General features: G+C 50.6%; 51 protein-coding genes and 7 pseudogenes (1 of these 58 running past the window's edge). 46 read left to right on the forward strand and 12 right to left on the reverse strand.

Features of this window, described 5'->3' with window-relative positions; translation table 11 throughout:
- Positions 1-256: 256 nt before the first annotated feature.
- The 4 genes and pseudogenes from I2G69_RS12080 to I2G69_RS12095 form a co-directional block, all read left to right on the forward strand.
- Positions 257-475, forward strand: coding sequence for a hypothetical protein (locus I2G69_RS12080; RefSeq protein ID WP_002604486.1), 219 nt, complete (start codon positions 257-259; stop codon positions 473-475).
- 128 nt (positions 476-603) lie between these two features.
- On the forward strand, positions 604-1548 hold the full coding sequence (locus I2G69_RS12085; protein ID WP_002604485.1) for a DUF6017 domain-containing protein: 945 nt from the start codon (positions 604-606) through the stop codon (positions 1546-1548).
- 36 nt (positions 1549-1584) lie between these two features.
- Positions 1585-2058 (forward strand): PcfB family protein, encoded by a 474-nt coding sequence (locus tag I2G69_RS12090; protein ID WP_002604484.1) that lies wholly within the window; start codon positions 1585-1587, stop codon positions 2056-2058.
- Positions 2055-2795 (forward strand): annotated as a pseudogene (locus tag I2G69_RS12095) (type IV secretory system conjugative DNA transfer family protein); the annotation flags it as partial. The gene I2G69_RS12090 and the pseudogene I2G69_RS12095, both read left to right, overlap by 4 nt.
- Before the next feature lie 385 nt (positions 2796-3180).
- On the opposite strand, the gene I2G69_RS12100 reads toward I2G69_RS12095, so the two are convergent.
- From I2G69_RS12100 to I2G69_RS12140, 9 genes are all read right to left on the reverse strand, one after another.
- Complete coding sequence (locus tag I2G69_RS12100; RefSeq protein WP_087414993.1) at positions 3181-4818, reverse strand: recombinase family protein; 1638 nt, start codon at positions 4816-4818, stop codon at positions 3181-3183.
- Positions 4819-4895: 77 nt separating this feature from the next.
- Positions 4896-5246, reverse strand: a complete 351-nt coding sequence (locus I2G69_RS12105) for a hypothetical protein (RefSeq protein ID WP_071431030.1) — start codon at positions 5244-5246, stop codon at positions 4896-4898.
- A 59-nt stretch (positions 5247-5305) separates the two neighbouring features.
- A complete protein-coding gene (locus I2G69_RS12110) occupies positions 5306-6121 on the reverse strand; it encodes an SMI1/KNR4 family protein (RefSeq protein WP_083389894.1) in 816 nt (271 codons plus the stop codon).
- A gap of 32 nt (positions 6122-6153) precedes the next feature.
- The gene (mobQ, locus tag I2G69_RS12115) at positions 6154-7626 is read right to left on the reverse strand and encodes a MobQ family relaxase (protein WP_087414992.1); all 1473 of its coding nucleotides are present in this window, start codon (positions 7624-7626) and stop codon (positions 6154-6156) included.
- On the reverse strand, positions 7627-7917 hold the full coding sequence (locus I2G69_RS12120) for a DUF3847 domain-containing protein (RefSeq protein ID WP_087232247.1): 291 nt from the start codon (positions 7915-7917) through the stop codon (positions 7627-7629).
- Positions 7918-8250: 333 nt separating this feature from the next.
- A complete protein-coding gene (locus tag I2G69_RS12125) occupies positions 8251-8730 on the reverse strand; it encodes an SMI1/KNR4 family protein (protein WP_207740588.1) in 480 nt (159 codons plus the stop codon).
- A gap of 44 nt (positions 8731-8774) precedes the next feature.
- Positions 8775-9050 (reverse strand): hypothetical protein, encoded by a 276-nt coding sequence (locus tag I2G69_RS12130; protein WP_087415624.1) that lies wholly within the window; start codon positions 9048-9050, stop codon positions 8775-8777.
- Positions 9051-9215: 165 nt separating this feature from the next.
- On the reverse strand, positions 9216-9431 hold the full coding sequence (locus tag I2G69_RS12135) for a helix-turn-helix domain-containing protein (protein WP_087415625.1): 216 nt from the start codon (positions 9429-9431) through the stop codon (positions 9216-9218).
- A 67-nt stretch (positions 9432-9498) separates the two neighbouring features.
- A complete protein-coding gene (locus tag I2G69_RS12140; RefSeq protein WP_087415626.1) occupies positions 9499-10440 on the reverse strand; it encodes a hypothetical protein in 942 nt (313 codons plus the stop codon).
- Positions 10441-11089: 649 nt separating this feature from the next.
- Between I2G69_RS12140 and ltrA the strand changes: the two genes are divergently transcribed.
- From ltrA to I2G69_RS12155, 3 genes and pseudogenes are all read left to right on the forward strand, one after another.
- Positions 11090-12997: a group II intron reverse transcriptase/maturase gene (gene ltrA / locus I2G69_RS12145; RefSeq protein ID WP_087257629.1), complete on the forward strand. Its 1908-nt coding sequence runs from the start codon at positions 11090-11092 to the stop codon at positions 12995-12997.
- 135 nt (positions 12998-13132) lie between these two features.
- A pseudogene (locus tag I2G69_RS12150) lies at positions 13133-13930 on the forward strand (VirD4-like conjugal transfer protein, CD1115 family); the annotation flags it as partial.
- A gap of 98 nt (positions 13931-14028) precedes the next feature.
- Complete coding sequence (locus I2G69_RS12155) at positions 14029-14406, forward strand: TnpV protein (protein ID WP_195560831.1); 378 nt, start codon at positions 14029-14031, stop codon at positions 14404-14406.
- A gap of 66 nt (positions 14407-14472) precedes the next feature.
- Here I2G69_RS12155 and I2G69_RS12160 read toward each other — a convergent pair whose 3' ends face one another.
- Positions 14473-15318, reverse strand: coding sequence for a helix-turn-helix domain-containing protein (locus I2G69_RS12160; RefSeq protein WP_195560832.1), 846 nt, complete (start codon positions 15316-15318; stop codon positions 14473-14475).
- A gap of 353 nt (positions 15319-15671) precedes the next feature.
- Between I2G69_RS12160 and I2G69_RS12165 the strand changes: the two genes are divergently transcribed.
- From I2G69_RS12165 to I2G69_RS12365, 39 genes and pseudogenes are all read left to right on the forward strand, one after another.
- On the forward strand, positions 15672-15965 hold the full coding sequence (locus I2G69_RS12165) for a hypothetical protein (RefSeq protein WP_195560833.1): 294 nt from the start codon (positions 15672-15674) through the stop codon (positions 15963-15965).
- Positions 15949-16254, forward strand: coding sequence for a molecular chaperone (locus tag I2G69_RS12170; RefSeq protein ID WP_195560834.1), 306 nt, complete (start codon positions 15949-15951; stop codon positions 16252-16254). Before I2G69_RS12165 ends, I2G69_RS12170 begins: the two co-directional genes overlap by 17 nt.
- Positions 16255-16363: 109 nt before the next feature.
- Positions 16364-18775, forward strand: coding sequence for a restriction endonuclease (locus tag I2G69_RS12175; RefSeq protein WP_207740589.1), 2412 nt, complete (start codon positions 16364-16366; stop codon positions 18773-18775).
- Positions 18776-19260: 485 nt separating this feature from the next.
- Complete coding sequence (locus tag I2G69_RS12180; protein ID WP_195560835.1) at positions 19261-20487, forward strand: serine/arginine repetitive matrix protein 2; 1227 nt, start codon at positions 19261-19263, stop codon at positions 20485-20487.
- Between the two features lie 112 nt (positions 20488-20599).
- Complete coding sequence (locus tag I2G69_RS12185) at positions 20600-21928, forward strand: virulence-associated E family protein (RefSeq protein WP_195560845.1); 1329 nt, start codon at positions 20600-20602, stop codon at positions 21926-21928.
- Between the two features lie 267 nt (positions 21929-22195).
- The gene (locus I2G69_RS12190) at positions 22196-22360 is read left to right on the forward strand and encodes a hypothetical protein (RefSeq protein WP_195560836.1); all 165 of its coding nucleotides are present in this window, start codon (positions 22196-22198) and stop codon (positions 22358-22360) included.
- A gap of 75 nt (positions 22361-22435) precedes the next feature.
- On the forward strand, positions 22436-24085 hold the full coding sequence (locus I2G69_RS12195) for a recombinase family protein (protein ID WP_195560837.1): 1650 nt from the start codon (positions 22436-22438) through the stop codon (positions 24083-24085).
- A gap of 46 nt (positions 24086-24131) precedes the next feature.
- Entirely contained in the window at positions 24132-25631 is a 1500-nt protein-coding gene (locus I2G69_RS12200) for an ATP-dependent nuclease (RefSeq protein WP_195560838.1), read from the forward strand.
- Between the two features lie 148 nt (positions 25632-25779).
- Positions 25780-27099: an IS21 family transposase gene (gene istA / locus I2G69_RS12205; RefSeq protein WP_195560839.1), complete on the forward strand. Its 1320-nt coding sequence runs from the start codon at positions 25780-25782 to the stop codon at positions 27097-27099.
- Between the two features lie 94 nt (positions 27100-27193).
- A pseudogene (locus I2G69_RS14325) lies at positions 27194-27901 on the forward strand (ATP-binding protein).
- A gap of 184 nt (positions 27902-28085) precedes the next feature.
- A pseudogene (locus I2G69_RS12220) lies at positions 28086-28349 on the forward strand (VirD4-like conjugal transfer protein, CD1115 family); the annotation flags it as partial.
- 67 nt (positions 28350-28416) lie between these two features.
- Positions 28417-28545: pseudogene (locus I2G69_RS12225) on the forward strand (Maff2 family mobile element protein); the annotation flags it as partial.
- A gap of 387 nt (positions 28546-28932) precedes the next feature.
- Positions 28933-30851 (forward strand): annotated as a pseudogene (gene tet, locus I2G69_RS14330) (TetM/TetW/TetO/TetS family tetracycline resistance ribosomal protection protein).
- A 190-nt stretch (positions 30852-31041) separates the two neighbouring features.
- Entirely contained in the window at positions 31042-31908 is an 867-nt protein-coding gene (locus I2G69_RS12240; protein WP_070087584.1) for an AraC family transcriptional regulator, read from the forward strand.
- A 211-nt stretch (positions 31909-32119) separates the two neighbouring features.
- The gene (locus tag I2G69_RS12245) at positions 32120-32494 is read left to right on the forward strand and encodes a sigma-70 family RNA polymerase sigma factor (RefSeq protein ID WP_204245260.1); all 375 of its coding nucleotides are present in this window, start codon (positions 32120-32122) and stop codon (positions 32492-32494) included.
- Entirely contained in the window at positions 32491-33309 is an 819-nt protein-coding gene (locus tag I2G69_RS12250; RefSeq protein WP_070087583.1) for a TrmH family RNA methyltransferase, read from the forward strand. Before I2G69_RS12245 ends, I2G69_RS12250 begins: the two co-directional genes overlap by 4 nt.
- A 252-nt stretch (positions 33310-33561) precedes the next feature.
- Entirely contained in the window at positions 33562-33984 is a 423-nt protein-coding gene (locus I2G69_RS12255; RefSeq protein ID WP_070087582.1) for a sigma-70 family RNA polymerase sigma factor, read from the forward strand.
- Positions 33977-34174, forward strand: a complete 198-nt coding sequence (locus I2G69_RS12260; protein WP_070087581.1) for a helix-turn-helix domain-containing protein — start codon at positions 33977-33979, stop codon at positions 34172-34174. Before I2G69_RS12255 ends, I2G69_RS12260 begins: the two co-directional genes overlap by 8 nt.
- A 713-nt stretch (positions 34175-34887) precedes the next feature.
- Positions 34888-35286: a plasmid mobilization protein gene (locus I2G69_RS12265; RefSeq protein WP_070087580.1), complete on the forward strand. Its 399-nt coding sequence runs from the start codon at positions 34888-34890 to the stop codon at positions 35284-35286.
- Positions 35258-36868, forward strand: coding sequence for a relaxase/mobilization nuclease domain-containing protein (locus I2G69_RS12270; protein ID WP_070087579.1), 1611 nt, complete (start codon positions 35258-35260; stop codon positions 36866-36868). Before I2G69_RS12265 ends, I2G69_RS12270 begins: the two co-directional genes overlap by 29 nt.
- Positions 36858-37244, forward strand: coding sequence for a cysteine-rich VLP domain-containing protein (locus I2G69_RS12275; RefSeq protein WP_070087578.1), 387 nt, complete (start codon positions 36858-36860; stop codon positions 37242-37244). The genes I2G69_RS12270 and I2G69_RS12275 overlap by 11 nt, the downstream gene beginning before the upstream one ends.
- 15 nt (positions 37245-37259) lie before the next feature.
- Positions 37260-38111, forward strand: coding sequence for a replication initiator protein A (locus tag I2G69_RS12280; RefSeq protein WP_083262784.1), 852 nt, complete (start codon positions 37260-37262; stop codon positions 38109-38111).
- Positions 38108-38950 carry an ATP-binding protein gene (locus I2G69_RS12285; protein ID WP_070087577.1) on the forward strand — a complete coding sequence of 281 codons (843 nt, stop codon included), beginning with the start codon at positions 38108-38110 and terminating at the stop codon, positions 38948-38950. Before I2G69_RS12280 ends, I2G69_RS12285 begins: the two co-directional genes overlap by 4 nt.
- A 14-nt stretch (positions 38951-38964) precedes the next feature.
- Positions 38965-39153, forward strand: a complete 189-nt coding sequence (locus I2G69_RS12290) for a transposon-encoded TnpW family protein (RefSeq protein ID WP_070087576.1) — start codon at positions 38965-38967, stop codon at positions 39151-39153.
- Between the two features lie 111 nt (positions 39154-39264).
- A complete protein-coding gene (locus tag I2G69_RS12295) occupies positions 39265-40884 on the forward strand; it encodes a recombinase family protein (RefSeq protein WP_070087575.1) in 1620 nt (539 codons plus the stop codon).
- Positions 40885-40973: 89 nt separating this feature from the next.
- A pseudogene (locus I2G69_RS14585) lies at positions 40974-41066 on the forward strand (Maff2 family mobile element protein); the annotation flags it as partial.
- A 73-nt stretch (positions 41067-41139) separates the two neighbouring features.
- Complete coding sequence (locus I2G69_RS12305) at positions 41140-42003, forward strand: VirB6/TrbL-like conjugal transfer protein, CD1112 family (RefSeq protein WP_002604481.1); 864 nt, start codon at positions 41140-41142, stop codon at positions 42001-42003.
- Between the two features lie 10 nt (positions 42004-42013).
- The gene (locus tag I2G69_RS12310) at positions 42014-42562 is read left to right on the forward strand and encodes an MT-A70 family methyltransferase (RefSeq protein ID WP_002604480.1); all 549 of its coding nucleotides are present in this window, start codon (positions 42014-42016) and stop codon (positions 42560-42562) included.
- Position 42563: 1 nt separating this feature from the next.
- Entirely contained in the window at positions 42564-42956 is a 393-nt protein-coding gene (locus I2G69_RS12315; RefSeq protein WP_002604479.1) for a PrgI family protein, read from the forward strand.
- Entirely contained in the window at positions 42916-45312 is a 2397-nt protein-coding gene (locus I2G69_RS12320; RefSeq protein WP_055271301.1) for a VirB4-like conjugal transfer ATPase, CD1110 family, read from the forward strand. Before I2G69_RS12315 ends, I2G69_RS12320 begins: the two co-directional genes overlap by 41 nt.
- Positions 45309-46265 (forward strand): DNA-methyltransferase, encoded by a 957-nt coding sequence (locus I2G69_RS12325; RefSeq protein WP_055271303.1) that lies wholly within the window; start codon positions 45309-45311, stop codon positions 46263-46265. Before I2G69_RS12320 ends, I2G69_RS12325 begins: the two co-directional genes overlap by 4 nt.
- Positions 46266-46303: 38 nt before the next feature.
- Complete coding sequence (locus I2G69_RS12330) at positions 46304-48232, forward strand: C40 family peptidase (RefSeq protein ID WP_430750807.1); 1929 nt, start codon at positions 46304-46306, stop codon at positions 48230-48232.
- A 13-nt stretch (positions 48233-48245) separates the two neighbouring features.
- Complete coding sequence (locus I2G69_RS12335) at positions 48246-48968, forward strand: phosphoadenosine phosphosulfate reductase domain-containing protein (RefSeq protein WP_002604475.1); 723 nt, start codon at positions 48246-48248, stop codon at positions 48966-48968.
- A 6-nt stretch (positions 48969-48974) separates the two neighbouring features.
- A complete protein-coding gene (locus tag I2G69_RS12340) occupies positions 48975-49241 on the forward strand; it encodes a DUF4315 family protein (protein WP_002584965.1) in 267 nt (88 codons plus the stop codon).
- Complete coding sequence (locus I2G69_RS12345; RefSeq protein WP_002584964.1) at positions 49231-49980, forward strand: DUF4366 domain-containing protein; 750 nt, start codon at positions 49231-49233, stop codon at positions 49978-49980. Before I2G69_RS12340 ends, I2G69_RS12345 begins: the two co-directional genes overlap by 11 nt.
- Positions 49977-52052, forward strand: a complete 2076-nt coding sequence (locus I2G69_RS12350; RefSeq protein ID WP_002584963.1) for a type IA DNA topoisomerase — start codon at positions 49977-49979, stop codon at positions 52050-52052. The genes I2G69_RS12345 and I2G69_RS12350 overlap by 4 nt, the downstream gene beginning before the upstream one ends.
- Complete coding sequence (locus I2G69_RS12355; protein ID WP_002584962.1) at positions 52049-52417, forward strand: cysteine-rich VLP domain-containing protein; 369 nt, start codon at positions 52049-52051, stop codon at positions 52415-52417. The genes I2G69_RS12350 and I2G69_RS12355 overlap by 4 nt, the downstream gene beginning before the upstream one ends.
- 125 nt (positions 52418-52542) lie before the next feature.
- Positions 52543-55890: a YodL domain-containing protein gene (locus I2G69_RS12360; protein WP_002584961.1), complete on the forward strand. Its 3348-nt coding sequence runs from the start codon at positions 52543-52545 to the stop codon at positions 55888-55890.
- Between the two features lie 4 nt (positions 55891-55894).
- Positions 55895-56104: a transposon-transfer assisting family protein gene (locus I2G69_RS12365; protein WP_002584960.1), complete on the forward strand. Its 210-nt coding sequence runs from the start codon at positions 55895-55897 to the stop codon at positions 56102-56104.
- 201 nt (positions 56105-56305) lie between these two features.
- Here I2G69_RS12365 and I2G69_RS12370 read toward each other — a convergent pair whose 3' ends face one another.
- Together I2G69_RS12370 and I2G69_RS12375 are read right to left on the reverse strand one after the other, a co-directional pair.
- Positions 56306-57640, reverse strand: coding sequence for a relaxase/mobilization nuclease domain-containing protein (locus I2G69_RS12370; RefSeq protein ID WP_155202595.1), 1335 nt, complete (start codon positions 57638-57640; stop codon positions 56306-56308).
- Positions 57601-57671, reverse strand: the 3' portion of a protein-coding gene (locus I2G69_RS12375; RefSeq protein WP_002584958.1) for a plasmid mobilization protein. It continues 259 nt past the right edge of the window; 71 of the gene's 330 nt are visible here — the last part of the coding sequence; the start codon falls outside the window, past its right edge — the gene reads right to left on this strand; it ends in the stop codon at positions 57601-57603. Before I2G69_RS12375 ends, I2G69_RS12370 begins: the two co-directional genes overlap by 40 nt.

Here is a 57671-nt window from a genome sequence, read left to right on the forward strand (position 1 = left end):
AAACGCTGGGCGTGGGCATAGCCCAGGACGCGATCAGCAACATCGAAGCCGGCCGACGGCTGGTCATGGACTACGAATAATGAGGTGTGATAGCGATAGCGGCAAAAAGCTAATAAAATCAATGGTTTTGCGGACAGCGGATAGACAGGGAATGTGTTAAAAACTGAATACGCACACAAACGGCGTTACCTTAACCCCTTTGGGGGAGAAAGTAACGCCGTTTTTTTATGCCCGCAGGAAAGGAGGTGCAGCCGGAATGTATTTCACAAAGGGCAAGCAGCGGGCGTTTGAATTGCTCATGCAGCAGAAGCCGGGATTTGACCGCTATCAATCCGGTTGTGCCGGAGATGATGAAGATTGCGGCACTTGCCGTTTCTACCGCCCCGGGTGGAAATATGAGTTTTGCGTTTTCAAAGAGTGTCCCTATTGCCCCGGCAAAAGGACGCGGAAAACGCACGCCAGCATGGACAAATAGACGGGCAAAAGCCCTTGTGCCATGCGGCTTTGCAGACGCGAAAACGGCAAAGGGCATATTGCAATACCAAAACAGCCGAAAACGGCTTTCTAATTGTCCACGCATACCAAGAGAGGAAGTGAGGAAATATGGCAGTTTTCAGAGTGGAGCGAAATACGGGATATACCGTTATGAGCAACCACCACTTGCGAAACAAGGAATTGTCCTTAAAGGCAAAGGGCTTGTTGTCGCAAATGCTTTCGCTGCCCGAAGATTGGGATTATACCCTTGCGGGCTTATCCCATATCAACCGGGAGAAGATCGACGCAATCCGCGAAGCGGTAAAGGAACTCGAAAAAGCCGGATATATCGTGCGCAGCCGGGAGCGCGACGAAAAGGGACGCTTGCGGGGCGCAGATTACGTCATATACGAGCAGCCGCAGCCGCGAGAGCCGGAAGCAGCTACCAGCGGCGGACAGCCGCCTATATTGGATTTACCTACATTGGAAAATCCAACATTGGATAATCCAACGTTGGAAAAACCTACGCAGGAAAAACCTACGTTGGAAAATCCAACGCAATTAAATAAAGATATATTAAGTAAAGAACAATCAATTACTGATTTATCAAGTACCGATTCCATTCCTTTCCATTCCCTAAACCCCTTGCCCTTTGCGCATGGCGAAGCGGCTACGCCGCCGGAAAGGAAAAGAACGGAAGCGAAAAGCAATAGCGCAGTAGAGATTTACAGGGAGATTATCAAGGACAATATCGAATACGACCATCTCATTCAAAACTGCAAAATTGACAAAGACCGTTTGGACGAGATTGTTGACCTTATGCTGGAAACCGTCTGCACAGCCCGAAAGACAATCCGTATTGCCGGGGACGACTACCCCGCCGAATTGGTGAAATCCAAGTTTTTGAAGCTGAACAGCAGCCATATTGAGTTTGTTTTGGATTGCATGAGGGAGAACACAACCAAAGTGCGCAACATCAAGCAGTATCTAAAAGCGGTGCTGTTCAACGCGCCGAGTACCATTGACAGCTACTATACCGCCCTTGTCAATCACGACTTATACGGCGGCGAATGAGCATAGCCGCACTTTACCGGGAAAGGAGTTGATACCTTGCAGGAGGAAGTAACCCAAAAAACGATTGCCCTATACGTCAAAGTGGGAAAAGGCGCGGCGCGGCTTACCGAACAGGCGTTACAGAAAGCAATCCAAAAGTTTTTGGAGCAGAAAAGCAAACCCGCGCATGGGAAACAGACCATGCGGCAGCTTATGAAGCAGAACGCGGGTGTTTCCAACATCGAGATCACCGACAGCAATATTAAAGCCTTTGAGAGTACGGCGAAGAAATACAACATAGATTTTTCGCTAAAAAAGGTTAAGGGCGAGCAGACCCGTTACCTTGTGTTTTTCAAAGGCCGGGACGCGGACGTTATGACCGCAGCGTTTCAAGAGTTTTCCGCAAAGAAGCTGAACCGGGAGAAAAAGCCCTCTATCCGCAAAGCCCTTGCCGCTGCAAAGGACAAGGCGAAGCAGCTTAACGCCGCCCGCGACAAGGTAAAGAAAATGGACAGGGGGCGCGAGATATGAAGCAGATCAACTACAAAAAGCTGATACTTCCGAATATCCCCTATGTGTTCTTTGTCTATCTCTTTGATAAAGTCGGACAGGCGGTGCGGCTTGCCCCCGGCGCGGATATTTCTGCAAAGATACTGAATATCACACAAGGATTTTCCGCAGCCTTTGAAAACGCCTTGCCGAGCGTTTACCCGTTGGATTTGCTTGTCGGCATTGTCGGTGCGGTGATTATCCGCTTGATAGTCTATGTCAAAGGGAAAAACGCGAAGAAATACCGCAAGGGCGCGGAGTACGGCTCTGCCCGATGGGGAAACGCCGAAGATATAAAGCCCTACATAGACCCGGATTTCCAAAACAACATCATTTTGACGCAGACGGAACGGCTTACCATGAACAGCCGCCCGAAGCAGCCGAAGTACGCGAGAAATAAGAACGTCGTCGTGATCGGCGGCAGCGGCAGCGGAAAAACAAGATTTTTTGTCAAACCTAATCTAATGCAGCTTCATTCCTCTTACGTCTTAACCGACCCGAAAGGTACGGTTTTGATTGAGTGCGGGAAGCTGCTGCAACGGGCGGGCTACCGCATTAAGGTACTGAATACGATTAACTTCAAAAAATCTATGCACTACAACCCCTTTGTGTATATCCGCAGCGAGAAAGATATTTTGAAGCTGGTAAATACGTTGATAGCGAATACCAAAGGTGAGGGAGAAAAAAGCGCGGAGGATTTTTGGGTAAGTGCGACTCGTTCGCAGGCGGTAAAAAGTCTGCGCACGGGCAACGGTTTTCCGTTGTTCGGAGAACTGATAGTTTGATAGGTGGAATGACGGGGTAACGCCCTGAAACGCCTACCCTTGATGGGCGTGCATTAGCTGTAATGGCTTTTGTACGAAGCCCCATGACAAAGGCTGAGAGTAACCGTAACCACTGCCAAAAGTGGTCGAAAGCGGTCTGGCGGCAGACTGTGTTACCTATAGGCCGAGGGTCTATAAGATACCTATGGTTAGAATGTTCGCTTTGGCGGGCGGACTGACGAACCTGCGAATGTACAGGTCTAAAAGAAGACCACGCAGAAAGCCGGGGTGCCATAAGAAAGTAATTGTGTTTTAGAGGGAATGGCATGGCCTTTCGGGGTCATGCCGTTTCCTCTTTCATCAGTTCATTCAGCGGGATAAAGCCCACAAGGTCATAAACGATGCGGATATTCTGCCGCCGCTTGCCACTGCTCTTGTCCGGGGCCTCAATGTAGATGGCCTTCACCAGCTCCCGCAGCGCGTAGGGGGTCAGCTCCCGCTCACCGGCGTACTTGTGTACCCGCTGAATAAACTGCTCTAAATTTTCAAGCTGTCGTTCCTGTACTTCGATTTCCTTCTCTAAGGTCTGCGCCTCCGCTTGCAGAGCCGCCTGCTCGTCCTCATAGGCCGCGCTCATGGTGGCATACCGCTGGTCGCTCACCTTACCGCTCACATTGTCCTCGTAAAGCCGCATGAACAGCCGGTCAAGCTCCGCCAGCCGCTTCTCGTCCTGCGCCAGCTTCTTCCGCCGTACCCGGATGGCCTCGCCGGTGGACAGCTTCAGGCGTTCCTCCATCACCGCCCGGAAGTGGGCCTCGTAGCGGCTCACATAGGAGATCACCGCCTCCATGTGCCGCCATACCAATTCCTCCAGCACCACCGCCCGGATGAAGTGGGCCGAACAGCTCCCGGTGTTGCTCCGGTAGTTGGCGCATACAAAGTGGTCTTGCCGCCTCTCAAAATAATTCGTGGTGCAGTAACGCATTTTCGCCCCGCAGTCGGCGCAGTAGACAAGGCCGGAGAATATACTGCTCTTGCCGGTTTTCGTCCGCCGGTGCCGCTGCTGGCGTATCTCCTGCACCTTGTCAAAGACTTCTGCCTCGATGATGGCCGGGTGGGTGTTGTAGAAGATGGCCTGCCTGTCCTCCGGGCTGTGCCGCTGCTTCTTGTCCCAGATAGAGTTGGTGTAGGTCTTGAAATTGACGGTGCAGCCCGTGTACTCCCGCCGCTCCAAAATGTGGACAACGGTGTTTGTATTCCAGTGGTACGGGTCGGCCCCCTCCTTGTTGGGGGTCTTGCGGCCCTGCCGCTGCTTGTAGGCCGTGGGGGTGAGTACCCTCGCTTCCGTCAGCGCCCTGGCGATCTGCATCGGCCCCCGCCCCTCCATGCAGAGGGTGAAGATACGCTTGACCACCTGTGCCGCTTCCTCGTCCACAAGCCAGCCCTTCGGGGTGTCGGGGTCTTTCTTGTAGCCGTAGGGGATATTCGTTGTCAGCGGCTCCCCGCGCTCCCCCTTGGCCTTGTTCACCGCCCGGATCTTCCGGCTGGTGTCCCGCGCGTAAAACTCGTTGAACCAGTTTTTGATTCCGGCAAAGTCGTTGTCCACGCTGTTAGGGTCGATGGTGTCGTAGTTGTCGTTGATGGCGATAAACCGCACGCCATACTTGGCAAAGGTGATGTTGGTGTACATCCCCGTCAGGGCGGAATTGCGGCCAAACCGGGACAGGTCTTTGACGATACACACGGCCACATGGCCGGCCTCGATCTCGTCCAGCATTTTCTGAAAGCCGGGCCGCTGGAAGCTCGTCCCGCTGTAACCGTCATCCACGAAAAACACGGGGTTGGGGAAGCGGTGATCCCTCGCGTACTGCTCCAAAATGCGCTTTTGATTCGATATGGAATTACTCTCGCCCTCGTTGGCGTCCTCCTGTGACAAGCGGCAGTAAAGTGCTGTGATTTTATCAGTTGCCCGTAACATTTCTGTTTCCTCCTTTATGGGGGCAACTGTCCGTACAGGATCGGGTGCCTTTATTATATCAGCTTTTGGGGCGTTTGTCATGCCTGTCCCTCCATTTCTCCGGCGTTTTGCTCCATAATGCGCTTTAATTTTCTGTCCAGCGTTTCCGTCCCCTCATAGCTGCCTGTGACGGAGTAAACGGTGCCGCCGATCTCCCGCTGCAAGGTAAGCTCCGGCAGCCAGAAGGCGGAAAGGTTTTTGACGCGGATATGGCCCTCCGCGTCAAACCAGAAGCGGCGGGGCTGGCCCTCCGGGGCAGGCTCCGGCTTGGCGTAGGGGTCGGGGTTGGAGAAGCGGTATTCGTCCGGGGCGGCGGCCTCCTGTTCGGCATAGGCCCGGATTTCCTCTAATTCCTCCGGGGTAAATTCCTTGTGTTCCTTGTTGTTCATGGTCTGCGCTCCTTTCATTTTTTGCATGAGAAAGGCGCGGCCTGCTGGCCGTGCCTAATTTACCCTTGCATTCCAAGTACAATCCATTCATCGACAATATCCCAAAAGTTTATATCATATTCGGGCTGTCGATTGCTAAACCACAATGTTGCCTTACAACTATCACAATCAGACAAATCCACTGCAACATATCCGCCCATTCCAGAACCAAATATTCCAAAAGTAGTTGGCAGGTAAATTTTCAATGGCTGTTTCAAATCATCAAGAATACCCCATTCTTCATCATCAAATACAACGATATCATTGGATTCTAACAATCCCATTCCTCCGCTTGCATAGTAAAAGAAGCCGTTATGAAGTTCTTGATAAAACTTGACAATGCTGCTTGGAAGGTTGTCCAATTTAGATTGTAGTTTACTGGGGAAGTGTGTGGTATTGCAATTTCCACCCTCATAATATAACACTTTTTTATTAGACGAGAGTATACTATATAAAATAGAGTATTTTCCTTGATATTTAATTAGATTTACATCAAGTAAATTTTCTTCTAAATACAGAATAGTATTTCTTAACTCATTTGCAAACAAGGCTTTCCAGCACTTGATTGTTACAGCAATCCTTTCCTCTTTTTTGTTTATACAGAAAATTTTCTTCCATGACTCCGGGATTTCTATGATATTTTCAACTTTAGATGAGATTAACTCTACATCTCTATGGTATTTTTTTAGATAAGACAATTTGTCCTCAAATGTCTTATCATTCTTGCTATCTTTTAGTTTATCAAAAATTCCCATGTAAACGCCCCTCTCCATTTCCTGCCCCACCTTTGGGACACTTTGTCCCAGCAGGGGCGGCCCGTCAAAAATCAATTCCATTGTACCATCCCCGGCGGGAAATGGGAAGTCCCTTACCGCTCCATATCCCTGTCCCGGCGCAGGGTGTGGGCCTGCTCCTGCCGCCGCCGGGCGGCGTCCACGGTGGATTTCACTTGGTACAGCTTCATCAAATCCTCCCGGATGGGCCTGTACTTGGCGTAGTCCTCTTGATACGCCTGTTGCAGCTTCCCCCGCTCTGCCCGCCACTTGGACAGGGGCAGCTTGCCCTCCGGGGTGAAGTGGGGTTCCAGCTTGCGGCGGGCCATATAAAACTGCCGCAGCTCCCCCTCATGGGCGGCCTTGAATTTCTCCCGCTGGCCTTTGCGGTGGATGGCGTTGAGCTGGGTGTGGATGGGTTTCAGTTCCCGGAAGCGTTCCGCCTGTTCCAGCAGGCCGTCCAGTTCCCTCATGCGGGTCTGCCTGCTGTCCATGCTTGCCTTTAGTTCCTCAATCCGCTCGTTGTGGGAAATGACGCGGGCCTCCAAATCCTCCACGGTGTAGAGCTTCTGCCCGGTCAGGTAGTTCACGGTGTCGGCAAACTTTTGGAGATTGCCCACCTTGCCCTTATTGCTCCACGCGCCCGCGTTCCGCGTGCCGTAGTAGGCGGATAACAGGTCGGCAAGGGTGGGGGCCTGGGGCTGGGAAAGTTCCTCCCGCACCTCCTTGAGCCAGCCGAACAGGGCCTTGATTTTCTGCTTCAAGTCTTTCAAGAGTGCGTTGGTGGCCTTGATCCAGCGGTTGAGTTCCCCCTTGTCGGTGGCGATCCCCCGCGCCTCCATCTGGCGCACCGCTGGCCCCTCATGGACGGTGGGCAATAGGTCTAAACCTTGCCGCAGATAGGAGCGGTGGTCGATCCGGCAGGGCAGGCCCTTCTCGGCAAACTTGGCGTTGCACATCTTGGCCCATGCCTCCCGCCACGCTTCCAGCGTTTCCGGGCGGCCCCAGTCGGTGGTGGGCACCGCGTCAAAGAGGGGCTTGCCTTTCTCGTCCAAAATGCGGTTCCCGTCCCCGTCCAGCCGGTAGACGCGCCGCTGCTTATAGCCCCATTTGCCGCTTTCCAGAATGGGCCGGATGGGGCAGAGGACATGGAAGTGGGGGTTGGGGATGCCCCCGTCCTCCTTGTCGGGCTGGTGTACGGCGAAGTCCACCACCATGCCCCGGCTGACAAACTGCTCCAACAAAAACTGCCTTGCAAGGGCGATGTTTTCTTCCAGCGAAAACTCGTTCTGCAAGGCAATATCGAAGCTGTACGCAAGCTGAGCGTCCTTGCCGCACTCGGCGGCTTCCAGCGCGTTCCACAGGGTCTGCCGGTCTTGGTAGGCGGGCGGGGCCTGCGGGGGCAGGAGAATGTGGGAGCAGATCACGCCGCCCTTGTGGGTGTAGTCGCTGTACTCGCCGTAGCGTTCACTGTAAAGCCGCTCCCCGGCGCGGTAGGCGGCGGACGCGATGGCAGACTGTCCGGCGCTGCGCTGCACCTGCGTGACCGTCAAATGAAACAGGGCCATTTACTCGCCCTCCCGCTGGGCGGCGGCCTGGACAGCGGCCCGCACCTCCGGCATGGAGAAAATCTGCTCGGCAAGGGAATAGAAGCCCTGCTCGGACATGGGCTTGACCTCCGGGGCCACGCTCTCCACGGCGGCCCCTCTGGTAATCAGGCGGTGGGCGCGTTTCTGCCGCTCCCCCTTCTCATAGTATTTCTTCCGCTGCTCCAACCGCTGTACCCGGTGCTGGTACTGTTGCAGCTTGGCCTCGTTCTCGGCGTACTCCTGCCGGAGCTGTTCCAACTCTTTGCTCATGGTCGTTGACCTCCTTCAACTGAAAAATGGGTGAAAAAATGACCGTCCTCCGGGGTGTTCCCGGTGAGCGGCCAGGGTGTCGGTGTTCGGTTATCAGGCCCTCGGAAGGGGGACAGACGCCGGGGCGGGTGTCCCCCTTCCGGGGGCGGGCGGGGTAAGCGGCGTAAGCCGCGCAAGGGGCGCAGCCCCTTGGACGGAGCGTAGCGACGCAAAAACGGCAGATTGCTCCATCTGGCAATCCGCCGTTCCGCCTCGCAGAGCGCACAAATACATGGCCGTCAGGCCATGTATAGAAGTGCGCCCTTAGTTCCTAAAGGGTTTTCAGTTACATCCTCATAGTGCTGTTATAACATCAATTCCGATTCCATTGACGAGAAAATCTGTGAGTGTGTCTGCTATTTTATACGCATATTCAAAACCTAAGCTGCCTGCTTCCACAAAATATACGCCAAATCCATCGTTGCCAAATCCATAAAAATAAACCATATCGCCTAAATCATCACCAATAAACCAAACCTTACTGATAAAGTCTTCTTTCATAGGATGTGCAAACTCATTTTGCATACCTAAGGCCCTGTTTGCTGACCAAAGACAAATAGGTATGCTTCCAATATCTTCATCATCGCTTTCAATTTCAAATTCTATACTGCCAATATTTCCAGTACCAGAAATACAACTTAAAAATTCATAATAATCAGCAGGTAGTTGTATCGGTGCCTTTTCAACAATTTGTTTAATTATTTCTTTTCCACCCGGATATACTTCATCTTTATCAAACTTTAATTGTTTATTGATGTTGTCAATAATGCTCACTCACTTACCTTCTTTCAAGTGCAAGACTATTTCTTAGGCTGCTTTCAAAAATGTTCCCTCGCAAACTTCCTCGCCGCCTCCCGGCGTTCCGCGCTGTATGGCGCGGTCAGTCGGAAACAGAAGCGGCCCTTGTCGATCTCAAAGGTCTTGCAGCCCCAGCCGTCGTCGTCCACCTCCTGACAATGCTCCGGCCAGCGGCGGGCGTAGGCTCCCAGCCGGTTCTTCAAGTCCGTGTTGTGGGTGCTGACGGTGATCCGGGGGCCTTGCTCGTCAAACTCAATTATAGTCGTTTTCTGGCTTTTCTTCAATCCTGTTTTCATGTCCTCCGCTCCTTTCCCTTAATTTTTGCCCCGTCACGCGAGAGGGGCCTTTTTCGCCTCTTTTTCCCGGCTCTTGACTTGGGAAAAACGGCGTTTTCGCGTTCAAAATGGCCCAGACGGGTCACAGTCCGTTCCGGGCCGCTGTTATCGCCTGATTTTCGTTTTTTACGGCTCTTGACCGGGATTGCCGCCCCTGTTGGTGTGGCGGTGCAGATAGGCGATCAAGTCCTGCTTCATCACCAGCTTGCGCCCGCCGATTTTCAGCGTGGGAAAGTCCGGCGCGTTCATCAGGTTGTAGGCCCCGGCTCTGGACAGGTGGAGCGCGGCGGCCAGCTCCCGCACATTCATCACATCGGGAAACGCTGCAAAAAGTTCCGGCATTTGTCCTCCTTTCCGGCCCGTGAAAAAGCGGCGGCCCCCGTCCCCGGCGGCTGCCGCTCCATGCGCCTTATTTGCTGTCGTGCCTGTCTAAATACTGCTGATATTCGGACAGTACAAAGTCCTCGTATGCCCCCGCGATCTTGGCGATCCGCTTGTGTACCGCGCTGGCGGTCTTGTAGCCCACCCTGTCCGCGATCTCCTGCTCGGTATAGCCCTCCATGCGGAGCTTCAATATCTCCTTGTCGGTGTCGCTGATATGCTCCGCCGCGAAGGTGTCAATCTGCATTTGGGACAGGACGGAGTTCTCAAAGTCCGCCCGCGGGTCTGCCACCTGGGAAAGCTCGCCGCCGCTCTCCATCAGTTCCTCTAACGAGATGGCCTTGCCGGAGCGGTCGTGGTGCCATTTCCGCAAAAAGTCCTTCTTGACGGTGCTGCCCCGGCTGTCGTAGTCCTCCACCGCCCGGTTCTCCCACATCGCGTCAATGACTGGCTGCCAGTTCTGCTCCGCGATCACCATGTCGGTCAGGTTCCCCACAAGGTTGCTGAATTGCTGGTAGGTCAGCCACGGCACCTCCATCCCCGGCGGCATATTGTACAGGCTCTGGAAGGAAAGGCCGTTTTGCTCAAACTTCATACGGAGATAGGGGATGATGGCGTAGGACAGCCGCCACAGGGGGGAGTGGCCCGCGTATTGCTCCCGGTCGCCGGGAATGTCCCGGTAGTTCCCTCTGCGGTCTTTTACCTGAAAGAATTGCCACGCCGTCCAGGAATAGCAGTCCCACACCAGCAGCTTAAACATATCGTGCCGGATGATGGGGTCGTATTTGTCCGTCCGAAGCACCTCATAGGGGCTGCGGGGCAGGGTAAGGGCGGGCTTCCATTTCCCCGCCAGCTCCACCGGCAGGCTGTAAAACAGGGTCAGCCACGATTTATCATCGTCCTGCGGTATCTCGATGATCTCTCCGGGCAGCACCACAAGGAAACCTTTGGGGCCGTTTTGCTGTGCCATGCGCGTCACCTCCGTTTCTGGCCCTCTATTCTATATGGCTTGGGAAGGGCCGGATTGTTCCAATGTTTCCAAACTTTTTTCAGATTTTTTGAAAAATTCCCGGATGGGAAAGGAATGGATGGGTTTACTACGATTATAGCGGAAAAGTGGAAATAAGTCCATTGTGTTTGAAACAGGCAAAAAGAGAAGCGGCACATGGATTTTTGTCCATGTGCCGCTTGCCCCCGCTCCTGCCGGACAGCCGCCATAATTTAGTTGTTCACTGTCTTATGGACTACCGGCTAAATGCGTGGGTGCGTTAAAGCGCAGTCGGTGTGGTTCAGTAGAAATTTGCCCTACGAACGACCATGCTGTGTTACAGGCACAGGCAAGCCGACAGGTCTATAGCAGGAACCTAAGGGTATGTATGTACAGATAGAACTATCGGAACGAGGAAAGGCAGCAGATTCCGCAAGGAATAGTTTGACGAAGAACAATAAGCAGACGAACTGCTGCTGAAAAGCAGTGGTCGAACCTATGATGTGCTTGCGTTATGTGAGCTACGGAGGAATGGCCACAAGTCGGTTGAGATAAACAGGCATTATTCAATCCAACATAAGGATTCGAGTAAGACCAAAAGGGTCACTTTCGTAAAAGGAGGTGATGCCTTATGCCAAAGAAAAGCAAAAATCTATGTGTAGATGATTTACGTCACGCCGAGTATTACGGTATGCAGCCAGTTTTTGACGAACTCTACCGTCGAAGTCTGGATGGAGACAACTTTACCGACCTCATGGATATAATCCTAAGCCGGGATAACATTCTTTTGGCATATCGGAACATCAAAGCAAACGGAGGAAGCTACACAGCAGGAACAGACAACAAAAACATTAGTGACATCGGGTGTTTACCGCCCGAAACAGTTGTGGAGAAAGTGAGGTTTATTGTCACAGGAAGTCATCACGGATACCGACCAAAACCGGTCAGGCGTAAAGACATTCCGAAGCCAAACGGCAAGACCCGCCCGTTGGGTATTCCTTGTATCTGGGACAGGCTGGTACAGCAATGTATCAAGCAGGTCATGGAGCCTATCTGCGAAGCGAAATTCAGCGACAATAGCTACGGCTTTCGCCCGAACCGCTCCGTAGAACACGCCATGCAGAGAACCTATACCATGCTCCAGCGAATGAATCTGCATTATGTGATTGAGTTTGATATAAAGGGCTTTTTCGATAATGTAAATCACAGTAAGCTGGTGCGGCAGATATGGGCTTTGGGAATACACGACAAACAGTTGATTTTTATTATCAAGCGGATTCTGAAAGCACCGATTAGAATGCCAGACGGCACTACCCTCATTCCAGACAAAGGCACACCGCAAGGTGGTATCATTTCACCGCTACTTGCGAATATCGTGCTGAATGAACTGGATAACTGGGTAGAGAGCCAATGGCAGAACCACCCTCTTGTAAAGGAATACGGGTATGAGAGGAAAATCAGAAACTCGATTACTTTTGACCGGAGCAAGGCATTTCTCAAAATGAGGAAAACGGGACTGAAAGAAATGTACATCGTGAGATATGCAGATGATTTCAGAATCTTCTGTCGGAATAAAGAGGACGCCTTGAGAACAAAAGAAGCTGTAACAGCGTGGATAACTGAGAGGCTAAGGCTTGAAGTATCGCCGGAGAAAACAAGGATAGTCAATGTCAGAAAACGCTATTCAGAGTTTCTCGGATTCAAGATACGGGTCAGACCAAAAAGCGGTAGGTACGCTGTGCAATCTCATATCTGTGACAAAAAGTTGGAACTGGAAAAGCAAAAGCTGGTGGAACAAGCGAAGCGGATTGCCAGACCGTCCAAAGGAAAAAGACCTTTAGACGAGATAAGGCTGTTCAATTCAATGGTTCTGGGAATACAGAATTATTTTCAGCTTGCTACCTGTATCAGTATTGATTGCAGAAAAATCCACAGGCAGGTCATGACAGTTTTAACAAATCGGCTCAATACAGAAACCGGGTGCAAACTTGTTCGAGAAGGCGGTGCAATGACCGAGAGCGAAAAGGAGCGGTTCGGTAAGTCGGCAATGGTGCGGTATGTATCAGGAATCGACCAACCTATCTACCCTATCGCATATATCAAGAACAAGATACCGATGGCAAAGAAAACAGCGGTATGCAGTTACACGGCCGACGGACGGACATTGATACACACAAACCTAAGCCTGAACTCATTTGTTCTGGCGGGTTTGAGAAATCAACCGTCTATGGGTCGAAGCACAGAACTCACAGACAGCAGGATTTCATTATTCTCTGCTCAACGTGGAAAATGTGCGCTAAGTGGAGAACTCTTTGAAAATGCGGCTGACATCGTATGCTGGCTGAAAACTCCGGCAGAATTTGGCGGCAGGGAACGCTATCAAAACATGATTTTGTTCCACAGGAGATTCCTTCCGCTTCTGCAAAGACGCCCGATGAATGAGCTGAAAGCGATAGCTGATGCTCTCAAAACAACAAAGGAACTGATGTTAAAAGTGAACAGTCTGCGTGAGCGGGCTGGTTTGTCCGCAATAGAATAATAGTATTTCATTTGGAGATTGATTAAATGCTTGTGAAAACAATCGATGGAACGCCGGATGCGGTGAAAGTCGCACGTCCGGTGTGAAGTGGGGGAAAATCCGGCGATAACTTCAAAGGATTACCTATCACTATAGGCAGAACGGCTTTTGTATTGCGCGTTGGTGGGCTACATCTGGTACGAAGCCCCCGCCGAGGAAATGAACTTTATTACCCTGTTGGAACTTATCAACGCCAGCGAAGCCCGCGAGGACGACGAGGAATATCAAAGCCCCGTCGATTTGCTGTTTGCCGACTTGGAAGAACGCGACCCCGACCATTTCGCGGTGAAGCAGTACCGAAAATATAAATTGGCGGCGGGCAAAACCGCAAAATCAATCCTCATTTCTTGCGGTGCGAGGCTCGCTCCTTTTGATATAAAGGAATTGCGCGATCTTATGTCCTACGACGAATTAGAACTTGACACGTTAGGCGACAGAAAAACAGCTTTGTTTTTGATTATGAGCGATACGGACAGCACGTTTAATTTTGTTATCGCTATGCTGCAATCGCAGTTATTTAATCTCTTGTGCGACAAGGCCGACGACGAATACGGCGGCAAGCTGCCGGTTCATGTTCGCTGCCTGTTAGACGAGTTTGCAAACATTGGACAAATCCCGCAGTTTGAAAAATTGATTGCCACAATCCGCAGCCGGGAAATCTCGGCTTCTATCATTCTGCAATCGCAGAGCCAGCTAAAAGCCATTTACAAGGACGCGGCAGAAATCATACTTGACAATGCCGACAGCACCTTGTTTTTGGGAGGGCGCGGGAAAAATGCAAAGGATATTTCGGAGAACTTGGGACGTGAAACAATCGACAGTTTCAACACTTCCGAAAATCGCGGCACGCAGGTTTCTCATGGCCTCAATTATCAGAAATTGGGAAAGGATATGCCATACTTGTTGATGAAGAGTTCAGCTGCCTTGAATTTGACATGAACAGGGACACGATCAGCTGGATTCGGAGAAAAATCGAATACAGGAGGTCGCTTATGGAACACTTGCCGAAGAAAACTTGTCAAAACGGCATCAGCTATACGCTGGTCGGTGACTATTACATTCCAGACTTGCAGTTACCGGAAGAAAACCGCCCCATTGGGGTTTGGGGGCGGATGCACAAAGCCTATCTGGAGTTGTACCACCCAGCCCGGTATAATGACCTGATTTTGTCTGGCAAACTATGGACATATCTGGTAGATCTGAATGAGCAGGCACAGAACCGGCTGGATTATATCATTATCCAGATGAAAGAAGCCGAAGGAGTCACGGAGGAACTGAAAGCTCGTGATCAGATGGCATGGGTTAGAGCAATGAATAGTATTCACAATCGGGCAGAAGAAATTGTCCGAGCAGAAATTATCTATTGTTGAGAAGAATAACATATTTCATGGTACCCCCAACAAAGGGCATCCTGCTCTGGATGCCCTTTAAGAAAATTATTTACGCCTTTTCTTTTTGCCATAATATGGCTGTGATTTTGACTTTCCCCTCATATTATTGGGGTTCTTCATCAGCTTGGATAGGCTCAGTATCCGCATAAATGCTGAGAAATCCTCGGATGCAATCTTGTCAAAGGGAATCTGCATCTGGTCACAAAACTCATGAATCACCCGTTCCTCATTACTGCCCAGCTGCATGGCACGGTCAAATTTTTCTTTAACCTCTGTAAAAGTTGGCTGGGGATCAGCGGTGGTGCGGTCGGTAATATGGGCTTGACGAATATCTTTAACGATACTGTCCAGATCATCATGAATTGTGTGGCTGAAAAAGTCGCTCTCCTGCACCTGCCCCAGCTCCAGAGTGCGGACATAGAGGTCGTTTTCCCCCGGTGCATGGCTGCGGATCACTTCCTGCCGGGTAGCTTCCAGCACCAGATTCATCTGGGCAATCCGCATATCAGCGATCCGGTCAACGAAAATCTCAATATCCGTCATCAGCCGCCGAAAATTCTCATGTGTGGCAATCTCACACAGCAGGCGGTTGTTGATTTTTCCACTGCTCAATAATGTAACCATATCATCACTCAAATGCAGGGCCTGAAGCTCTGTGTTTGGGTGATTTTTGTTTTCCGACAACCCCATCAGGTAATCGGTGGACACTCCGTAAAATTCCGCCAGCGTAGCGATGGCAAATGGGCTGATGTCCTTATAATCGTCGCTTTCATATTTGCTGAGCGCAGATTTGGAAAGCCCCGTCTGCTCAGCCAGTTGCTCCAGCGTCAGGTGCTTATCTACTACTCGTAAGTCTTTTAACCGCTCCGGGATAGACAGCTTTGTGTGCATCTACAATCCCCCTCTCGTCAGGAAAATCCTGCCGTTTTTAACCATTATACCATGATTCCATAAGCGTGGAAATATGCTGATTTCAAGCCGTTTTCCATCGTTTTGGACATACGGGAGGGGGCCTATTTTTTCGGTAAAATGAGTTTTGTCAGGAGACAAAGAACCTTGAAAATTGAATGACCGGTCTGCGTGGGATATGCTCCCTGGGGATGTAGCGCCAAGACTTCCGGCATCTGACCGGAACGAGCGTACCAACGGGAGCGATACGCTGCTGTGAGATCCAGCAGAGGAACGACACCAGAATAGCCCGGCAACTCACACAATAGAACATCATTTTTTAGGAGGTCGATTTTATGAAGTTAAGTATGAAGGAAAAGAAAGTGCTGTATGCCTTTGCCTGTCCCAACCACCACAACACGGTGACACGGCTGAAATGGCTGACTGCCCTAACCGTTGACCCGCAGGCCAAACACCGGATGCTGGAGCTGGCCCGGAAGATGGAAACGGAGATGGAAGAACGCTGGTACACTGGCTTTTATCATCAGCTCCGTGCGGAGATGGACGAGTATTGCAGCGCCAGGCGCCGCCTGCGTTTGGTAAAGGAAAACACCGACTATGAGGAGGATCTGTATGACGAAGCTGTCTAAGTATGAGAAAGAAACCATCATCAACTGGAACGAAGCAGAAAACACCGCCAGCATTTACACGTTCAATGCCGATCTGAAGCGCAGACTGGCAGAGTTCAGCCGAAAGTATCCCCAGCTGTGCCGGTTGGAGCGTAGCACCACCGAGGGCAGTGTAACCTATGTGATGGACAAGTCCCGGCTGTCTGTCCGCCTTGTCCCGCCGTACAGCGAAGAACGGTTGGCAGCTGCCAGAGAGTACGCTAAAAAACATGGTTTTCAGGTTTTGCGTACAGAAAAGGAAAGCGCCTGATTACAGGGCAAATGACTGCAAAATGCCGGGTCTGCACCCGGCATTTTCACAGTCTGTTTATTCAGGGGTATCAAGTATCCAGTACCCTAAGTTTTTGTGGAACTGCAAAATGCGCTTTGGTAAGACCTTTGCGTCCTATCAGCTGGCAAAACGAATGGAATTCAAGCGGATTCTGATTCTGACCTTCAAGCCAGCTGTGGTCAGCGCATGGCAGGAGGACTTGAACAGCCACATTGATTTTGAGGGCTGGCAGTTTATCAGCCGCAACACAGAACTGACCTATGAAACAGCGGACAAGTCCCGTCCCATCGTCTGCTTTGGCTCTTTTCAGGACTATCTGGGAGTAAATAAGGAAACCGGCGGCATCAAGGCAAAAAACGAGTGGGTACATTCCACCAACTGGGATTTGGTTATCTTTGATGAGTACCACTTCGGAGCATGGAAAGAAAACGCCAAAAAGCTGTTTGAGCAGGAGGACGAGGACAGCTACGACAGCGAGGATATGGATAAGTATGATCGTGGCAACGCCTACGATGAAACTTTCCTGCCCATCACAACCATGTATTATTTGTATCTGTCCGGTACGCCATTTCGGGCGCTGAATTCCGGTGAGTTCATCGAGGATCAGATTTACAACTGGACGTACTCAGATGAACAGCGGGCAAAGGAAAACTGGCAGGGTGACGGAAATCCCTATGCAGCACTGCCCCGTATGGTGATGATGACTTACCGCATCCCGGACAGTATCCGTCAGATCGCCATGCAGGGAGAGTTCAACGAGTTTGACCTGAATGTCTTTTTCTCTGCCAAAGGCAAAGGTGCGGAGGCTCGCTTTGTCTATGAAAATGAGGTGCAGAAGTGGCTGGATCTGATTCGGGGTGCTTATCTGGAAACCAGTGTGGATGATTTGAAACTGGGTGCCAAGAAACCAGCCATGCCGTATGCCGATGTGCGCCTGCTGAATGTGTTGCAGCATACACTCTGGTTCCTGCCCAATGTGGCATCCTGCTATGCGATGAAAAATCTGCTGATGCAGAAACAGAATACTTTCTATCATGATTACACCATCAATGTCTGTGCAGGTACAGGAGCCGGAATTGGTGCAGCAGCTTTGGAGCCAGTGCAAAAATCCATGCGTGACCCGTTGGAAAGCAAGACGATCACCCTCTCCTGCGGCAAGCTGACAACGGGTGTTACAGTCAAGCCGTGGACAGGTATTTTTATGCTACGGAATCTGTCCAGCCCGGAAACCTATTTTCAGGCAGCGTTCCGGGTGCAGAGTCCATGGGAGATCACGACCGATGGCGGCAAAAAGGAAATTGTCAAGCAGGAATGTTATGTGTTTGACTTTGCTCTTGACCGGGCACTCAAGCAGATTTCCGATTACAGTTGCCGTCTGAACATTGACGAAGGAAATCCGGAAAAGAAGGTGGCGGAGTTTATCAATTTTCTGCCGGTCATTGCCTATGATGGCAGCACCATGCGGCAGATTGATGCAGGCGAGGTTCTGGACATTGCTATGGCAGGCACATCAGCCACCTTGCTTGCCAAACGCTGGGAAAGTGCGCTGCTTGTCAATGTGGACAACGATACTCTTTCCCGTTTGATGGCAAATCCGGCAGCGATGGATGCTCTGATGAAAATTGAGGGCTTCCGTAGTCTGAACGAGGATATAAAGACCATTATCAACAAGTCCGAAGCCGTAAAAAAGGCAAAGAAAGAGGGTACAGAAAAACTCACACCAAAAGAGAAAAAGGAGCTGAGCGAGGAAGAAAAAGAGTATAAATCCAAACGCAAACAGATTCAGGAGAAGCTGATTAAGTTCGCCACCCGCATTCCGGTTTTCATGTATCTGACCGATTACCGGGAACGATGCCTCAAGGATGTTATCACACAGCTGGAGCCGGGGCTTTTTAAGAAAGTAACGGGTCTGGATGTCAAAGATTTTGAGTTGTTGGTATCTCTCGGTGTGTTCAATGATTCGTTGATGAATGATGCCGTCTATAAGTTTAAAAGATACGAAGATGCCAGCCTGAGCTATACCGGCATTAACCGGCATGAAGGCGAGAACCGTGGCGGTTGGGATACTGTTATCACGGATGCTGACTATAACAGTATGTTCGCTTTGCAACAGGCTTCGATGGAAGCGCCGATTCCTTCGGCGGATGATTTGCCGGAAAAACCGTTTCTGGATTTTGCGGAAGCTGTCAGGGATATGGATCAACCTGAAAAGGACAAGCAGCATTCACCGAAGATTGCAGAAAGACCGGCTGCATATGGGCAGCATTTGGAAAAGCCACGCTATACCCCACCAGCACCAAAACCAGCAGAACCTGCACCACAAAAGCAGGTGGATTTGTCCTGTGTTGTGGTTGGTGGTCAGCTTCGGCATAAAGCATTCGGCGTGGGAACGGTCAAAGAAATCCAAGGTGGCTTGATTGTTGTAGGGTTTGGAGGGACGGAGAAAAAATTCCAGTTCCCCGGTGCGTTGCTGCAAGGCTTCCTGAGTTTGCCGGAATGATTCCACTACAGCAGTACAGGATAAAACTTATTAAAAGAACCGATGTGTTTTTCGTTAAAGAGAAATACATCGGTTTTCTTTTTGAAGAAAGCGACTAAGGAGCCTTCTTCAAGAACCGGAAAAGCTGACTGGCTATGGCTTGGTCAGTCAGCTTCTCCGGGCAGGAGTACAGAGGGCGGCAAGCCCTTTGTGCTGGGTACAGGGGTGGCAGCGCACTGCTGGGGTCAAGGGGTGCGGGTCGCCAGTGGCGACCTTTGCGGCAAAGCCGCAAAAGCACCGACCGAGGCGACAGCCGAGACCAAAGCCCATTGGCGGGTTGAGGGCAGCCAGCCCCATCGGGTCAAGGGTGAAACGCCTTGCCCAGGGAGAGTTGATGCCTTGCGTCAATTCGTACTGGGTATTACCTGACGCAGAAATCCGCAGGTTTGGCGGCTTCGCCGCTGCTCCCCTTCGGGAAAAATCAACGGAGAATGGAGGGATGAAAATTGAAACTGACACGGCACAACGGACGCTCCGGCAAGCATGGCGCCTATAATCCTCGGCACAATGACCGCCGGTTTGATGTGGAGAACAGCGAACACATTGATGCCCAGCGAGCCAAGAAAAATGTGTACTGGGACTGCTACCGTGGCTTCACTACCCCGGAACTTCGGGAGAACCCGGAACAGCCGGATTTCAGCTTTGAAGAAATTGAGCGGATGTATTACTACGAGCATTACTCTGACCATGTGGATGCCCAGAACGCCCGGAACGAGAAAACCCGGCACACCGAGCGCAACCGCACGGTGGAAGATCTTTTGAAAAACAACAAGACTTGCCCGGAGGAAAGTATCTACCAGATTGGCACCATGGAAGAATCCGTTCCACCGGGTACTCTGGCACTCATTGTCAGCGAATTTTACGAGGAGTTTGAACGGCGCTTTGGTTCCCATATCCACATTCTGGACTGGGCGCTGCATCTGGATGAGGGTACGCCCCACATCCACGAGCGCCATGTGTTTGACTGCAAAAACCGGTATGGGGAGCTGTGTCCCCAGCAGGAAAAGGCACTGGAAGAACTGGGATTTGAATTGCCTGATCCGAGTAAACCCAAGGGCAAACACAACAACCGCAAGCAGACCTTTGATGCAGTATGCCGGACGCTGCTCTTTGACATCAGCCGCAAACATGGGGTGCATCTGGAGCAGGAGCCGTCCTATGGTGGGCGAGCGTATCTGGAGAAGCAGGACTATATCCTGATGAAGCAAAAGGAGCAGCTGGCCGCCCAGGAACAGAAGCTGGAGGAGCTGACCCTGAAAATTGAGGATGTAGAAACGCTGGTGGAGGAAGTTTCGGATATTGCCTATGACAAGGCGGTGGAGGTTGTCACCGATACTGTCCGGCAGGAAACCCACAGGGAGGATCTTCGGCTGGTGGAGGAAACGAAAAACTGGGTTCTCTCGCCGGAACGGAAAGCGCCGCAAAAAGAGCGTGAGTATGCCGCCGCCCGATTGGATGGGGTGATTTCAAAAATCAAAAACGCCATGCAGTCTGCCCTGTCAAAAATCCAGAAGAAGCTGATGCAGCCGGAAGTCAAGCAAGCTGGTAAACAGCAGATTCAGGAAAAGGCCAAGGAATCCATTCTTGCTTTCCTGAAAAAAGCCAAGCAGGACAGCGCACAGAGAGAATCTAACCGGAAAAAGCAGCAGGAAAAACAGGATATGGAGCTTTAAAGCATTTGATTTTGCGAATAAATCAGATACTTTTCCTTTGAGGAGGTGAGAAACATTGAACAGCGAATCGCAGAGTTTCGTGCCTGCTACTCGGCAGGCTGAAAGTGAGGACTTGACCGTTGATGAGGTGCGGGAAAATCTCTCCGTCACTGAGAAAGGACAACCGGCCAACACCATTGGAAATTGCCGCACAGTGTTTTGCCAAGACCCGCTTTTGCGGGGCGCAATCCGGCTGAATCTGCTGACCGACCGTGTGGACATTGTGCGGGATCTGGGCTGGCGTAGAAGCACCAGCGCCTTGACCGATACCGATGTCAAATATCTGCTCCTTTACTTTGAGCAGAACTATGGCCTGACCAACGAAAAGAAGCTGATGGCAGCGCTCTCCATCGTGGCAAACGAAAACTGCTATCACCCCATTCAGGATGTGCTGAACAGTCTGGTGTGGGACGGCAAGCCCCGGATACGCTCCTGTCTGCATCACTTTTTAGGGGCTGACGAGAGCGACTATGTGGAAGAAATGCTCAAGCACTTCCTGCTGGGAGCCATCCGCCGGGTGTTCCATCCCGGTTCTAAGTATGAGGAGCTGCTCTGTCTGGTGGGCGGTCAGGGAGCTGGAAAGTCCACCTTCTTTCGCTTTCTGGCGATACAGGATGAGTGGTTCTCCGATGACCTGAAAAAGCTGGACGATGATAAGGTGTTTGCCAAGCTGCAAGGCCACTGGATCATCGAGATGTCGGAGATGCTGGCCACCAGTAACGCCAAGAGCATCGAGGAGATCCGCTCCTTTATCAGCCGCCAAAAGGAAACCTACCGCACCCCCTATGAGACACAGCCCAAAGACCGTCTGCGACAGTGTGTGTTCGGCGGTTCCTCCAACACGCTGGACTTTCTCCCTCTTGATCGAGCCGGAAACCGGCGGTTCCTACCAGTGATGATTTACCCGGAGAAGGCGGAGGTTCACATTCTGGAGGATGAAACTGTTTCCAAAAAATATCTGTTGCAGGTGTGGGCCGAGGCTATGACCATTTACCGTAGCGGCGAGTATTCCATGAAATTTTCAAAAGAGATTCAGAAGCAGCTGGTGGAGGTTCAGAAAGACTTTATGCCGGAGGATACCGAGGCCGGGCAGATTCAGGGCTTTCTGGAACACTACACCGGCAATGTGGTCTGCTCCAAGCAGCTGTTCAAGGAAGCGTTGGGACACGCCTTTGAGGAGCCGAAGCGTTGGCAGCTGCACAACATCAACGAGATCATGAACACGGTGGTGACCGGCTGGAAGCCTTTTTCTAACCCCCGGATGTTTGCGGGCTATGGGCGGCAGCGTGGCTGGGAACGGGAGATTTCCGGCAACGAACTGCCCGACAACGAAGGTGGATTTGTGGAGCTGAGCGAGGAAGAAGTCCGTCAGCTGGAGCTGCCAAAGGAGTGGATCGCCTGATTTACAGGGCTTGTTGCCGGATTGGTTGTCGGCTGGTTGCCGACTTTGTTGCCGCAAAAATGGGGGTGTAGACACGATAAATGCCCGTAAAGCAAGGATTTTTGAGGAGTATCGGTTCTCTGACAACGAAAGCAACGAGATTTCACAAGAAAATTTGAAAAGTAAGAAACGATGGCCAGACGATAGGTTACAGGTTTTTCGGAGTCCGTTGCCGGACTTCGTTGCCGATGCTCATTGTCTGGCTTTTCTGATCTATGGAGGTAGCCTATGGAGAAAAACCAAAAGCAAGAAAACAAGCAGGTCAAAAAAGTAAAGTTTATTGTGGTACGGGAGTTTTCCGGTGATAAAACCATGCAGGAAGCCTTTGAACAGCTCATTGAACGGCAAACCTGCGAACACTTTGAAGAATGGCTGGAACGCAAGGCAAGCTGAGGGATTCGGTTGAAGAAAAAACAGGGACATGATATAATATACATATCGTGTCCCTGTTCATAGAAGGAGATTGCTATGAGCAGGAAAAAACAAGTCAATCAGAAAATCACAGCCCTCTATTGCCGTATTTCTCTGGACGATGGCGGCGATAACGAGAGTATGAGTATCAGCAATCAAAAAATCATGCTTCGGGACTTTGCCGAGAAAAACGGGATGTTCCAGTATGAGTATTATGTGGACGATGGTTACACAGGCCGCAATTTCAATCGTCCAGCTTTTCAGCGGATGATTGCTGATATTGAGGCCGGTAAAATCGGTTGTGTCATTACCAAAGACCTGTCCAGACTGGGAAGAAATTATATAGAAGCCGGCAGCTATATTGAAATCTTCTTCCCTAAACACAATGTCCGCTATATCGCCATTACGGATGGCGTGGATAGTTTGACCCGTCAGGAAATGGACATCACGCCCTTCAAGAATATCCTGAACGATATGTATAGCCGGGATATTTCCAAGAAGGTGCTGGCGGGGCGTATGACCCGTTCCCGACAGGGAAAGTTCTGTGGTGGACAGCCTCCCTTGGGGCTAATGCGTGACCCGGAGGATCGGGGGCATTTGATCCTTGACCCGGAGACTGCGCCGGTGATTCGCAAAATCTATGACCTGGCACTGGATGGCTGGGGCTGTATGCGGATTGCCAAGCAGCTGATGGAGGATAAGGTTCCCATCACCAGAGTAAAAGGAAATACCGCCTGCGATGTCAACTACTATGCTTGGGGCGGCGCAAGAATCAGCCATATCCTGCGTAACCCTTTTTATAAGGGCGCTCATCTGGTTTGCCGGACACACCAGAAAGGGATTCGCTCCAACACCTATGACATCATTCCCCGTGAGGACTGGGAAATCATTGAGGATTGTCATGAAGCGATTGTGACACCGGAGGAATGGGAACAGGTACAGGCAATCGTGGATCGCAGGCCACCGATCATGAAAGGCAATGCCTGCCCCTTCTACAACTTGTTCCACGGTATTATCTACTGTGCCACCTGTGGGAAATCCATGCAGGTGCGGTATGAAAAGGTCGGCAGAACTGGCAAAAACCGCTTTACCGGCGAGATGCGGGAACCGATTGACAAGGCGTATTATATCTGCCAGACCTACAACCGGTTGGGCAAAAATGCCTGCACCAGTCACAAAATCGAAGCCAGGGATTTATATAATCTCGTCCTGAAAGATATTCAGGAACTGGCAGCGATGGCACTCAAAGATGCCGATGCCTTTTATCAGCGGTTGAGCAGACGGATGGAGCGCCGATATATGGCGGATGCTTCCGAGATGCAGAAAGAGCGTGAACGCCTGGAAGCCAGAAACCGAGAAATTGACGATATGTTCCTGAGTCTTTACACTGACAAGGCCAAAGGCGTGCTCTCTGAGCAGCGTTTTATGAAGCTGACTTCCACTATGGAACAGGAGCAGGAAGAAAATCAGCGCCGGCTGCAGGAATTGATGCGAATGCTTCAGCAGTCCGATGCTCAGGAAAATGAAGTCCGCACCTTTATCCGGGAAATTCGGCAGTATGCCACCATTCAGGAACTGGATGAAACGGTGTTAAACCGCCTGATCAGCCGGATTCTGGTGGGTGAGGTCAAGAAAATTGATGGGCAAAAGACGCAGGAAGTTAGGATTGTTTATAATTTTGTAGGGGAAATAACTGGATATAATTAAAGTCTATTTATGTTTAATTGGTAGTAAAATAGTAGGAGGCACAACTATGGGAATTTTGCGAATGACTATACATGATATTAAGGGGATTGAAAACGGAATAGTAGAAATCCCCATTGAAAATGGTGTTTACTCTTTGGTGGGAAGTAATGGTGTGGGGAAAAGCACAATTATGTCCTGCTTTGCCCAGCTGTTGTCACGACACAACTTAGGTCAGCTTAAATCTGAAGATTATTCCGAAAGTTCCTATGTGGAATTTATATACGAGGGCCATGTGGATAAATGGACTTGTGAAAATGGCTTTTGGAAATGTGACACTTATCCGCATAGTTTAAGATTTAATGGAACGTACGAAGGAAGCCTTTTTTATGGAATGAGGTTTCGAGATTCAAAAAATGTTGATGATCTTATGAATGATGGAAAAATAGATGAAGATAGCATTGTGGATGCAGACTTATATATCTCAGAGTCCCTTGGTAAAATTCTGCATAACGACATTGGCTATTACCAAGGTTTAAAAAGAATAAGAAATAAGTATATATCAGAGCAGCTGGGTTTAAAAAACACTCCATATTTTAGAACTACTAAAACAGCACTAATTAGTCAGTATAGAATGAGTTCTGGTGAATGCTTATTAATTTCCTTATTGCACTTTATTTACAACTCTCTAATTAGGAGATCTTTACCAAGCGACAAACCGATCATTATGCTGATTGATGAAATAGAATTAGCGTTACATCCAGTCGCTATCAGTAATTTGTTAGATTTGTTATATAGCTTAGTTAAGGAATATAAGAATTTAACAGTTATAATTACTTCTCATTCACCAGAGGTTATTAGAAAAATTGCCCCTGTCAATTTGTTCAAAATTGAGCGTATAGACTCTGACCAAAATGAATTCAATATCGTTAATCCTTGCTATCCCAGCTATGCTATTCGAGACATCTATGTACATGATGGTTTCGATTTCCTTCTGTTAGTCGAAGATGAGTTAGCGAGGATAATTGTTAAAAATGCTATTGAAGAGTTAGGAATCAATAGAAGCAGACTTATCAATGTTTTACCTGTTGGCGGGTGGGAAAATGTTTTGAAATTGCAAAACGAAATTCTTGTTAACAATGTGTTGGGAGTAGGAAAACAAGTTTTTTCGATTTTAGATGGTGATGTTAAAAAGTGTATACCGAAACAATATAAATCTACCAAAAAGCTGTTCTTACCTGTTAGTAGTGTGGAAAAATACTTGAAAAAGATTCTTATTGATGAGCCAAATACACTAATAAAAAAGCGGATTAATGATTCACTTTTTACCATGAAGTCGTTAGATTCAATAATTGCTGATTATAGGATGTCAGAGGATGAAACGAAGAAATCCCTTGGAGAAAAGTATAAGGCTGATAACGATGGTAAGCGGCTATATAAAGTTCTTCTAAAAGATCTCGCAATTCGCAGTATTACGGAAGAACACTTTATTGTTTTCTTATATAAGATCATAAAAGAAAATGTGGATCTTACCCAATTTGAGCAATCTCTAATTGATGCAACAGAATAACAGTTTTTGTTTTGTTAGCGTCAGGCGATAATCGCCATTCCGGGTCAGGCGAAAAACGCCAATTTTGGTCAACTGAAAACAGCCATTTACAATATGAATAGTTCCTTTACACTGGAGGCGTAGCCAGCCCCCGGTGAAAGGAGATAAGATGAAACAACCCAATTTCGCAGCCATGTCCCCGGTTGTGGCAAAGGCCATTGAGCAGATGATGGCCGAGCAGGGAGACAAGTTCTCGCTGGAGAAGGTCAATCTTGCAGAGCTGGAGCGCCGTACCGGGATTTCCCGCGCCAGACTGCGCCGGATGAAGGAGCACGGCTTTGAGGACACTGAGCACGCCGCAAAGGGCCGGAAAGCGAGCACCACGCTCCTGAGCGGCTATACAGGTATCCTGGATGGTCTGCTGAAGAACGGCGTGACAAACTCCGCTGTGTGCCTCAGCAGGCTCCGTGCAAACGGATATACTGGCAGCCAGACCACGATTAAAAACTACATCCTGGCGCACCAGCATCTCATTCCGCCTGCTCGCTATGCGGTTGCTCCGCAGGGAAACCGTGGGCGGCGGTATACCACCGGCCCCGGAGACGCGTTCCAGATGGACTGGGGCTTTACCAAGGTCCAGTCTTTCACCGGAGAAGAATACTCTGTTGCCTGCTTTGCTATGGTCTGCCACCACTGCGGTGAGCGGTATGTGGAGTTCTTCCCCAACGCCAAGCAGGAAAACCTGTTCATTGGTATGCTCCACGGGTTCCGGTACATGGGCGTCCCTCAGTATATCCTTACGGACAACATGAAAAGCGTGGTTATCCGGCGGGACCAGGACGGGCATCCCCTTTGGCAGAAGGACTATGAGCAGTTCATGCGGACTGTGGGTTTCCAGACTAAGCTCTGTAAGCCCCGCCACCCCTTTACGAAGGGCAAAGTGGAGCGCCTGGTCCGTTTCGTGAAGGACAACTTCCTGGCCGGGCGGAGTTTTTGGAATGTAACCGATCTAAACCTCTCCGCGCTGGACTGGTGTGACGAGCAGAACACCACCTTCCACCGGGGATTGGGTATTCCGCAGGACATCCACAGGGAGCGGTGTGGCTCTGTGGTTACGAAACTGAACGACAGCCCTGAATTGTTGCTCTACCTTTGCCCTGAGCGGAGGATTTCCTTTGACGGGTTTGTGAACTACGAGGGGCGGCGCTTTGGCGTCCCCTACGCCTATGGCGGCAAGACGGCCCGTGTTATGCGAAACGGTTCCTGCCTTTATATTTACTCCGCAGATATGGCCCGCCTGCTCGCTACCCATGAAGTGACCTGGGCTTACCAGGACAGCTTCTGTGCTAACCAGTATGCGTTCCCAGAGCAGCCGGAGGAGTTTCCCTCCATGCCGGTGAAAACGGTGATTAGGCAGCTCCCGCAGACCTCCACCGACCTCTCCTTTGAGAAGTTTAACTTCACCAAGGAGGACGACGAGGATGACTGACTCTCTGTTTGAAGCGGTGGCCCATGCCACCCGTGAGCTGACAAAGTATGGTTTCTCCACCCAGGAATTTGCAATGCTGGTACAGCAGCACAACATGACCGATGCTGAAGCCCTCGCCGTGGCAAAGGTATTTGACTATCTCCTGGAAAAGAGGGAGCGTTCCACAGTGGATTTCCTGCTCCGCACCAGCCACCTCCCACTGAAGGTCCCCAAGACCTTTGACAACTTTGATTTCAGCCGAGTCACCGGAAAGAATGTTGACAAGCTCCGTAGCCTCCCCACGCTGTCTGCCCTCTATGCTCACAAAAACCTTGCCTTTATTGGACGGCCTGGTACGGGCAAGACCCATCTGGCCCAGGCTTTTGGGCGTACCTGCTGTGAGCATGGATTTAGGAGTTACTTCATTAAGATGACAGAGCTGCGGGACCGCATGACTTCCGCACGCCGTTCCGGCCGGGAGAGCAACCTTCTGTCCTACCTTGTCCGCCCTTCCTGCCTGATTATTGATGAGGTGTGACACTGTGAGTTTGACAAGGAGAATACCCGGCTGTTCTTTGACATGGTGGACCGCCGCTACCAGAAGGAGGGCTACTCCAACATGGTCTTTACCAGCAACCGTGACCCTGCTCAGTGGAAGGAGAACTTCTGCGAGAACGATGCTCTCCTGTGCGCCTTGGACCGCATCTTTGACGATGCTGTGGTCTTTACCATTAAGGGGGAGAGCTTCCGGGGCAGGAAGCTGGAGACGGTTGCCTTGCGTACTTCTACTGGCTCACCGGCTGACCCGCAGCAGGCCGGGTAAACAATACTACCTGGGGGCTGGCTACCCCAGATTGGTGATTTTCGTTTGACCAAAATTGGCGATTTTCTCCTGACCCAAAATGGTTAATTTCTCCCGACCCTAACAGTTTTAAGCAAATGCCCCTTCTTCAGAAATGGAGAAGGGGCATTTGCTTACACATTTTGAATTCATCACTTGACATTGTGGCAAAGAGTTGATGACACAGGACGAAATCGCAGTTATGGACGGAGGAAAATGTATTTTGCAGTTGCGCGGCGTGCGCCCCTTTTTCAGCGATAAGTACGATATAACGCAGCACCCGAACTACAAATACCTTTCCGACTTCGACAAGAAAAACGCTTTTGACGTTGAACGGTATATGTCCACCCGTCCGGCAATCGTAAAGCCCGACGAACCCTTTGACATATACGAAATAGATTTGTCCGACGAGGACGCAGCCGCCGAATAAAAACGGCGGCATTTTTATTTCCAACAACATTTTTTGAGCCGTTTTAGCGGCAGAAAGCGAGGTTTATATGGATTTTTTCAACAGCGCAGTTGACGTATTGCAGACTTTGGTAATCGCGCTTGGCGCAGGACTTGGCATTTGGGGCGGCATTAACCTCATGGAGGGGTACGGCAACGATAACCCCGGCGCGAATGCTCATGTGTCATAAAGAAACACACAAGAGATTGATAGACAGCAGCCTACTATTCCGTAAATTTTGTTTCAGGACTTTCTTTTTCAATGCCGATATGCTATAATATTTCTATTCCAAGTAAGGAGTTAAAAATATGCGGCAAGGTATTCTTAATTAACTATAATCAAATAGTGGGAACAAAGAATTGTAACCGTCCCTTGCAAGGGGCTTAGTTTTTTGTACCCTTTTTAAGAATACTTTTGCCTTATATATTTGACATATCAAAAGAGCGACCGCTGCTTGCAGTGCGTTGTATGTATGTGTATGTCTATTCGCTATATCCCCAGCGGTAAAAGTATTTTGCTGCTGGGGATTTTTATGCCCTTTGGGGGCTGAATGGAGGACAAACACATGAAAATAATCAATATCGGCATTCTTGCTCATGTAGACGCAGGAAAAACGACTTTGACAGAAAGCCTGCTCTATACCAGCGGAGCCGTTCCGGAATTAGGGAGTGTAGATAAGGGAACAACGCGGACAGACACCATGCTGTTGGAACGCCAGCGTGGGATTACCATTCAAACGGCCGTCACTTCTTTCGGCTGGAAGAATTATAAGATCAATATTGTCGATACCCCCGGCCATATGGACTTTTTGGCGGAAGTATATCGCTCACTTGCTGTTCTTGACGGAGCAATTTTAGTAGTTTCCGCAAAGGACGGCGTGCAGGCACAAACACGGGTACTGTTCCATGCGCTCCAGAAAATGAAAATCCCAACGATTATTTTTGTAAATAAGATAGACCAGGAGGGCATTGACTTACAGAGCGTTTATCAAAATATCAGAGAAAAACTTTCTGATGATGTCATGGTTATGCAAGATGTTTCGCTCACTCCGGAAGTGTCTCTGACAGACATTGAGGATATAGAAAAATGGGATTCTATTATTGCTGGAAATGATGAACTTTTGGAAAAATATATTGCGGGGGAACCTTTGAAAATACAAGATTTACAGAGGGAGAAATGCAGAAGAATGCAAAACGGTTCCCTGTTTCCTATTTATCATGGGAGTGCAAAGAACAATATCGGAACTGAAAAGCTGATTGAAGTGATTGCAGAAACATTTACTTCTGGTGCGGACAACGATCAATCCGAGCTATGCGGAAGCGTTTTTAAAATCGAGTACACAGACCAGAAAAAGCGGCTCGTTTATTTGCGGTTATACAGCGGGACACTTCATTTACGGGATACGATTCTCCTGCCCCAAAATCAAAACTAAAAATCACAGAAATGAGGATTCCGTCAAACGGAGAGATTATACCGGCGGACACAGCCTGTTGCGGAGAAATTGTTATTTTGACCAATGACACTCTGAAGCTGAATGATACTCTCGGAAATGTAGAACTTTTGCCGCGCAAGGCATGGGAAAAAAATCCGATTCCTTTGCTTCGGACGACGGTGGAGCCGCAAAATCAGGAACAAAGAGACCTCCTGCTGAATGCCCTGACGGAAATTGCAGATACAGATCCGCTGTTGCATTACTATGTGGATACGATAACGCATGAAATCATCATTTCTTTTTTAGGAAAAGTCCAGTTAGAGGTTGTATGCTCTCTGTTAGTAGAGCGATACCATGTGAACATAAATGTGAAAGAACCTACGGTCATTTATCTGGAAAGGCCATTAAAAACAGCCAGTTACACGATTCATATTGAAGTGCCGCCGAATCCGTTTTGGGCATCCATTGGCTTAACTGTAACGCCACTTCCTGCCGGAAGTGGAACCCGGTTTAAAAGCAAAGTATCTCTCGGCTATTTAAACCAAAGTTTTCAAAATGCCGTTATGGAAGGGGTGCGTTATGGAATGGAGCAAGGCTTATACGGTTGGGAAGTGACAGATTGTGAAATTTGTTTTGACTATGGAGTTTATTACAGTCCAGTTAGTACCCCCGCAGATTTTCGTTCCCTTGCTCCTATCGTGTTAGAACAGGCATTGAAAAGAGCAGGAACACAATTATTGGAACCATACCTTTCCTTTACCCTTTTTGCACCGCAGGAATATATTTCACGGGCTTATAATGACGCACCGAAGTATTGTGCAGTGATTGAATCAACCTTGCTTAAAAATGATGAAGTTATTTTTACGGGAGAAATCCCCGCCCGCTGCATCGGCGAATATAGGAATGATTTAAATTTTTATACAAATGGGAGAAGCGTCTGCCTTACCGAATTAAAAGGGTACCAAGAAATTTCCGGGGAGCCTGTATTGCAGCCACGCCGTCCTAACAGCCGTTTAGATAAGGTTCGGCATATGTTTCAGAAAATAACGTAATATTTTGTGCGTTATCACGGATAAAAATCTTTGAATATAAGGAGAGTCTATGTTAGTTTTGTTTTCAAGTCGGTTTTGTGTAAACTTATATTGAGCAAACGGCCTTTATTTATAACCCGACTAATTTTGTATGCTAATGTCGAACATATCTTTCTAAATTGTGATATTCTTATTCGGAAGGAGGGGCAATGTGTTAAAGAAATTGAATGACGCGATGGACTATATTGAAGCGCACCTGGAGGACGAGTTTTTACTTGAGAAGATTTCTGAGCATATAAATGTTTCAGATTATCATTTTAGAAAAATATTTTTTGCGCTTACCAATATGACGCTGAATGAGTATGTAAAAAACAGACGACTTTCAGAAGCTAACAAAGAATTGTTGCAGGGGGCGCAGGTAACAGATGTCGCTTATCAATATGGGTATCAATCCGTAGACGGATTTACACGTGCCTTTAAAAAATGGAGCGGTATCTTACCGTCACAAGTCGCAAAGTTGAAACAATGTAAATCATGCCAAAAGTTACAATTTGTTGTAACTATGAAGGGAGGAACTTTAATGGAATATAAAATTGTTGAAAAACCTGCTTTTACGTTTGCAGGTGTAAGTAAACGAGTGCCGTTACAATATGAGGGAGTAAACAACGCTATTTTGGAACTGGCACAAAGCATAACACAGGAACAGAAAGAAGAAATGCACCGGTTGCAAAACATTGAGCCATATGAAACTGTAAATGTTTCCTATGAATCAGATACGAACTTTCTTGAAGAAGCTGGTGAATTAACGCATTTAATTGGAGTTTTAACAACTAAAAATGACATTAGCAGTAATCTGGACACATTTCCTGTTAAAGCTCATACGTGGGCAGTTTTTCCAAATGAAGGAATCTTCCCGTTTACTTTGCAGGATACAATGGCAAGAATCTACTCCGAATGGTTTATGACGGCAGATTATGAACTGGCAGAGCCGTTTTCTTTCTCTTTTACAAAAATGGACGACAAAAAGCCCAACTACGCATACAGTGAAATTTGGATTCCAGTAACAAAAAAAGAATAAGCAATTACACTCAAATAGGAAAGCCAGCCGAGCCAGCGGGCAGTCAAGATAAACGGCGCATATGCGCCGCTGTTGACAGCCCCGCCCGCCTTTGCTGGTAGGCAATCAAGGGGCGACAGCAAGGGGTGCTGCCGCCCTCTGATATTATAAATGAAACCCGTCAACCATACAACAACGCCCTATGTGGGAGAAAGGGGGAATCATCTATGCCTTGCACAGAAGCATACAAAGAACACATCATGTACACGTTCAATGGCTTTGCAAGACCGTCATACACTATGCGGCTATCAACGCATGGCGTGACAGGAGCAGACGGCGGCAAAAAGAAATATCCCTTGAATACCTCACAGAAGAAAAGTTTTACCCTTTAGGCACAACAGACGAATATTTTGAAGCACCCCATGAAGAACACCCTATAACGATATGCGGTCAGGCAGTTATCCTCACCAATGGAAAACTTGCCGCCGTCCTGTTATCCCTGCCACAGAAAAACCGGGAAATCATTTTCCCTTATTTTTTCAAAAATGGGCTTACAATGGGTGAAAAATTCGAAAACCAAAGTATGATGAGGCAGGTATTGAAATGAAAGTTGTTTCTATATTAAATAAAAATAATGATTACCAGAGATTTGAAGTATTGAAGCATAATCGAAATAAAAGATATAAATATAATCAATTTATTGTTGAAGGCGTAAGAAGTTTAAATGAAGCGGTTAAAAATAACTGGAAGATTATTTCTTTTATTTATGACAAGAATAATCTGTCAGGCTGGGCAAAACATATGATAGAAACAGTAAAAACAGAAGTCAATTATACTCTTACGGCACAGTTGCTAAAGGAATTAAGTGGAAAAGAAGAAACTTCTGAATTATTGGCTATTATTGAAATGAGGGAAGACAGGTTAGAAAATGTTGCGTTATCTTCCAATCCATTTATTGTGTTATTTGACAGGCCCTCTAATAAAGGAAATTTAGGTACGATGATACGTTCATGTGATGCGTTGGGAGTAGATATGTTGATAATTACTGGACATGCGGTTGATTTGTATGAGCCTGATGTAATTGTTTCGGCGATGGGTTCTTTTTTCAATCTTCCGGTGATTCGAATCATTCACAATGAGGATTTATATAAATTCGTTGAAAGCCTTAGAATAAAATACCCTGGCTTTAAGATCATAGGCACAACAGCCCACCACGAAAAGCCTATCTATCATGAGGACTTGAAAACCCCGGTTATGTTAATGATGGGAAATGAAACCATGGGATTAAATAAGGCATTTAAGGAATATTGTGATGTTTTATGTACGATTCCTATGGCTGAAGATTCCTATGCCAGTTCTTTCAATGTCAGTTGTGCTGCATCTATAATGATGTATGAAATAGTAAGACAACGAATGAATTAGACAGCATAACCCTTTTGAGAGTGAGCCAGAGAAAAGGGAGGAGCAGGCGTTCTACCTCAAAAGTCTGCAAATAAAAAAAGAATAAGCAATTACACTCAAATGGCAAAGCCAGCCGAGCCAGTCAACAGTCAAGATGAACGGCGCATATGCGCCGCCGTTGACAGCCCCGCCCGCCTTTGCAGATAGGCAATCAAGGGGCGACAGCAAGGAGTGCTGCCGCCCCGCACTATTATTCAGAGAGGGGGAATTTCCATGACCGAAGATGAAGCCTACAAAGTGCATATCCAGTACACATTCAATGCCTTTTGCAAGATTGTCATTCGTCACGCAGCCATAGATATAATCTTAAAGCTGCGCCGGAGGTGGGAACGGGAAGTTTCTCTTGACTATCTGATGAATGAGAAGTTTGTCCAGCTTGCCGAACCGGAGCAGCTTGAAGAATATCTTTTTACCGCCTGCGGCCAGACCGCCGTTCTGTACCATGCGGAACTTGCCGCCGCCCTTGCCCTCTTGCCGGAGCAGACACAGGAAGAGATTTTCCGTTACTATTTCCTGCGCCAGCCGCAGCGAGTGATCGGCGTACATATTGGCCGGACACGCAGCACAGCGGGGCGGCATATCCAGCTTGCCTTGCAGCGGCTACGGCGGCTCATGGAGGGAAAAGACCATGAGTAAACTTCTCCCCTATGAAACAATCGTCAAAGCCCATGAGGGCGACCCGGACGCAATCGACACCGTCCTTTCCCACTATGCCGGATATATCCGCTACTTTTCCAAAGTACACGGTCAGGTTAACGCCGAGGTTGAGGAATATGTGAAGCAGCAGCTAATCTCCGCACTATTCAAGTTTCGCTTTGACCGATAAGCCCCAAAACTGAATACCAGCCGCCCACCAGCGGCCAGTGAAAGCAGTAAGTCTGAAAAAGATTTGCTGCTTTTTTTGTTGTCCATTTGGCAAAATCGCAAAGTCACCCGTAGTAGGTAGGTGAAGCCAGAAAAAGCTGCCTGCTCCGTTTGGCAAATTTCAAAACGCAGTGTTGTAGGGAGTGAAAGGAAAAATTCTCTGCCCCGTAGGTTGCCAAAATCCTGTTTCCCGGATTACTAAGGCAAAAGAAAATTTGAAAAATCCCCGGACAGCGGGTAGCTGGCGGCCTTTTGAATGTATCTTTGGCGAAAGAAAAAAAAGACCGCGCACAGCGGGCTGAAAGCCCCGCCCCGTTCGCTCTATGTACGGAAAAGCCCGGACAGGGGCAGTCTGCGGCTTACTAAGAGCAAGTTTCTACCACGGTGCCAAAATCCGCAATTCTGCGGTTTTGCCCCTCGCGGGAAACTTGTTGGGGAGTGCCTTCCCCAAACCCTGCTATACGCCCTTACGGGCGAAAAAGCTGAAAACAGTTTTTGTTATTTTCCAAAAAGTTGCCCAATGGGAGGTATAGAGGGATTTTTCTGCCGAAATGCAAAAAAAAGTTTTTGTAATTTCCCGAAAAGTTAAGCAATGGGAGGAGTGAGAGGAAATTTTCTCCGCCCAAAATCCGAAAAAAGTCAGCAATAAGAATAGTGAGAGGAGGTTTTCAGCCTATGCGAAAGAAATACAACACGCCCCACCGCAGCCGCGTTGTGAAAACCCGGCTGTCCGAAGATGAATACGCCGACTTCACAGCGCGGCTTGCGCCCTATGGTATCAGCCAGTCGGAATTTCTCCGGCAGGCGATACGGCGCACGACCATACGCCCCGTTGTCCATGTATCGGCGGTCAATGATGAACTGCTCTCCGCTGTCGGGAAGCTGGCCGCCGAGTACGGCAGGATCGGCGGCAACCTCAATCAGATTGCCCGGTATCTGAACGAGTACGGCTCACCCTACAATGCGCTGTCCGGCGAGGTACGCGCCGCCATAGCCGACCTTGCCGCCCTCAAGTATGAAGTCCTCAAGAAAGTAGGTGACGCAGTTGGCAACACTCAAGCATATCAACTCTAAAAACGCCGACTACGGAGCCGCCGAACAATATCTTCTCTTTGAGCATGACGAGTTTACCATGAAGCCCGTCCTTGATGAAACCGGCAGGCTTATCCCCCGCGAGGACTACCGGCTGTCAACGCTGAACTGCGGCGGGGAGGATTTTGCCGTTGCCTGTATGCGGGCAAATCTCCGCTATGGGAAGAACCAGCGGCGGGAAGATGTGAAAAGCCACCACTATATCATCAGCTTTGACCCACGGGACGGGCCGGACAACGGCTTGACCGTAGACCGGGCGCAGGCATTGGGCGAGAAGTTTTGCGCCGAGCATTTCCCCGGCCACCAAGCCCTTGTATGCACCCACCCGGACGGCCACAACCACAGCGGCAATATCCATGTGCATATCGTCATTAACAGCCTGCGGATAGAGGAAGTACCGTTCCTGCCCTACATGGACAGGCCAGCCGACACGAAAGCCGGCTGCAAGCACCGCTGTACCGACGCTGCCTTGCGCTACTTCAAATCCGAAGTCATGGAGATGTGCCACCGGGAGGGGCTTTACCAAATCGACCTCTTGAACGGCAGCAAGAACCGCGTGACCGACCGGGAGTATTGGGCGCAGAAAAAGGGACAGGCTGCGCTGGACAAGCAGAACGCCCCCATGATTGCAGGCGGTATCACGCCCCGGCAGACCAAGTTTGAAACGAACAAGGAGAAGCTGCGGCAGACCATACGGAAAGCCCTTGCCACCGCCGCCAGCTTTGACGAATTTTCCTCTCTGCTGCTGCGGGAGGGCGTGACCGTCAAGGAGAGCCGGGGGCGGCTGTCCTATCTCACGCCGGACAGGACAAAGCCCATTACCGCCCGGAAGCTGGGCGACGACTTTGACCGCACCGCTGTCCTTTCCGTTTTGGAGCAGAACGCCGCCAGAGCCACAGAAAAGGCCGCAGCCATACTCGAATACCCCCGGCATGGGAACACAAAAGCCCCACAAACCGCCCCGAAGCAGGACGGTGTGCAGCGGCTTGTGGACATTGAGCAGAAAATGGCCGAGGGCAAAGGCCGGGGCTATGAACGCTGGGCGACCATGCACAACCTCAAACAAATGGCCGCGACGCTGAATGTGTATCAGGAATACGGCTTTACTTCCCCGGAGCAGTTAGAAGCCGCCGTTGATACCGCCTATCAGGAAATGCGCCAGACCAGCGGCGAACTGAAAGCACTGGAAACGAAGCTACAAGGGAAAAAGGAGTTGCAGCAACAGGTACTTGCCTATGCCAAGACCAAGCCCACCCGCGACGGGCTGAAAGCGCAGAAATCCGAGAAAGCCCGCGCCGCCTACCGGCAGGCAAACGAGAGCGATTTTATCATAGCCGAAGCCGCCGCCCGGTATTTCAAGGCGCATGGCATCACCAAGCTGCCCGCCCGGAAAGCGTTGCAGGCCGAGATCGAGCAGCTTATCTCCGAGAAAGACGGCCTGTATAACACCTACCACGAACAGAAACAGCGGTTCAAGGAGTTGCAGACCGTCAAGCGGAACATCGACCAGATTTTGCGCCGGGAGGAACCCCACCGCAGAAAGGAGCAGAGCCATGAGCGATAACCTGCCCCGCATGGACTACCGCCAGCACCGGCGGGCGCGGCGGCTGGTACATGAGTGCTGTAACTACGACGAGGGAAACTGCCTGCTGTTAGACGACGGGGAGCCTTGCGTGTGCGTCCAAAGCATTTCCCTTTCCCTCATGTGCCGCTGGTTCCGTGTGGCTGTCCTGCCCCTTGACGGGGAACTGGCCGCAGCCCTCTTGTACCGGGGGAGCCGGAAACGGTGTGAGGTCTGCGGGGCGGCATTTGTCCCCAAATCCAACCGGGGAAAATACTGCCCCGACTGCGCCGGACGCATGAAGAAACTCAAAGCCGCCGAGAGAAAGCGGAAACAAAGGCAGAAATGTCACGCTTTAGAGCCTTTCAAACCCGCATGAATCAAGGTTTTTTTCGTGAGTGTCAAAGGGTACGCGATACATTTATCCTTTTCCCCCGGAAACGCCGTTCTAAGGCGTGACAAAACACCACAATCAACCCGAACACAGGGAGGTGATACTATCGCTGATTATATCATGGCAGACACGCCGCTGCCTATCTATCTGCCCTACCCCCGTTTCCTGCTGAAAATGGAGATTTCCCAGACCGCCAAGCTGCTGTATTCGCTGCTGTTAGACCGTTCCACACTCTCCCAGAAGAACAAGTGGCAGGACGACGAGGGCAGGATATATATTATCTATCCAATCGCGGAGATAGCCGAAATACTGGATAAGGGCAGCACCACCATAAAGGGGGCGCTTAATGAACTGGACATGGCGGGGCTGCTGGAACGGGAACGGGGCGGCTTCTCCGCACCGAACCGGCTTTATGTCAAAGTGCCGCGAGTGCCACAGGTACAGTTTTCCGACCAACTGATGGCCGGAAATCCGACCCTCATAGAGCCGGAAAACCGTCCTACTGATGGTCAGAAAACCGACCTTATGATGGTCGGAAAACCGTCCCCTAACCAAACTACTATAAACAACCTTACAGAGAGCCAAACAAAGGGAGTGAGTGGGGAGCCGCCCGCGCCCTATGGCCGATACCAGAATATTTTTCTGTCGCAGACCGAATACGACGAGTTGCAGGCAGAGTACCCCGACAGGCTGGAACGGTTCATCGAGGAAATGAGCCGCTACCTTGCCGCCAACGGGAAAAGCTACCAGAACTATGCCGCCGCCCTGCGGATATGGGCGGGGAACGACAAAAAGAAAGCCCCGAAAAAGGGCATACCAGACTACTCATGCAAGGAGGGCGAGAGTTTATGAAGAACGAAATCAACGCTGTTTTGGAGAATATGACGACCACCGCCCCGGAGCCGGAGGACTACACCGGCGAGGACGGTTTACTGTACTGCGGCAAGTGCCGCAAGCCGAAAGAAGCCTATTTTGCGCCGGATAAGGCCGCTATCTTTGGCCGTGACCGTCACCCGGCAGAGTGCGACTGCCAGAGAACCGCCCGCGAGGAACGGGAGGCCGCCGAGAAGCGGCGCAGGCACCTTGACACCGTGGAAGAACTGAAACGCCGGGGCTTTACCGACCCCACCATGCGGGACTGGACTTTTGAGAACGACAACGGCAGGAACCCGCAGGCCGGGATTGCCCGCCGGTATGTGGAGCATTGGGCGGATATGCGAGCCGACAATATCGGCTGCCTGTTCTGGGGCGGCGTGGGAACCGGGAAAAGCTATCTTGCGGGCTGTATCGCAAACGCCCTCATGGAGAAAGAAATCCCCGTCCACATGACGAACTTTGCCCTTATCCTCAACGACCTTGCCGCCAGCTTTGAGAACCGCAACGAGTACATTTCCCGCCTTTGCCGCTATCCGCTGCTTATCATTGACGACTTCGGCATGGAGCGCGGGACGGAATACGGGCTGGAACAGGTTTTCAATGTGATTGACAGCCGTTACCGCAGCAGCAAGCCGCTGATCGTCACGACCAACCTCACGCTGGACGACCTGCGGAACCCGGAGGACACCGCCCATTCCCGGATTTATGACCGCCTGCTTTCCATGTGCGTCCCGGTACGCTTTACCGGCGACAACTTCCGGCAGGAAGCCGCGCAGCGGAAAATGGAGAGCATGAAGAAACTGATTACCGACTGAAAGGAGTATTGCCTATGGCAGATAACAAGCAGCCCGACACCCGCACCACCCGCCGCCCCGACTGCGTGACGGAAATCCGCATGGGCAATTCCGTCCTTGTCGTGTCCGGCTATTTCAAGAAAGACACTACCACCACCGCCGCCGACAAAATGGCGCGGGTACTGGAAGCGGAAGCCGCTGCTACACAAAAACCGGCAATTTGACAAATCATAAAGAAGCAGATTTTACACTTTTGCCGCTATACAGCCCGCCCTATTCCGTGGTACAATGAAACCACGGAATAGTGGGGCTGGCTGTCGGAAACGGAGGATTTTATGTTAAGACAAGCCACCCAAAACCTCATTACCGCCCTTTATCCGAGATTGTCCCATGAGGACGAGTTGCAAGGCGAGAGTAATTCCATATCGAACCAGAAAAGGATTTTGGAAACCTACGCCAAGCAGAACGGCTTTACTAATCTGCGCTGGTACACCGACGACGGCTTCTCCGGCGCGAACTTTCAAAGACCCGGTTTTCAAGCCATGCTTGCAGACATTGAAGCCGGGAAAGTCGGAACCGTCATAGTCAAGGACATGAGCCGGTTAGGGCGAAACTACTTGCAGGTAGGGTTTTACACGGAAATGCTGTTCCCTCAAAAGGGAGTGCGTTTTATCGCTGTCAACGACAATGTGGACAGCGCAAACGGCAGCATGGACAACGATTTTACCCCTCTGCGAAATCTGTTCAACGAATGGCTGGTGAGAGATACGAGCAAGAAAATCAAGGCAGTAAAACGAGCAAAAGGCATGAGCGGCAAGCCTGTTACCAGCAAGCCGGTCTATGGCTACCTCATGGACGAGGACGAGAACTATATCGTTGACGAGGAAACCGCGCCGGTTGTCCAGCAGATATACCAGCTTTGCCTTGCCGGGAATGGCCCGACCAAGATTGCCCGTATGCTTACGGAGCAGCAAATCCCCACGCCGGGGACGCTGGAATACCGCAGGACAGGCAGCACACGCCGCTACCACCCCGGCTATGAGTGTAAATGGGCGACAAACACCGTCGTTCATATCCTCGAAAACCGGGAGTACACCGGCTGTCTGGTAAACTTCAAGACGGAAAAGCCCTCTTACAAGGTCAAACACAGTGTAGAGAACCCCGTGGAGAAGCAGGCCATTTTTGAGAACCACCATGAGCCTATCATAGACCGGGAAACATGGGAGCGCGTGCAGGAGTTACGCAAGCAGCGCAAACGCCCGAACCGCTATGATGAAGTGGGGCTGTTCTCCGGTATGCTGTTCTGCGCCGACTGCGGCCATGTGATGTACCAGCAGCGGTATCAGAACAAGAACCGCAAGCAGGACTGTTACATCTGCGGCAGCTACAAGAAGCGCACCCGCGACTGTACGGCGCACTTTATCCGCACCGACCTGTTGACCGCCGGTGTCCTCTCCAATCTCCGGCAAGTGACGGAGTATGCCGCCAAGCATGAGAGCCGCTTTGTGAAGCTGCTTATCCAGCAGAACGAGATCGGCGGCAAGAGAAAGACCGCCGCAACCACCAGGCAGCTTGAACAGGCGCAGGAGCGCATTGCCGAAGTGAGCCGCATTATTAAGCGGCTGTATGAGGACAATGTGAACGGCAAAATCAGTGACGAGCGTTTCATGGAACTGTCAGCAGACTATGAGCAGGAACAGCGGGAACTGAAAGACCGCGCCGCCGCTTTGCAGGCCGAACTGGACAAGTCGCAGGCCGCCACCGTCAACGCGGAAAAGTTTATGGGTATCGTCCGAAAGCACCTTGCCTTTGAGGAATTGACCCCCACCCTCTTGCGGGAAATGATTGAAAAAATCGTCGTGCATGAGTGTAGCTATGACGAGAACGGCACCCGCAGGCAGGACATTGAGATTTATTACAGCTTTGTCGGCAAGATTGACTTGCCCGAAGCCTAACGCCCGACCTATCCGACACAATGGCCAAGTGCCGGATAGGAACGGCAAAATTTTTTACATTTCTATTACTTCTTTATCGCACATCAGTAAAGTCGCAGGGCATGAAACAGTTGATGGCGGGCGGCGGCGTTGCCCTTATCGGCCTTACCCTTGTCCCGCTGCTCTCCGGCCTGTTTGGATAATGCCACAAACTAACACTACCCGCCGCGCTCTCCCGCTTCACGCGGGAGGGCGCGGGAAAGGAGGGATTAGCTTTTGATATGGCAGATGATTGAAGATTGGTTTCGCGGCATTTTGACAGACGGAATACTCTCTAATCTCTCCGGGCTGTTCGACAGCGTAAATACAGAGGTTGGAGAAATCGCAACGCAAGTCGGCACAACCCCCGCCGGGTGGAACGCGGGCATATTCAATATGATACGCAGCCTATCGGAAAACGTCATTGTGCCGATTGCGGGCGTTATCATTACCTTTGTCATGTGCTACGAACTAATCCAGCTTGTAATTGAGAAAAACAATCTGCACGATCTCGACACTTGGATTTTCTTCAAGTGGATTTTCAAAACCTTTGTTGCGGTGCTGCTGGTAACAAATACTTGGAACATCGTCATGGGCGTATTTGACATTACACAGAGCGTCGTCAACGACAGCGCGGGCGTTATCATATCCGACACAAGCATAGATATTGCAACCGTTATCACCGATATAGAAGCAAAGCTGGACGCTATGAGCGTCGGCGGGCTTTTGGGGCTATGGTTTCAATCACTCTTTGTGGGGCTTACCATGAAAGCGTTGTCTATCTGTATCATGCTGGTGGTGTACGGGCGCATGATTGAAATATACCTTGTAACGAGTATCGCCCCTATCCCCGTTGCGACAATGGTAAATCGTGAATGGGGCGGCATGGGACAGAACTACTTAAAATCCTTGCTTGCCCTCGGTTTTCAGGCTTTTCTAATTCTTGTGTGCGTCGGTATTTATGCGGTTTTGATACAGACAATCGCAGCAACCGATGACATATCCGGCGCGATCTGGTCTTGCATGGGCTATACCGTCCTCTTGTGTTTTACGCTTTTCAAAACGGGAAGCCTTGCAAAATCCGTATTCAGCGCGCATTAAGGGGGTGCAGATGAAGAAATACAAAATCATTTACGCCGATCCCCCTTGGAGATACGCGAGAAGCAAGGTACAGGGCGCAGCGGAAAAGCACTATCCCACTATGAGTATTGAGGAACTTTGCGCTTTACCCGTCAAAGAAATTGCGGATAAGGACTGTATTTTATTCCTATGGGCGACGTTCCCGCAGCTTAAAGAAGCGTTGCAGTTAATCAAGGCTTGGGGATTTACCTATAAATCCGTTGCCTTTGTATGGTTAAAGCAAAATCGGAAATCGCCCACTTGGTTTTATGGCTTGGGCTTTTGGACGCGAGGAAATGCGGAAATCTGCTTGCTTGCTACCAAAGGACACCCGAAGCGACAATCAAACAAGGTACATCAATTTATTATTTCCCCTGTTGAGCAGCACAGCAAAAAGCCGGATATAACGCGGGAAAAGATACTTGCCCTTATGGGCGACCTACCGCGTATTGAACTGTTTGCAAGGCAGCATACCCCTGGTTGGGACGTATGGGGAAATGAAATCAAAAGCGACATACGGTTTGCCGGAAAGGAGGTTTGAAATGGCGTATGTAACCGTCCCAAAGGATTTAACCAAAATCAAGAGCAAGGTAATGTTCAACCTTACCAAAAGACAATTACTCTGTTTCGGCGCGGCGGTGGCTATCGGGCTACCGCTATTCTTTTTGACAAAGGACAGCGCGGGAACGACAACGGCGGCTTTGTGCATGGTGCTTGCCATGCTGCCCATGTTCCTACTCGCTATGTACGAGAAGAACGGGCAACCGCTGGAAGTGATTATACGGCAATTTGTGGAAGTGAAGTTTCTTCGCCCCAAAGAGCGACCTTATCAGACCAACAATTTTTATACCGCCCTTGCGCGGCAGGAGCGATTAGATAAGGAGGTACGGGCGATTGTCAAAGGAAAAGGGAAAGACCCAAAACAAAAAGCGTAAACTTACGCGGCAGGAAAAGAAACAGATCGACGCGCTTATCCGGCAGTCAAAGGGCGACGGGAAGCCCCATACGGCGCAGGACAGCATACCGTTTGAACGAATGTATAAGGACGGGATTTGCCGCCTTGCAAACGGGCGGTATTCCAAGTGCATTGAGTTTGAAGATATTAACTATCAGCTTGCGCAGCCGGACGACAAGACCGCCATTTTTGAAGCCCTTTGCGATATGTATAATTCCTTTGACGCTTCTATTGGCGTGCAGCTTTCCTTAATCAGCCGCCATGCGAACAAGGACGATTTCAAAAGCAGTATCACGATTGCGCCGCAGAATGACGACTTTGACAGTATCAGAGCCGAGTACACCGAAATGCTGCAAACGCAGCTTGAACGGGGCAACAACGGGCTTATCAAGACCAAGTTTCTCACCTTTACCATTGAAGCAAAAGACATTAAATCGGCGCGGGCGCGGCTTGCCCGTATCGAAACGGACACCCTCAACCATTTTAAGGTAATCGGCGCGGCGGCGCGGGTACTGGACGGGAAGCAGCGGCTTGAAGTGCTGCATGGGCTTTTCCACCCGGACGGGGAACGCTTCAACTTTGCGTGGGAATGGCTACCCGCAAGCGGCCTTTCCGTCAAAGACTTTATTGCCCCGTCCTCTTTCCGTTTTGGCGACGGGCGAATGTTTCAAATGGGCGGGAAGTTTGGCGCGGTTTCCTTTTTGCAGATCGTCGCGCCGGAACTTTCAGACCGTATGCTTGCCGACTTCATGGAAGCGGAAAACGGGATTGTCGTCAATCTGCACATTCAGAGTATCGACCACAACGAAGCGATCAAGACCATCAAGCGGAAAATCACCGACCTTGACCGCATGAAAATCGAGGAACAGAAAAAGGCAATCCGCAGCGGCTACGATATGGATATAATCCCGTCCGATCTTGCTACTTACGGCGGCGAAGCGAAAAACCTTTTGCGGGATTTGCAGAGCCGGAACGAGCGAATGTTTTTACTTACGCTGTTAGTTTTGAATGTGGCAGACACCAAGCAGAAATTGGATAACGACGTATTCAGTGCCGCAAGTATCGCGCAGAAATACAACTGTATGCTCACCCGCCTTGACTACCGGCAGGAACAGGGGCTTATGTCCTCTATCCCGTTGGGGGAAAACCTAATCCATATCCAGCGGGGCTTGACGACTTCCAGCACCGCTATTTTTGTCCCCTTTACGGTACAAGAGTTGTTCCAAAGCGGCGAAGCGTTGTATTACGGCTTAAACGCCCTTTCCAACAACATGATTTTGTGCGACCGAAAACGGCTGAAAAACCCTAACGGCTTGATACTCGGCACACCGGGAAGCGGCAAGAGTTTTTCGGCTAAACGCGAGATCACCAACGCTTTTCTCATTACCGCAGACGATATTATCATTTGCGATCCCGAAGCCGAATATTACCCCCTTGTGGAACGGCTGAAAGGACAGGTTATCAAGGTTTCGCAGAACAGTACGCAGTACATTAACCCGATGGATATTAACCTCAATTACAGCGAGGGCGACACGCCCATAGCGTTAAAGAGCGACTTTATCCTTTCCTTTTGCGAGTTAATCATGGGAGGTAAAAACGGGCTGGAAGCCGTTGAAAAGACCTTGATTGACCGCGCTGTTATCAGCGTGTACCGCAGCTACCTTGCAGACCCGAAGCCGGAAAATATGCCGGTTTTGGGCGACCTCTACAACGAGATTAGGAAGCAGCCGGAAAAGGAAGCGCAGCGTATCGCGTCGGCGTTGGAACTGTATGTAAACGGCAGCTTGAACCTGTTTAACCACCGCACAAACGTTGACATTCACAACCGCCTTGTCTGCTTTGACATTAAGGAACTCGGCACCCAGCTTAAAAAAGTCGGTATGCTCATTATCCAAGACCAGGTGTGGAACCGCGTAACGCTCAACCGCAGCGAGGGCAAGGCGACGCGGTACTACATCGACGAGTTTCATTTGCTGCTCAAAGAGGAACAGACCGCCGCCTATTCCGTTGAGATTTGGAAGCGTTTTCGGAAATGGGGCGGTATTCCGACAGGCATTACGCAGAACGTCAAAGACCTTTTGACGAGCAGAGAAGTTTCAAACGTTTTTGAAAACAGCGATTTTGTGTATATGCTCAACCAAGCGCAGGGCGACCGGGAAATCCTTGCAAAGCAGCTTAACATTTCACAGCAGCAAATGACCTATGTAACCCATTCCGACGCGGGCGAGGGGCTTATCTTCTACGGCAACGTGATTTTGCCCTTTATTGACCGTTTCCCGCAGGACACAGAACTCTATCGCGTGATGACGACCAAGCCCGGCGAGGTGTCGGCATGAGGATAGAAACGGATAAAATCTATTGCGGCGACAGCTTGCAGGTGCTTCAAACCTTGCCGGAAAACTGTATTGACTGTTGCGTAACGTCCCCGCCCTACTACGGCTTGCGGGACTACGGCGCAGACGGGCAGATCGGGCGGGAAGCAACGCCGGAGGAATACGTTTCCCGCATTACGGCGGTTTTCCATGAGGTAAAGCGGGTGCTTACGCCGGAGGGCACTTGTTGGCTGAATATCGCGGACACTTATTGCGGCACAGGCAGCAAAGCCGGCCACCAAGACCCCAAATATCCCAAAGGCAGGAACGGGCAGCAAGTGGCGGTCAACCACCGCGCCCCCGGCTGCAAGCCCAAAGATTTAATCGGTATCCCGTGGCTTGTAGCCCTTGCCTTGCGGGGCGACGGTTGGTATTTGCGCAGTTCTATCATCTGGTACAAAACAAACCCCATGCCGGAAAGCTGCAAAGACCGTCCGACCCGCTGCTATGAGTATGTATTTTTGCTCACCAAGTCGAAGAAATATTACTACGATTGGCAAGCAGTAGCCGAGCCGATAGCCCCCGCAACGGCGGAGCGGCTGAAAAGCGGCGTTGGCAAAGGTAACAAATATGCCGTTACTGTTCCGGGGCAGAACCAGCCTCAGAAAATCAACCGCCCCCGCGAAAAGGGCGCATACGCCGACGAGTTGATTTCCCCCGTCCGCAGCCGCCGCAACGTTTGGCAGATCAACAACGTTGCCTATCGCGGCGGGCATTTCGCGGCATACCCGCCCAAACTTGCGGAAACGTGCATTTTGGCGGGCTGTCCCGTGGGCGGGATTGTCCTTGACCCCTTTTTAGGCAGCGGCACCACCGCAGCGGCGGCAAAGCACCTTTCGCGCCGCTATATCGGCATTGAGTTAAACCCCGAATACTGCACCCTTGCAAAACAGCGGATTGGAGGTGATGAAGATTGAGCAAGGAATTAAAAGCCCCCGACAAGGTAACGCAGAAAATGACCCGCGACGGTGCGGTTGCGGAAAACCTCACGACGGGCGAAACAACGAGTATCAGCGAAAGGCCGCAGGAGGAAAACTATGCAGCTCCCGCAACGGCGGCAGCGGAAAAGGCTTTTCAGCATATCGGCGCAGAGGTTGAACGGCAAGCGGCAAAGGGCGCGGAGAAAAAAGCTCTTGACGCGGCGCAGCTAAAAACCCATACTTCCCGCTTGCAGTTTTCCGAAGCGGAACGGGCAACGCCGGAATTGCAGAAAGCTATCCGTAAATCCGAGAAAGCGGCAGACCGTTTAGACGCAGCGCGGGCGGCTATCCCCAAGCAGACCAAAATCAAGAAAGAGCGCGTTTTTGACGAAGCGAAAGGCAAGGCAAAAACGCGCCTTTCCTTTGAAAAGACGGATAAGCCCCCAAACGGCAAGTTGCGGCATAACCCCTTATCCCGTCCGGCGCAAGAGTTAAACAATACCGTACACGGGAAAATCTACGAGGTAGAGAAAGAAAACGTCGGTGTGGAAAGCGGACACCGGGTAGAACTCGCGGGCGAGAAAGCGGGCGGTATGGCGGCGCGGTCAGCAAAGCGCAGCATACGCAGCCATAAGCTGAAACCCTACCGGGCAGCGGCGGTAGCGGAGAAAAAAGCGGTAAAGGCAAACGCCGATTTCCTCTATCAAAAGGCGTTGCACGATAATCCCGCCCTTGCGCACTCAAATCCCGTTTCCCGGTTTTGGCAGAAGCAGCGCATTAAAAAGCAGTATGCAAAGACGCTGAAAGCGGGCAGCAAAGTGAAAAAGACCGCCGAAGCCACCGCAAAGGCAGCGAAGAAAACCGCGCAGGAAACCAAACGGGCGACGTTCTTTGTCGTCCGGCATTGGAAAGGCTGCTTGATTGTGGGCGGAATTGCCTTTATCGTGCTGCTGCTTTTCGGCGGGCTGTCCTCTTGCTCCCTCTTTGGCGGCAACAGCGGCAGCGGCTTGATTGCGTCGTCCTATCTCTCCGAGGACGCGGATATAACGGGCGCGGAAAGCGCGTATGCCGCTATGGAAGCCGAGTTACAAGATATGCTGGACAATATCGAAAGCGAATACCCCGGCTATGACGAATACCGGGTAAACGCGGACGAGATCGAGCATGACCCCTATGTGCTAATTTCTATCCTTTCCGCGTGGCATGAGGGCGTGTTTACACTCGATGAAGTGCAAAGCACCCTTGAAATGCTCTTTGAGAAACAGTATATCTTGACGGTCGAGGAAGAAGTACAGGTACGCTACCGCACCGAAACAAGGACGGACAGCGAGGGCAACCCCTATACGGTTGAAGTCCCCTATAACTATTACATTCTTCATGTGGATTTGGAAAACTTCAACCTCTCCCATGTCCCCGTTTACATCATGGGCGAAGAACAGCTATCCATGTACGCTATGTATATGTCGTCGCTGGGAAACAGACCCGACCTTTTCCCGCAATCCGGCTATGTGTCTAAATACTATGAAAACCCGCCCGCCGATTATGAAGTACCCGCCGCGCTGCTGGGTTCCGATGAAAAGTTTGCGCGGCTCATGGAGGAAGCAGATAAATACGTCGGTTTTCCCTATGTGTGGGGCGGCAGCACCCCGGAAACCTCTTTTGATTGCAGCGGCTTTGTGAGTTATGTGTTGACGAACAGCGGCCTATACAATACGGGCAGACTTGGGGCGCAAGGGCTTTACAACATCTCAACCCCTGTTTCTAACCCGCAGCCGGGGGATTTGGTGTTCTTTACGGGTACATACGACACCCCCGGCGTTTCCCATGTGGGGATTTATGTGGGCGAGGACGGGGACGGAAGCCCCGTCATGCTGCATTGTGGCGACCCTATCCAGTATTCAAAGCTGGACACCAGCTATTGGCAATCCCACTTTTACGCCTACGGGCGGTTAAATTACAATTAAAAGGAGTTGAAAAATGAATATTGTATCTTTTGGCGGCGGCACGAATAGTGCCGCCTTACTTATTGGCCTATACAAGCACAAAATCCCGATTGACCTTATCACCTTTGCCGATACGGGCGCGGAACACCCGCATACCTATCAATTTATCGAGATAATCAATCAATGGCTTGCGGAACACGGTATGCCGCAGATTACCGTTGTGCAGTATGTTGACCGCTACGGCAACCGCCTATCTCTTGAAACCGAGTGCTTGCGCTCTCATACGCTCCCGTCGATTGCCTACGGGCATAAGCGTTGTTCGCAGAAACACAAAATCGCACCGCAGGAAAAGTTTTGCAACCACTATGCGCCTTGCCGCGAAGTATGGCAGCGCGGCGAGAAAGTCAACCGCTATATCGGCTATGACGCGGGAGAAGTGAAACGGTATGAACATTCCCGCAAGTACAACGAAGCCGACAAAAAATATCATAACCGCTACCCCCTCATTGAAGAATGGGGCTGGAACAGGGACGATTGTATCCGGGAAATCAAAGCGGCAGGATTGCCGCAGCCGGGTAAATCGTCCTGTTTCTTTTGTCCGAGCATGAAGAAACAAGAGATTTTATATCTCAAAGAACACTATCCCGATCTATTTAACCGGGCGGCGACTTTGGAAGAAAACGCTATGCCCTATCTTAAAACCGTTAAGGGATTGGGGCGCAGCTATTCATGGAAAGAACAGTTTGGAAAGGAGTAAATGACTATGGCGAACACGAAACTTGACCGTATCGAAAGGGATATTGAGAAAACGAGGGCAAAAATCCTTGAACAGCAAAAGAAGCTGAAAGACCTTGAAGCGCAGAAAGTCGAGGAAGAAAACGCGCAGATCGTGCAAATGGTAAAGGCGGTACACCTTGACGGGACGCAGCTTGCCGCGTTCCTCTCCGCTTACGCCAGCGGCGAAATCACCTTGCCGCAGCCGGAAGCCACTTACCCCGCCGAACAGGAGGACAACGACAATGAAGAATAAAAAGATAATCCGAAAGTTTACCGTATTGCTTGCCGCACTGGTTATCATGTGCGGCTTTTCTGTTACCGCTTATGCGGGCGGTGGCGATGAAAGCGACGACACGCCTACCCCCGTAACCGAGGAAACCCCCGCGCCGGAAACCGAGCCGGAAGAAACGACGGGCGGCTATGAGCCGCAGCCCCTTACCCCGGACGGGAATATGTCCCTTGTGGACGATATAACGGGTGAAGCGTCCGGCGACAAGCAGTTTATCACCGTCGTTACCAAAAGTGGCAACTATTTTTACATCATCATTGACCGCGCCGAGGACGGGGAAAATACCGTCCATTTCCTTAACCAAGTGGACGAAGCGGATTTAACCGCCCTTATGGAGGACGGGCAGACCGAAGCCCCCGTTTGTAGCTGCACCGATAAATGCGTTGCCGGAAGCGTCAACACCGCTTGCCCGGTTTGCAGCGTCAACATGAGCGAGTGCGCGGGTGTGGAAGCCGAGCCGGAGCCGGAAGAAACCGAGCAGCCGCCGGAAGAAGAAAAAGGCGGCGGCATGGGTATTCTGCTTGTCGTGCTGCTTGTTGCCGCAGCGGGCGGCGGCGCGTTCTACTACTTTAAGATTTTGAAGCCCAAAAAGGACGCGGCGAAAGGCAGCAGCAGCCTTGACGACCTTGATTTTGACGAGGACGACGAGGAAACGGAAGTAGTCGAAACCGAACAGACCGAGCAGGAGGACGATAATCTATGAAACTTGTAATTGCAGAAAAACCGAGCGTCGGGGCGGCGATTGCCGCCGTTATGGGCGCGAATGAAAAGCGCAGCGGATATTTTGAGGGCGGCGGCTACCTTGTGTCGTGGTGTATCGGGCATTTGATTAGCCTTGCAGACGCGGCGACCTACAATGAACAATTCCGTAAATGGAAGTACGACGATCTTCCCATTGTCCCGCAGGAGTGGCAGTTTATTGTTGCCAGCGGCAAGGAGCAGCAGTTTTCCATTCTCAAAGACCTTATGCACCGCAGCGACGTTACCGAGATTATCAATGCTTGCGACAGCGGGCGCGAGGGGGAACTCATTTTCCGCTTTGTCTATGAACAGGCGAATTGCAAAAAGCCCTTTTCCCGCCTTTGGATTAGCAGCATGGAAGCAAGTGCAATCCGCGAGGGCTTTTCAAATCTCAAAGACGGGCGCGGCTATGACAACCTCTATCAATCCGCGCTTTGCAGAGCAAAGGCCGATTGGCTCATTGGCATTAACGCGACCCGCCTTTTCTCTATCCTCTACCATAAAACATTGAATGTCGGCAGAGTGCAAACGCCCACCCTTGCTATGCTGGTAAACCGCGACTATGCAATCAGCAGCTTTAAGAAAGAGAAATATCATGTCGTCCGGCTGGACGTTGGCGGCGTTGCCGCCCTTTCCGAAAGGCAGGACGACGAAGCGGCGGCGCGGCAGATGAAAGCGGCTTGCGAGAAATCGCAGGCCGTTTGTACTTCCCTTAAAAAAGAGAAAAAGACCGCAGCCCCGCCGAAACTGTTTGACCTCACCGCCTTGCAGCGGGAAGCAAACCGTTTGTATGGGTTTACGGCGAAACAGACCCTTGACTATGCGCAAGCCCTTTATGAAAAACGGCTTTTGACCTATCCCCGCACCGACAGCAAATATATCACTTCCGATATGGAGGGCAGCACAAAGGAACTTATCACCGGCCTTTGCGCTGCTCTCCCCTTTATGCAGGGCGTGAAGCTGCAAGCCGACCTTGCGAGGATTTGCGACAACAGCAAAGTAACCGACCATCACGCCATTTTGCCGACAGCGGAGTTTGTGAAAACGGGCTTTTCTTCCCTTGCCGAAAGTGAGAAAAAGCTAATGACCCTTGTGTGCGCAAAACTGCTTTGCGCCGTTGCCGCGCCCTATGAGTATGAAGCGGTTACGGCGGTTTTCACTTGCGGCGGCTATACCTTTACCGCAAAGGGCAGGACGACGCTTTGCGAGGGTTGGCGCGAGATTGAAAGACTATCCCGCGCCGCGTCCGGGGAACAGGACGAGGACGCAGAGCCGGAAGCGGTTTTACCCCCGCTTGCCGAGGGGCAGACCTTTGACAATCCGGCAGCGGAGATCTCCGAACGTTACACGCAGCCCCCAAAGGCATTTACCGAAGATACGTTACTTTCGGCTATGGAGAGTGCGGGAAAGGAGGACACGCCGGAGGACGCGGAGCGCAAAGGGTTAGGCACCACCGCGACGCGGGCGGGTATCATTGAAAAACTCATTAGCGCGGGCTTTGCCGAGCGCAAGGGCAAAAAGCTAATCCCCACAAAGGACGGGTATAACCTTGTCGCTATTCTGCCCGACAGCCTTACGTCCCCGCAGCTTACGGCAGAATGGGAAACGCGCCTTACCGGGATTGCAAAGGGCAGCGACAGCCCCGCCGACTTCATGCGCGGGATTGAGGAAATGACAGCGGGGCTTGTCAAGACCTATTCCGCGATTTCCGAGGATAAAGCGAAGCTGTTTACCCCGCAGCGGGAAGCAATCGGCACTTGCCCCCGTTGCGGCGCGGCGGTTTACGAGGGCAAGAAAAACTTTTACTGCTCCGACAGGGCTTGCAGCTTTGTGATGTGGAAGAATGACCGCTTTTTTGAGCAGCGCAAAAAGGCTTTCACAAAGGCGATTGCCGCCGCCCTTTTGAAAGACGGAAAGGTAAAAATCAAAGGTATGTACTCGACCAAGACGGGAAAGACCTTTGACGGAGTTGTGCTGCTTGCCGACACAGGCGGCAAGTATGTAAACTTCCGCGTCGAGCAGAACCGAAAATGATAAGGCTTGATGAAAAGCAATACCGCGCCGTAAAGAAAATGACCCGCGCCGCTTGTGCAAACAACGATTGCGGGAATTGTCTGCTGCTGGACGACGGGGAAACTTGCGTTTGTGTGCAGAGTATCAGCTATTCGCTGCTATGCCGCTATTTCCGCGAAGCGGTATTACCCGCCGACAGGCAGCTTTGCGAACAGATCACCCGCAGCGGGGAAACCGATTTGAAGCGTTGCGCGGTATGCGGCAGCACGTTTGCGGCGGGCAGCAACCGGGCGAAATACTGCCCCGATTGCGCGGCAAAGATACGCCGCAGACAGAAAGCCCAAAGCGAGAGAAACAGGCGTTTACGGATAAAAACAACTACATAGCAAGCACAGCAAACGAGTACCCGTTTGCGAGAAATGCCCGCGCTTCCCATAGAGAGCGCGGGCATTTTGCTTGTTGGGATAGTCCCAAACCCTTATATGACCGAGAAAGGACGTGATGAAAGAATATGCCGTATTCCTCATACGACCATGACAAATTAGAAGCCGCCGAAACCATGCGGATAGAACGCCGGATATATTTTGAAGCAAAGGACAGGGAGATTGCCCCTTATGCTTCCTTGCCGATTGCGCAGCTACTTTCCATGCGCAGCGAAAGCGCGGCGGCAGAACAGGCGATTTTTGACGACCTTAAAGAACGCGCCGCCGCATGGGAAGAACAGGCGGGAAGAACGCTTTTGCTGGATAAAACACTTGAATATGTGAGAACGCCGCACGTCCAGCACACCGCTAACGAGTGGCAGACCACCGAGCATAACCGCCATATTCGCAGCAACCGGGTATATCAGATGAATTACTACATTTACGAGAATACCCGCTACGACAAAGAAGCGCAGAAATCTATCCCGTATTCATGGACGCTTACATGGAGCGTGCGCACCAACAGCCCAAGCAGAACCCAAGCGAAGATTGCCGGACAAGATAGAAAGGTTTTCACCGACAAGGCAGCTATGGAAAAGTATCTGAATGGGCGTATCAAAGCGTATGACCGCTTGTTTACGGAAATCTCCCCGCCTATCCCGCAGGAGTACGCCGACTATTTCAAAGTAAACGGTATGCTCATGCCGGACTACACCATAGAGGGCGAAGAACCCCCGCAGCAGCAACAGGCGGCAGCTATCCCCGAAAATACCGGGCAGGAAAAGGAGCGTGAACACATGAGCGAACAGTTTTCTATTATGATAGGCAACCGCAGCCGCTTTGACGCGGGCGACCCCGGCGGCTATTGGTTGGATATGCCCGCCACAAAGGAGCAGTTGCACGAAGCTATGCGGAACGTCGGCATTACCGCCGACAACCCGCAGGATTTTTCCATTCGCGGCTATTCCGACGACCCGGAGAAACATATTGCCTTGCCTTATGAAATGGTATGCGCCGCCGACGTGGACGAACTCAATTTTCTTGCGGCGCGGCTCGAACAGCTTGACCCCGCCGAGGTTGGCAAGCTGAACGCAGCTTTGCAGCAGAAAAACGGGCTTGCAAATATTGGACAGGTAATTGACTTCACCTACAACGTGGATTTTTACGTCCATATCCCCGAAGTACATAACTACCACGATTTGGGCGACTATTACTTAAATCAATCCGGCATGGTACAAATGCCCGAAGAATGGAAAGGCGGCATTGACCTTTCTACTTTTGGCAGGAACGCTGCCGCGCAGGAAAAAGGCGCGTTTACCGAGTACGGCTATATCGTGGAAAGCGGCGACGAGTGGGAACGGCAGTTTGAGGGGCGCGAAGTGCCGGAAGAATACCGCATTATGAGTTACCCGCAGCCGGAGCGCGGCGAACAGGACAAAGCCTATATGGACGCAGCCGAAACGCAGCAAGCAGACGCACAGGCCGCAGAGCCGCAGCAGCCCCGCCCCGTCGTCCCCATTATCCTTACTTCCGAAAAGCCCGCCGAAAAGGTAAAGGAGATCACCGCGCGTTTGGAACAGGGCGTACAGGCGATTTTTGACAGCGACCGCTACAAAGAGTTTCTAACCGCTATGTCAAAGTTCCATGATTATAGTTTGAATAACACTATCCTAATTGCTATGCAGGGCGGCAATTTGGTAATGGGCTTCCGTCAATGGGAAAAGGAGTTTGACCGCCATGTAAAGAAAGGCGAGAAAGGCATTAAAATCTTTGCCCCCGCGCCCTACAAGGTGAAAAAGCTGGTTGATAAAATCGACCCCGAAACGAGAAAGCCCATGCTTGACCGCGAGGGAAAAGTGGTAAAGGAAGAAAAGGAAATCACCGTCCCCGCCTTTAAGGTTATAACCGTCTTTGATATTTCGCAGACCGAGGGCAAGGAGTTTCCCGACCTTTCCGTTAAACCGCTGCTTGCCGATGTGGAGCAGTACGAGGATTTTTTCGCCGCCCTTGAAAAAGCGTCCCCCGTCCCGATTGCATTTGAGCAGATCACAAACGGCGCAAATGGGTATTTCAGTTTGACCGACAAGCGTATTGCAATCAAAGAGGGCGTGAGTGAATTACAGGCGGTAAAGACCGCCATTCACGAAATCGCGCATGCGAAGCTGCACGACGTAGACTTAAACGCCCCGCCGGAGCAGCAAAACCGCGTTGACCGCCATACCTGCGAGGTAGAAGCGGAAAGCGTCGCTTATACGGTTTGCCAGCATTTCGGCCTTGATACTTCCGATTACTCTTTCGGCTATGTGGCTGGTTGGAGCAGCGGCAAGGAAATGACCGAGTTAAAAGCGTCCCTTGAAACAATACAGACCACCGCAAAGGAACTCATTACCGAGATTGAGGGGCATTTTACCGAGTTGCAGCAGCAGCGGCAAGCCGAGCAGGAGCAGGGCGATACCTTTTCCATTTATCAGTTAAAGCGCGGGGACGAAACAAGGGACTTGCGCTTTGAGCCTTATGACCGTCTGCAAGCGGCTGGACTTACCATTGACCGGGTAAATTATGAACTCGTCTATACTGCACCGCTTACAAAGGATATGACGCTGGGCGACATTTGGGAAAGGTTTAATATCGACCACCCCGCCGACTTTAAGGGGCATAGCCTTTCCGTTTCCGACATTGTTGTGCTTCATCAGAACGACGAGGACACCGCCCACTATGTAGACAGTATCGGTTTTCAGCAAGTGCCGGAGTTTTTGCAGGAGCAGCAGACCCCCGTATTTGACAAGCTGCCGCCCGAACAGCAGCAAGCCTTGTCCGACACCGTACAAGACACTTTGCAAATGCTGGTTGACGCAGACAAGCGGATTTATGGCGACGTTACGGGCAAGACCCTTGAAGCAATCGCGGCGCAAGGATATTCCTACAAGGACGGGCAGCTTGAAAAGCAGCAGCCGGAAGCGACCCCCGACAGCCTTTTGACGGGTGAAACCGTTAGAACGCCGAGGGGCAATTTTCATATTACCGATATGAGCCGTGAACAGATCGAAGCGGCGGGATTTGGTTTTCACCATGCGTCGGAGGACGGGAAGTATCTCATTATGGGGAATGGCACACAGGCTTATGCCATAGCCGCCGAGCAGCCGCAGCGGGATAATCCCTTAAAGCACGTCGAGGACACCATAGAGCAGAACGACAACAATTTTGACGGGCTTATCAACAATACGCCGCAAACGCCCACCGTTGCAGATTTTGAGCAGCGGGCAAAGGCGGGGGAAGCGATTTCCGTTACCGACCTTGCAAAAGCGGTAAAAGCCGAGAAACGGGAACAGCCGCAGAAAAAACCGTCCATTTTGAAGAAGCTGGACGAATACAAGAAACAGGCGGCGCAGCAGCCGAAAGATAAACAGAAAGAGCATAAAAAGGATTTGGAGGTTTGATAGCATGAATACCCGCTTTACCATTGAGGAAGAAAACATTGTTGCGATCTACGCCGAGGACAGCCGGGAAACAACGCTTGAAAATATCCTTGCCGCCATGCCCTACATGGACGAGGATATGCGCCAGCTTGCCGCCGCAGCGGTGAACAAGCTGCAAGCCATGACGGACAGCGAGTTTTCCGAAAGGGAGTTTATCTTGACCGACGAGGAATAGCCCATAGAGAACAGGGGCGCGGTTGCCGATTTCCGGCACCGCGCCCCTGTTCTTTTTTTGTCCTTGCGTGGACAATTAGAAAGCCGTTTTTGCGGGTTTGAATATACTTTATCGTCTATGTCGTTTTCATGCGCTGGAAGCCGCAGAAACACAGGCGTTTTCAGCCCTTAACATTCCACTTGCCACCCCATGTTTTGCGCCTTATCGCTCCTGCTCCCGCGCCCTGCTTTGGGACGGGTAAAGAATACTATCGACGTTCTTTTTGACAACGCCGTATTCCTGCATTTGCTTCTTGGCTTGCCAATAATCTTCATACAATTTGGTTTTCCTGTCGTTTAAGCTTCTATACTCCTTGCGCAGCGCGGCGAGATCGGGCAGCTTCTTTATCTGCATTTCCTTTAATGCCCTTGCCGCAGCTTCAAACAGGATAATTTCGCTTTCATGCCCCCGCAGATACTTTTCCTTGTCCGGCGATTTTCGGTATTCATCGTAAATCGGTTTTAACTGTCGGTATGTGGTGGTGTGCTTGATAAGCAGCGACAAATCAGACATACGCTGTTCCACTTCCTTAACCGCCTTTGCCGCCGCGTCATGAGCGGTCATAATATCGGCTATCTTGCTTTCAAGTTCGCTATAATACTCAATCTTGTTTTCGGTTAGGAAGTTCATGCTTTTAGCAGCCTGTTTCAGATTATGGATTTTTGCCCACCGTTCATAGCCCGCCGACTGTTGGGCTTTGATACTGTTTTCAAGATCGACGACAAGCCGGATTTTCTTATCTTCCCGCAGCGTTTTTGTTTTGGCAACATACACGCCCTTGATACGCTCCTTTATCGCTTCTTCCGTATAGGCCGCGCCGAGCGTCTTTGTGCGGGTAAACCGTTCCTGTCCGGCAGCGCGAAAGGAAATGTATTTGCCCTGTTTGATTTCATACCCCATTTCCTGCAAGCGGCGCAGCAGTTCGTCAAAATCTTTCACTTGGGGAATGAGAGTATCTATCGCCGTTTTCAGCTTTGCTTTGTAGCTTGTCCCTTGCTTTTCGGCGGTGTATTCTGCATAGCTTTTTCCCTTGTCCTGTCCCGGTACGACGACGGATAGCCCATGCTCTTTACATATCCTGTCGCTGGTGCGCCGGATAAAGTGATAGCTTTGCTTGTTGGAATGGTACTTTTTGTAGTCAACGAAGCTAACCGCGTTGAAAATCAAGTGATTATGCAGATGGTCTTTATCGACGTGAGTTGTCAAAACAAACTCATACTTGCCGCCTAATACCGCCCCGGCAAGTTCCATGCCGATTTTGTGCGCTTCTTCCGGTGTGGTTTCTCCCACCGCAAAGGATTGTATCAAGTGCCGCCCTAAATGTGTGCCGCGATCTCCGGCAGCTTCCCGCGTCCATGCAAACTCAATATCGGCGGTTTCCAGCCCGCAGCCGAAAGAGGACGCAAGCAGCTTCCCGTCTGTCTTTTCGGGATTTAAGATATAGTCTATCGCAGCCTTTAAGGTTGATTTAATAGGGTGCGTCTTTGTAACCGCCATATCTCGTCCACCGCCTTTTTAATGTCCTCTA

The organism is Anaeromassilibacillus sp. D41t1_190614_C2, assembly GCF_015558525.1.
In the GTDB taxonomy this organism is placed as follows: Bacteria; Bacillota; Clostridia; order Oscillospirales; family Acutalibacteraceae; genus Anaeromassilibacillus; species Anaeromassilibacillus stercoravium.

Coding starts and splice junctions, on each gene's coding strand:
- I2G69_RS12080 (WP_002604486.1), top strand. CDS start 257: ATGTATTTCACAAAGGGCAAGCAGCGGGCGTTTGAATTGCTCATGCAG.
- I2G69_RS12085 (WP_002604485.1), top strand. CDS start 604: ATGGCAGTTTTCAGAGTGGAGCGAAATACGGGATATACCGTTATGAGC.
- I2G69_RS12100 (WP_087414993.1), bottom strand. CDS start 4,818: ATGTTACGGGCAACTGATAAAATCACAGCACTTTACTGCCGCTTGTCA.
- I2G69_RS12105 (WP_071431030.1), bottom strand. CDS start 5,246: ATGAACAACAAGGAACACAAGGAATTTACCCCGGAGGAATTAGAGGAA.
- I2G69_RS12110 (WP_083389894.1), bottom strand. CDS start 6,121: ATGGAATTGATTTTTGACGGGCCGCCCCTGCTGGGACAAAGTGTCCCA.
- mobQ (WP_087414992.1), bottom strand. CDS start 7,626: ATGGCCCTGTTTCATTTGACGGTCACGCAGGTGCAGCGCAGCGCCGGA.
- I2G69_RS12120 (WP_087232247.1), bottom strand. CDS start 7,917: ATGAGCAAAGAGTTGGAACAGCTCCGGCAGGAGTACGCCGAGAACGAG.
- I2G69_RS12130 (WP_087415624.1), bottom strand. CDS start 9,050: ATGAAAACAGGATTGAAGAAAAGCCAGAAAACGACTATAATTGAGTTT.
- I2G69_RS12135 (WP_087415625.1), bottom strand. CDS start 9,431: ATGCCGGAACTTTTTGCAGCGTTTCCCGATGTGATGAATGTGCGGGAG.
- I2G69_RS12140 (WP_087415626.1), bottom strand. CDS start 10,440: ATGGCACAGCAAAACGGCCCCAAAGGTTTCCTTGTGGTGCTGCCCGGA.
- ltrA (WP_087257629.1), top strand. CDS start 11,090: ATGCCAAAGAAAAGCAAAAATCTATGTGTAGATGATTTACGTCACGCC.
- I2G69_RS12155 (WP_195560831.1), top strand. CDS start 14,029: ATGGAACACTTGCCGAAGAAAACTTGTCAAAACGGCATCAGCTATACG.
- I2G69_RS12160 (WP_195560832.1), bottom strand. CDS start 15,318: ATGCACACAAAGCTGTCTATCCCGGAGCGGTTAAAAGACTTACGAGTA.
- I2G69_RS12165 (WP_195560833.1), top strand. CDS start 15,672: ATGAAGTTAAGTATGAAGGAAAAGAAAGTGCTGTATGCCTTTGCCTGT.
- I2G69_RS12170 (WP_195560834.1), top strand. CDS start 15,949: ATGACGAAGCTGTCTAAGTATGAGAAAGAAACCATCATCAACTGGAAC.
- I2G69_RS12175 (WP_207740589.1), top strand. CDS start 16,364: ATGCGCTTTGGTAAGACCTTTGCGTCCTATCAGCTGGCAAAACGAATG.
- I2G69_RS12190 (WP_195560836.1), top strand. CDS start 22,196: ATGGAGAAAAACCAAAAGCAAGAAAACAAGCAGGTCAAAAAAGTAAAG.
- I2G69_RS12195 (WP_195560837.1), top strand. CDS start 22,436: ATGAGCAGGAAAAAACAAGTCAATCAGAAAATCACAGCCCTCTATTGC.
- I2G69_RS12200 (WP_195560838.1), top strand. CDS start 24,132: ATGGGAATTTTGCGAATGACTATACATGATATTAAGGGGATTGAAAAC.
- istA (WP_195560839.1), top strand. CDS start 25,780: ATGAAACAACCCAATTTCGCAGCCATGTCCCCGGTTGTGGCAAAGGCC.
- I2G69_RS12250 (WP_070087583.1), top strand. CDS start 32,491: ATGAAAGTTGTTTCTATATTAAATAAAAATAATGATTACCAGAGATTT.
- I2G69_RS12255 (WP_070087582.1), top strand. CDS start 33,562: ATGACCGAAGATGAAGCCTACAAAGTGCATATCCAGTACACATTCAAT.
- I2G69_RS12260 (WP_070087581.1), top strand. CDS start 33,977: ATGAGTAAACTTCTCCCCTATGAAACAATCGTCAAAGCCCATGAGGGC.
- I2G69_RS12265 (WP_070087580.1), top strand. CDS start 34,888: ATGCGAAAGAAATACAACACGCCCCACCGCAGCCGCGTTGTGAAAACC.
- I2G69_RS12275 (WP_070087578.1), top strand. CDS start 36,858: ATGAGCGATAACCTGCCCCGCATGGACTACCGCCAGCACCGGCGGGCG.
- I2G69_RS12285 (WP_070087577.1), top strand. CDS start 38,108: ATGAAGAACGAAATCAACGCTGTTTTGGAGAATATGACGACCACCGCC.
- I2G69_RS12290 (WP_070087576.1), top strand. CDS start 38,965: ATGGCAGATAACAAGCAGCCCGACACCCGCACCACCCGCCGCCCCGAC.
- I2G69_RS12295 (WP_070087575.1), top strand. CDS start 39,265: ATGTTAAGACAAGCCACCCAAAACCTCATTACCGCCCTTTATCCGAGA.
- I2G69_RS12310 (WP_002604480.1), top strand. CDS start 42,014: ATGAAGAAATACAAAATCATTTACGCCGATCCCCCTTGGAGATACGCG.
- I2G69_RS12315 (WP_002604479.1), top strand. CDS start 42,564: ATGGCGTATGTAACCGTCCCAAAGGATTTAACCAAAATCAAGAGCAAG.
- I2G69_RS12325 (WP_055271303.1), top strand. CDS start 45,309: ATGAGGATAGAAACGGATAAAATCTATTGCGGCGACAGCTTGCAGGTG.
- I2G69_RS12330 (WP_430750807.1), top strand. CDS start 46,304: ATGACCCGCGACGGTGCGGTTGCGGAAAACCTCACGACGGGCGAAACA.
- I2G69_RS12335 (WP_002604475.1), top strand. CDS start 48,246: ATGAATATTGTATCTTTTGGCGGCGGCACGAATAGTGCCGCCTTACTT.
- I2G69_RS12340 (WP_002584965.1), top strand. CDS start 48,975: ATGGCGAACACGAAACTTGACCGTATCGAAAGGGATATTGAGAAAACG.
- I2G69_RS12345 (WP_002584964.1), top strand. CDS start 49,231: ATGAAGAATAAAAAGATAATCCGAAAGTTTACCGTATTGCTTGCCGCA.
- I2G69_RS12350 (WP_002584963.1), top strand. CDS start 49,977: ATGAAACTTGTAATTGCAGAAAAACCGAGCGTCGGGGCGGCGATTGCC.
- I2G69_RS12355 (WP_002584962.1), top strand. CDS start 52,049: ATGATAAGGCTTGATGAAAAGCAATACCGCGCCGTAAAGAAAATGACC.
- I2G69_RS12360 (WP_002584961.1), top strand. CDS start 52,543: ATGCCGTATTCCTCATACGACCATGACAAATTAGAAGCCGCCGAAACC.
- I2G69_RS12365 (WP_002584960.1), top strand. CDS start 55,895: ATGAATACCCGCTTTACCATTGAGGAAGAAAACATTGTTGCGATCTAC.
- I2G69_RS12370 (WP_155202595.1), bottom strand. CDS start 57,640: ATGGCGGTTACAAAGACGCACCCTATTAAATCAACCTTAAAGGCTGCG.